Genomic DNA, 55,646 nt, shown 5'->3' with positions numbered 1-55,646 from the left:
CCCAACCAGCCGGTGGCCTGCTCCACCGCCGCCATCGCCTCGGTCCCCTCCGGCACCGCCAGTACGGCAACGACGCCAAAGCTGAACGACAGAATAGTGCCCAGGGTAGCGCCGAAATAGGTTGCCCAGAACGGCCGTGCAATACCCACTTCACGCGGCAGGTAGCGTGAATAGTCGGACACGTAGGGTGAAAAGCTGATCTGCCAGATCACCCCCAGCGACAAGGTCGCAACCCAGCCCGACAGGTTGAAGCCGCCACGGCTGAAGAAATCGGCCGGCAACTCCTGGGCGAAGATCATTGCAAAGCCCGCCAGCAACGCCGTACCCATCACCCAGGTACCGATGCGGTTGAGGCTATGGATGAATCGGTAGCCGATCACGCCAATGGCGGTGGCGCTGAGGGCGCCGATGATGATCGCCGCCGGCATCGGCACGCTCGGCGCAATACCGTGGATCGACTTGCCGGCCAGGACGATGTTGGAAATAAAGAAGCCGACATAGATGATGGCGGCAAAGAACACGATCAGCAGCGCGCCATAACGGCCGAACTGACCACGGCTCTGGACCATCTGCGGAATGCCCATCTGCGGCCCTTGGGCCGAGGCCAGGGCAATGACAATACCTCCGAGCATATGGCCGAGGACAATGGCCAGCATTCCCCAGAACAAATTGAGATGGAACACCTGAACCACCATGGCCCCGGTGACAATCGGCAGCGGCGCAATGTTGGTGCTGAACCACAAGGTGAACAGATCGCGCGCCTGACCATGGCGCTCGGCGGGCGGTACGTAATCGACCGTATGGTTTTCGATCAACTGCTGTTGCGAAGACGGCTGGGACATGGGCAATAAGCTCGAAAGGTTCTGTTTTTATCTTTGTAGGAAACCGCTTGCGGAGCGCTCGAAACGAGCAACTTAGCTGCGCACCATATTATGGTATTCCATCTTTTTCACAAGACTGATCCGGCCGCTTTGCCTGCAACTGATCTGATTTTTTGCTCGCCCTCTTCCTTCCATATTCGCTCAAACCCCCGTATTTGCGGGCGCTTAAGGCAATGCTGGGCCGTTCGTCCCGGCTGAAAATTCCACTTGCAAATTAGGTATTACGGTATACCATCAGACACACCAAACAAAAACGCGGACCACCGCTGCTTCCGAGGACCACGCCATGATCGACGCAACCGTCTACAAGAACGTCCTGGGCTCCTTCCCGTCCGGCGTTACGGTGATTACCACCCTGGACGACGACGGCCAGATCGTCGGCCTGACCGCCAGCGCCTTCAGTTCGCTGTCCATGGACCCGCCGCTGGTACTGTTCTGCCCCAACTACAGCTCCGATTCTTACCCGGTGCTGATCCGCAACAAGCGCTTCGCCATCCACTTGCTGTCCGGCGCCCAACAGGCCGAAGCCTATGCCTTTGCGCGCAAGGGCAAGGACAAGGCCCAGGGCATCGACTGGACCCTGAGCGCACTGGGCAATCCGTTGCTGGCCAACGCCACGGCAATCATCGAATGCGAGCTGTGGCGCGAATATGAAGGCGGCGACCACGCGATCATGGTCGGCGCAGTGAAAAACCTCATCGTCCCCGAGCAGGCCCCCAGCCCGCTGGTGTACTGCCGCGGCAAGATGGCCGAACTGCCAGCCTTGGCCTGAGCCCCGCTATTCTTACGACAGGCGCCAGGCGCAGGTCGAGAGTCATGCCGCCTGACTCGACAGGCGACCTACAACAAGATCCGAGGAATGCGTCATGAAATTTTCGTTGTTCGTACACATGGAACGTTGGGATGAACAGGTCAGCCACCGCCAGCTGTTCGAAGACCTCACCGAACTGACCCTGATGGCCGAAGACGGCGGTTTCAGCACCGTGTGGATCGGCGAACACCACGCCATGGAATACACCATCTCGCCCAGCCCGATGCCGCTGCTGGCCTACCTCGCGGCGCGCACCACGACCATCCACCTCGGTGCCGGGACCATCATTGCGCCGTTCTGGCACCCGCTACGGGTGGCCGGTGAATGCGCCCTGCTCGATGTGATCAGCAACGGCCGCATGGAAGTCGGCCTGGCCCGCGGCGCCTACCAGTTCGAGTTCGACCGCATGGCTGGGGGCATGCCCGCCTCCGAGGGCGGTAAGGCCCTGCGTGAGATGGTCCCGGTGATCCGTGCCTTGTGGCAAGGCGACTACGCCCACGACGGCGAGATCTGGAAGTTCCCCACCTCGACCTGCGTGCCCAAGCCGCTGCACAAGCCCATGCCGCCGATGTGGATCGCCGCGCGCGACCCGGACTCGCACAACTTCGCGGTCAAGAACGGCTGCAACGTGATGGTCACGCCGCTGATGAAAGGCGATGAAGAAGTCCTCGACCTTAAAAACAAATTCGATGCGGCCCTGGCCAACAACCCCGAGGTACCGCGCCCGCAACTGATGGTGCTACGCCACACCCACGTGCATGCCGCGGATGACGCCGACGGCTGGAAAGTCGGCGCCCAGGCCATCTCGCGCTTCTACCGGACCTTCGATGCCTGGTTCGGCAACAAGCAAGTGCCGGAGAACGGCTTTTTGGCCCCCAGCCCGGAAGAGAAATTCAAGGAACGCCCGGAGTTCGAACTGGACAACATCCGCAAGAACACCATGATCGGCACCCCGGCAGAAATCATCGCGCGCATTCGTTACTACCAGCAACTGGGGGTCGACGAATTCAGCTTCTGGTGCGACAACAGCCTGTCCCACGCCGAGAAGAAAAAGTCGCTGGCGCTGTTTATCAACGAAGTGGTGCCGGCGTTCCGCTGACCGTCACGTTCGTCGGCCCGGATCCAACCGGGCCGACGCTGTGGTATACCCAAAAAAGCAACCTGACTGATGCGCTTTCGATACCACAGCAGCGAGGTAAGGATGATGAAAACCCTTCAATGCGTGCATCGCAACCACACCATCACCGCAAGCGTCGAAACCCACCCGGGCATTCCCACGCCCTTCAACGCCGGATGCCTGATTACCGATCCCGAGGGCCACACCAGCCGGCGCTTGTCGCTGCCGGTGAAGATGGCCTACCTGGCCGACCTTGATAACGCCCAACATGCATCACTGGCGCACGGCAAATGGCTGGTCGACCAGCAACTGGATAAGCGTCAACAGCTGTTTTGACTGAACAACCGTGCACCTATGTGGCCCCCTGATCCTGAGCGGGGCCCTGCTGCTCCGGCAACGCCAGCCCGTAATCACCTTGCTCGTTCCAGTCATCACCGAACACTTCCGCCGGGTGCATGGTGCGGTCGGCGCCGTTACCGCAGGCCAGGGCGTTGGCCGCGCAGTAGCGGTCACAACCCCAGCAGATGCGCTCGGGGTGCTTGGGGCTGATGGGAAAAGGCTTGGCCATGAGATGCCTCGGACGGGCAATGGGCGAGCTTCCACGCTACTGCGCAGCTAAAGTCCTGCCCTTGATGCAGATCAAGGGTGCGGCCGGATCGTCGGTAAAATTGATAATAATCATTATTATTCGCGCAAAGGCTTCCTAGACTCGGGCTCCCACTGCCCAGCCCCGGAAGCCATCATGCGTACGCCCCTCTCGTTGTCACTCGCCTTGCTCCTGATCACCCCGCAGGCGTTCGCCAAGGAATACCCCATCGGCGAGCCGCAACTGTGCCCGGGCCTTGAAGTCGGCGCGGTGTACCTGCAGCCGATCGAAATGGCCCCGGCCGGGATGATGCGCGCGACCGTCGACTCCGATATCCACCTGGAAGCCGACGTGCGCGCCACTGAAAACAACCGCCAGGGCTTTCAGGAAGGCAGTTTCGTACCCTACCTGAATGTCGCCTTCAGCCTGCAGAAACAGGGCAGCCACACGCCCATCAGCGGTAACTTCCACGCCATGGTCGCCAACGACGGGCCGCACTATGGCGATAACGTCAAGCTGCAGGGGCCAGGCAAATACCAGTTGACCTTCACCCTGCTGCCGCCGGCCGGCCACGGCTCGCTCGGACGCCATACCGACAAGGAAACCGGCGTCGACCCCTGGTTCGAGCGCTGCGAACTGCACTACGAATTCGTTTATGCCGGGATCGGCAAGAAAGGCGGTTATTGAATGAAGGCCATGGCCCTGTTGCTCGCTTGTGCGGCCTTGCCGCTGAGCGCCGCGCCGCTGCCGAGTTTCGAGCTGATCCTGCGCGACGGCCACTTCACCCCTGCGCTGCTCGAGGTGCCGGCCGGTCAGCGTTTCAAGATCGTCCTGAAAAACCTCGGCGAGGGCCCGGCGGAATTCGAAAGCACGCCGCTGCGGGTGGAAAAAGTGCTGTCGCCCGGGGTGACCAGCTTTGTCGTCATTCACCCGTTGCGCCCCGGCCACTATCCGTTCTTCGACGAATTCAATCCGCAGTTGCCCGAGGGCGGCATCCTCGCCAAATAACGCTGCTGCAGGGAGTTTCCATGAATCAAGCCTTGTTCATCGTCTGGCGCGAAAGCGTCGAGGCGCTGCTGGTGATCGGCATTCTCCAGGCCTGGGCCGACCAGCAACAACGCGCTCAGCGCCTGCTGGGGTTTCTGTGGGCTGGCGTGGCCCTGGGCCTGCTGTTGTCGGCGCTGCTGGCGCTGCTGATCCTGTTTGCCGGCGAGGCCATGAGTGGCGCCGGCAACGAATGGTTCCAGGCCGGCATGGCGCTGGTCGCCAGTCTGCTGATGGTGCAGATGGTCGGCTGGATGCATCGCCACGCCCGCTCACTCAAGGATGACTTGCGCCGCCATGCTGATCGGCAACTGGCGCGCCAGGGCGGCATCGGCCTGTTGCTTCTGGCCATGCTGGCAGTCAGCCGGGAAGGCAGCGAAACCGTGGTCTTTCTGTATGGGGCCGGCGCACGCCTGCACGGCACGCAACTGGGCCTGTTTGCCATCGGCGGGGTTGCCGGGCTGGTGTTGTCGGGCTTGTCCATCGCCCTGCTGCACAGCAGCCGGCGATTTGTTTCCTGGCGGCGTTTCTTTGCCATCAGCGAAGCGCTGTTGCTGCTGCTGGCTGCCGGGCTGCTGGTCAGTGCGAGCGAACGCATCGGCGGCCAGTTGCTGGCTTGGGACCTGCCGGAGATGGCTTACAGCCTGGTCGGCGACGCCCTTTGGGACAGCAGCGCCTGGCTCAGCGACAGTCACGGCCCGGGCAGTTTTCTCGCAGGTTTCGCCGGCTACCGGGCGAGCCCCAGCGCGCTCACCCTGCTGGTGCTCTGCGGCTACTGGCTGAGTGTCGGCTGCTGGTTGCTGCAGCGCAGGACAGGCGCCCAAGCATGTCCAGCCTGAGCTTGCACAATCGCTGGCTACAACGCCTGGGCGACGGCATGCGGCGCAACGCCGGGGTGATCAGGGTACTTCAATGGGCGGTTGTGCTGTTCTACGCCCTGCTGCTAGTGCTGCCGGCATTTCTACCTTTACCGAACAGCCAGGCACGCATGCTGGATAACCTGACCCTGCTCGCCCAGTTCCTGTTCTGGGGTATCTGGTGGCCATTCGTGCTGCTGTCGATCGTGCTGTTCGGCAGGCTCTGGTGCGGCGTGCTCTGCCCGGAAGGCGCGCTGAGCGAATGGGCCAGCCAGTATGGCCGGGGCATGGGCGTGCCACGCTGGCTGCGCTGGGGTGGCTGGCCGACCCTGGCGTTCTGCCTGACCACCCTCTACGGCCAATTGATCAGCGTCTATGACTACGCCCAGGCGGCGCTGCTGATTCTCGGCGGCTCGACCCTGGCGGCGGTGCTGGTCGGTGTGCTGTTCGTGCGTGGCAAGCGCATCTGGTGCCGCTACCTGTGCCCGGTCAGCGGGGTCTTCGCCCTGCTCGCCCGGCTGGCGCCGGTGCACTTTCAGGTCGATGAACAGCGCTGGCAAGCCAACGCCGGGCCACGCCTGCCACCGCCCAACTGCGCCCCGCTGCTGGACATCCGGCGGATGCGCGGCGCCCGTGATTGCCATGCCTGTGGCCGCTGCAGCGGGCAACGCGGCGCGGTGCAACTGATCGCCCGCTCCAGCAACCAGGAGATCCTTGAATCGGCCACCCACACCCCCTCGCCCTGGGACACCCGCTTGCTGCTGTTCGGGGTGATCGGCCTGGCCATGGGCGCCTTCCAATGGACAGTCAGCCCCTGGTTCATCGCCCTCAAGCAATGGCTGGCCAACTGGCTGGTGGAGCATGAGCTGCTCTGGCCGCTACAGGACAACGCGCCCTGGTGGCTGCTGACCCATTACCCGCAACTCAACGACAGTTTCAGCTGGCTCGACGGCTTCAGTATCGTCGTGTACCTGTGTGGCAGTGCCCTGCTGCTCGGCGGCGGGCTGCTGATCCTGCTGCGCCTGGCCGCGCGGCTGGCGGGCAATCCTGCCCTGTATTGGCCCCTGAGCCTGTGCCTGACGCCCCTGGGTGGTGCAGGGCTGTTCCTTGGCTTGTCGGCCACCACGGTGAAGTTGCTGCGCTTTGAGGGCTTGCTGCTGGACTGGGTACAGCCGGCCAGGGCCACGTTGTTGATCGCGGCCTTGGGCTGGAGCCTGCTGTTGGCGAGCAAGCTGCTGGCAGCGCAACATATCCGTGGCTGGCGCCGTTGCGGCGCCAGCGCTTGCCTGTTGCTGGCCGTCGCCGCAGTGGGCTATGGCGGGTGGTTGCAGTTCTGGGGCTGGAGCTAGACCTTGAAGCGCGCCACGGTCTGGCTCAGGCTGCCGGCCATCTGCGCCAGGTCCTGGCCGGCGGTGTCGGTGTGTTGCGCACCGAGCAGCACCTGTTCGGACAGGTTGCGGATGCCCACCAGGTTGCGGTCCACTTCGCGGGCCACCAGGGCCTGCTCTTCGGTGGCGCTGGCGATCATCATGTTGCGCTCGTTGATCTGCGAGATCGACTGGGTGATCGCCTCCAGCGCTTCACCGGCACGCTGCGCCACCTCCAGGGTGGTGTGTACCCGCTCGCTGCTGCTGAGCATGGCGGTCACCGCCTGGCCGGTGTCCTGGCGGATATTGCCGATCATCTGCTCGATCTCCTGGGTCGAGACCTGGGTGCGATGGGCCAAGGCCCGCACCTCATCGGCAACCACGGCAAAGCCGCGCCCGGCATCACCGGCCCGGGCCGCTTCGATCGCAGCGTTGAGCGCCAGCAGGTTGGTCTGTTCGGCAATGCTGCGGATCACATCCAGCACGGTGCTGATGTCCTGCACGCGCCCGGCCAGTTGCTGGATGCGCCCGGAGGTATCGTTGACGTCATCGGCCAGGGCGGTGATCGAGGCTACCGTCTCGCGCACCTGTTCACGACCACGCTGGGCGGTTTGCTCGGAGACCTTCGAGGCTTCGCTGGTGCTCACCGCGTTGCGCGCCACCTCGTCCACCGCAGCAGTCATCTCGTTGACCGCTGCCGCTGCCTGCTCGATTTCCAGGCCCTGCAACTGCAGGCTGCTGCTGGTCTGGCTACTGACCGCACTGAGCTCCTCGGAGGAGCTGGCAACGCGCTCCACCGAGGCGGCGATGTGCTTGACCATGCCATTGAGGCTCTGCTGCATTTCATGCATGTTGAGCATCACGCTGCCGTCGGCGCTGGCGTGGGTCGGTACCTCGATGGTCAGGTCGCCCTGGGCGATCTGGCTCAGCACCCGTGCGGCGGTATCCGGCTCGCCACCCAGCGGCCGGGTCACACTGCGGGTCACCACCAGCGCGGCGGCAAGCACCGCCACCAGGCACAACGCGAACAGCCCGAGCATGTTCAGCCGGGCATCGTTGTAGAGCGCCTGCGCAGCTTGTTCGCGCTCGACGAAAATCTGCCCCTGCAGGGCCATCAGGGTTTCCAGGTTCTTGTAGACCTCGCGCTCGGCGGGCACCACCTGCTGCTTGAGCTGGGCCATCGCCGCTTGCCCATCGCCCTGGCGAATCAGGGTCTGCACCTGGGTGAAGGCAGCGACATACGCTTCGCGGCTGGCTTTCAGCGCGGCATAGGCGGCCTTGCCTTCGGGCAGGTAGAACAACGGCTCGAGCGTCGCCAGGGCCTGGCTGATGCGCTGCTTGGTGGTGTCGATGGCCTGCTGCACCTGCAGGTTGTCCTTGTCGATCAGCAGGTCGCGGGTGTTGCGCGCGTTGTCGCGCACGCCGGTGGCAATGACCATGATCGGCTCGATCTTCGGCCAGTCCTGTTTGACGATCACCACCGCCTGCTCCTTGAGCGTGGCCAGATCGTGCAGTGCATAGAAAGCCAGGCCAAGGAGCGCCAGGGGCGCGATGGCAAAGCCGATGAGGATACGTTGTGCTGTGGTCAATCTGGTCATTTCAAAGCCTTACTAGTCGCGTACTTCAAACACGGGAAACAGCGCGTGGAGGGTGCCCCACAGCTCGGGCAGCAAGCTTTGTGCCGAAGCACTGGGCAATTGCGCATCGAGCATGCGTGCCGTGCGCACCAACTGCACGACGAAGCGTTTGACCCCGAGCGCGTTCAAGCGCCGGGCCAGGGTGATGAGTCGGAGGGGATCGATCAGGTGCCAGTGCACCGTGGTGCGGCATTCATAGTCGACGCCGCTGGCCAGCAGGTAGTCGAGGCTGCGCCAGTTGGCCTGGCCGCTGCCGCGCACGCCGGTGACCGCCTGGCCGTCCTCGGCCAGCGCCTTGACGTCAAAGCCCACCCAATCGGTGCCGGGCAATACCCGGGCAAAGGCCTCGGGCTTGATCCCGGCACTGTGCAGGCCGATGGCAAAGCCCATGGCCCGCACCTGGGCCATGGCCTCTGCCAGGCTGTCCTGCAAGGTCGGTTCGCCGCCACTGAACACCACGGCGTCGAGCAGGCCCCGTCGCCGCTGCAAAAACTCCAGCACCTGCGCCCAGGGCAGTTCATCACTACCCCGGGGCGGGATCAGTTGCGGGTTGTGGCAATAACGGCAACGCCAGGCGCAGCCCTGGCAGAACAGCACACAGGCCAGCCTGCCGGGGTAATCGAGGGTGGTCAGGGGCACCATGCCCCCGACCCGCAGCACTCGATTCATCGGTGCCCGGCCGTTGCCGCGCCCTCATTGAAATGCAGCCGTTCCTGGTGCTCGGACTGTTTGCCGGGGTTGAACGCCGACACCGGGCGGTGATAGCCCATGACCCGGGTCCAGACTTCGCACCGTTGGCGTTGCGCCACGGGCAGGGATTGCTGTGCAGTCATGTTGAAGCTCCTTGCAGTTGGGGGTAAAGCGGGGTCAATGCACGCTGCCCTGCTGCTGAGCCAGCAACAGCGCCTCGTCGCACTTGGGGCAGAACTCATGTTCGCCATCCAGGTAGCCGTGTACCGGGCAGATGGAAAACGTCGGGGTGATCGTCAGGTACGGCAGGCGGAAGCGCTCCAGGGCCCTGCGCACCAGTTGCTTGCAGGCCTGGGCCGAGGAGATCCGCTCGGCCATGTACAGGTGCAGCACGGTGCCGCCGGTGTACTTGCATTGCAGCTCGTCCTGCAGCTCCAGAGCCTCGAACGGATCGTCGGTGTAGCCCACCGGCAGCTGCGATGAGTTGGTGTAGTACGGAGCCTGGCTGCAACCGGCCTGGAGGATGTCGGGGAAGCGCTTGAGGTCTTCCTTGGCGAAGCGGTAGGTGGTGCCTTCGGCCGGGGTCGCTTCGAGGTTGTACAGGTGGCCGGTTTCTTCCTGGAAGCGCACCAGGGTGGCACGCACGTGGTCCAGCAGGTTGAGGGCGAAGCGCCGGCCCTGGGCGCTGTGCAGGCCCATCTGGTCGTCGCTGAAGTTGCGCAGCATCTCGTGCAGGCCGTTGACGCCAATGGTCGAGAAGTGATTGCGCAAGGTACCCAGGTAGCGTTTGGTGTACGGGTACAAACCGGCATCCATGTGATGCTGGATCACCTTGCGTTTGACCTCCAGGCTCTCCATGGCCAGTTCCATCAGGGCATCCAGGCGCTGCAGCAGGCCGCTGACATCACCTTTGAACAGGTAGCCCAGACGCGCGCAGTTGATCGTAACCACGCCCAGCGAGCCGGTCTGCTCGGCCGAGCCGAACAGGCCGCCGCCGCGCTTGAGCAGCTCGCGCACATCCAGCTGCAGGCGACAGCACATCGAGCGCACCTGGTTGGGCTGCATGTCCGAGTTGAGGAAGTTCTGGAAGTACGGCAGGCCGTAGCGGGCGGTCATTTCGAACAGGCGCTCGGCGTTGTCGCTGTCCCAGGGAAAATCATGGGTGATGTTGTAGGTCGGGATCGGGAAGGTAAACACCCGGCCCTTGGCGTCGCCGGCCTGCATCACCTCGATGTAGGCCCGGTTGAGCAGGTCCATTTCGGCCTGCAGCTCGCCATAGGCAAAGGGCATCTCCTCGCCGCCGATCACCGGGATCTGTTCGCGCAGGTCCTGCGGGCAGACCCAGTCAAAGGTCAGGTTGGTAAAGGGCGTTTGCGTGCCCCAGCGCGACGGCACGTTGAGGTTGTAGATGAACTCCTGGATGGCCTGGCGCACCTCTTCAAAGCTCAGCTGGTCCTTGCGCACGTAGGGCGCGAGGTAAGTGTCGAACGAACTGAACGCCTGGGCCCCGGCCCATTCGTTCTGCAGGGTGCCGAGAAAGTTGACCATCTGCCCCAGGGCGCTGCTCAGGTGCTTGGGCGGCCCGGCCTCAACCCGCCCGGGCACGCCATTGAGGCCCTCGTGCAGCAGGCTGCGCAGCGACCAGCCGGCGCAGTAGCCGGCGAGCATGTCGAGGTCATGGATGTGCAGGTCGGCCTCGCGGTGGGCGCGGCCGATGGCTTCGCTGTAGACCTCGTCGAGCCAATAGTTGGCAGTGACCTTGCCGGAGACGTTGAGCACCAGCCCGCCGAGGGAATAACCCTGGTTGGCGTTGGCCTGCACCCGCCAGTCTTCGCGGTTGAGGTATTCGTTCATCGAGGTCGCGACTTCGACCAGGGTCTTGCGGTCACGGCGCAAGCGCCCATGCTGTTCGCGGTAGACGATATAGGCGCGTAGCGAAAGGAAGTGGCCGGCGTCCATCAGCACCCGCTCGACCCGGTCCTGGATCTGCTCGACGTGCAGCTTGGAGTAGCCCTCAAGGTGGGCAAGGACTGCTTCAAGCAAACCGTCTGCCTCAGCTTCGGCATACTCGCCAGTGGCCTTGCCGGCGGCGATCAACGCCTGGCGGATCTTGTCCGCGTCGAAGGCCACCAGGCTGCCGTCGCGCTTGTGCAACCGGTTATGCCCTACCCTGATCAGCGTGCTGTGCATTTGCCCTCCGGACACTACATATAGATGTTTATTAATTTGGAAACACAATATGCAGTGAAGGCTACGGGTAAAGCGGGTGGAAGAAATTGATCGATATCAAGAATCGCGGGGCAAGCCCGCTCCTACAGGGTGGGAGCGGGCTTGCCCCGCGATAAGGCCCTGACGGCCACCCTCACCCGCCGCTCATGTTCATGAACCGCAAGATCTGCACCTCCCCCTGCGCACTGAAATCATGGCGCAACGGCTTGCGCCGCAACGCCTGTTGCAGGGCGTTGATGATCGGCTGGTCATCCAGCGGATAGCGGCGCAACAAGCCACGCAAATCCAGCGAATCCTCCTGCCCCAGGCACAGCAACAAGCGCCCTTCCACGGTCATCCGCACCCGGTTGCAGCTGGCGCAGAAGTTGTGACTGTTGGGCGAGATAAAGCCGATACGCGTATCGGGATGCCGCGCCAGACGCATGTAGCGCGCCGGCCCACCGCTGTTCTCGGCGCTGTCGAGCAGGGCATGCCGCCTGGCAATCAACGCCCGCACCTCATCACTGGAACAGAACGACTCGCCGCGCGAACGGCCGACTTCGCCCAAGGGCATCTCCTCGATGAAGGTGATGTCGATGCGCTGGTCGATGGCGTACTGCAGCAAAGGCAGCACTTCATCGAAGTTGCGCCCTTTCATCACCACGCAGTTGAGTTTGATGCCCTCGAACCCGGCATCACGCGCCGCCTCGATGCCGCACAGCACCTGGTCGAGGTCGCCATTGCGGGTAATCGCCCGGAAGCGCTCGCCGTCCAGGCTATCGAGGCTGATGTTCATGCGCTTGACCCCGGCGTCTACCAGCGGCCGGGCCAGGCGCTGCAGTTGCGAGCCGTTGCTGGTCATCACCAGTTCACGCAGGCCCGGCAAGGCGGCAATGTGACGGCACAGTTCGACGATGCCCGGACGAATCAGCGGCTCGCCACCGGTCAGGCGGATCTTGCGCACGCCCTGGCCAACGAACAGCGTGGCCAGGCGTTGCAATTCCTCCAGGGTCAGTACCTGCTGGCGTGGCAGGAAGGTCATGTGCTTGGCCATGCAGTACACACAGCGAAAATCACAGCGATCGGTCACCGACATGCGCAAGTAATCGATCTGCCGCCCGAAGCCGTCCTGCATCACAGTGCTCATCACCTTCCCCTTATTGCACCAGCGGTGAATCGGCGCCCTGCAAGCGGATGCCGCGAATATCGGCGGCACCGATCAGGGTTTGCAGGTACTGCACCAGGGCCTTTTGCCACACGCCCTGCTGCAACTGGGTGCGAATCGCCGTGGCCACCGCCTCATAAGGCAAGGCCTGGCCTTCGATACGCAGGTCGACACTGACCAGGTGCCAGCCGTAGCGGCTTTCCAGCGGCTTGCCGGCCAGCCCCGGGGCCAGGGTGAACAGCTGGCGCTCCAGCTCCGGCACGGTCTGGCCCTTGCTGATCTGCCCCAGCTCACCGCCCTGGGCCTTCGACGGGCAGGCCGAATACTTCTGCGCCAGCTCGGCGAACTGCTCGGGAAATTGCATCAGGCGCTCATGGAGGATCTCGGCCTGTGCCAGCGCCAGGCTGCGCGCTTCGGCATCATCCGGCGCACACTCCAGCAGGATGTGCCGCACCGCCAGCAGCGGCGCGCTGTGAAAGCGCGCGCGGTTGCTGTGGTAGTAGCGTTGGCAGGTGGCCTCGTCACACACCGGTACCTGCACTTCGCGCTCCAGCAGCAAGCGGGTGGCCGCCTCCTCCTGGTTCTCGCCGGCGCCGACCTGCAATTGCAGCCCCAGCTCGGCAATCCGCTGCTGCATCAGCTCGCGGATCACCAACGCGCGGGCGGCCATGTACACCGCCTCTTCGCGATCCGCTGCCGGGTGGTATTGCAGCTCCTGGGCCAACGCCTCGGGGCTGAGGGATACACCGTTGACGCTGATGATCGGCCATTCCTGTTCACTGCTGGCGATCAGTTGCGCCGGCGGCTCGAGCTCCACCGCCAGGGCACTTGGCGCGGTTTCAAGGACCGTCGAAGACGCGCAACCACCGCCACCGCCGTTACCGCCACCACATCCACATCCGCTAGTCATGGCAACCTCCTCAGGCTTTCTGCCGAACGATTTGATAGCGCCGCCCCAGGTACCACACCGGCGCGCTGACGATGTGCACCAGGCGGGTGAAGGGGAACAGCACGAACAGGGTCAGGCCCAGCAGCACGTGCAGCTTGTACACCAGGCTGACCGGGGCAATCGCTGCCGCCGCTTCAACCGGGCGCAGCAGCACGGTGTTCTGCGCCCAGTCGGCGAGCATCACCATCACCGAGCCGTCCATATGGCCGGTGGAGGCGACGATGGTCAGCAAGCCGAGCACCAGTTGCGCCAGCAATACCAGCAAAATCAGGATGTCCGAGGTGCTGGAGGTGGCGCGTACCCGCGGCTCGGTCAGGCGCCGGTGCAGCAGCATGATCAGGCCGATCAGGCACAGCAGGCCGAAGAAGCCCCCGGAGACCATTGCCAGCAGCTGCTTGTGCTCGGTGCTGATCACATGGTGATAGACCGACGCCGGGGTCAGCAGGCCGACAAAATGCCCGGCCAGGACGAACAGCACGCCGATGTGAAAGAAGTTGCTCGCCACGCGCATGCCGCGCTTGTCGAGCATCTGGCTGGAGCCGGCCTTCCAGCTGTACTGCGACAGGTCGAATCGCGCCCAGCTGCCAAGCAAGCAAATCGCCAGCGCCACATAGGGATACACCCCGAACAACAACAGGTTCCACTTAGACATTGCTCACCTCCCCGGCCGGCGCGCTGGCCTGGCCCTGATGCTGAAAATCGACCCAGTGCAGCGGTACCGCGCTCTCTTCCCGGGCCTTGCCCGGCGCGCTTGGCATTGAGCTGCAGCGCTCCTGCTGCTCAGCCTTGAGAAAGTCCACCGCCTCTTCTTCCCAGATCTTGTCCAGGGCTTCGAGGGAGTCATCGCGTTGCTCGGCGGCCACCTGTTCGCGCAGGTCGGCCACCGCCTGGTGCGGCTCGGCACCGGCAATCTGCAGCAGCGCCCGGAAGCAACTGGCGTAGGCGCTCTCGCGCTCCTCCAGGCGTGCGGCAAGCAGCGCCAGCAGGTGCGCGACATCGGCGAGGCCCTCGCGGGCCTCGAGGTCTTCGCGGGTCGAGAGGTATTCCAGGTACAGCGGGATGTAGTCCGGCAGCTCCTTGACGCCGATGGCAAAGCCCGCGTCTTCGTACTGGGCGAGCATGTCGACCATGGCCTGGCCGCGGTCGCGGGACTCGCCATGCACATGCTCGAACAGCAACAGCGACAACGAACGGCCACGGCCGAACAGCGCGCCGTAGTGTTCCTGGCCATCCATCAGGTCGTTGTTGCAGATCAGCTCCAGCAGCTCGAACAGGGCGCCGCGCTGGCGCGGGCTGATTTCCCGCGCCTGGATGATCGCCTGCTCCAGCTCGTCGCGGCCGGCAACCAGGGTTTCGCTCGGGTAATCGAGCAGCAGCGAAATCACTTTAAGGATGCGCATGCTCATTCCTCCCACAGCTGTACGGTTTTGAGGATGTCGCGGCGGTTGGCCTTCTTCGCCCCGAACATGTTGGTGTCGGAGCTGCCGCTGCAGCCGCTGCCGAAGCTGAAGCCACAACCGGAGCGCTCGGCGAAGGCGTCGCTCATGGCCTCTTCGCGGTGGGCACTCGGTACCACGTAACGGTCTTCGTAGTTGGCGATGGCCAGGTAGCGGTACATCTCCTCGACCTGGTTCACGCTCAAGCCGACGTCGCTGAGCACCTTGAGGTCCTGGACGCCTTCGACCTGCTCGGCACGCTTGTAGGCGCGCATGGCCAGCAGGCGCTTGAGGGCGCGCTTCACCGGTTTTTCGTCGCCGGCGGTCAGCAGGTTGGCCAGGTAGCGCAGCGGGATGCGCAGGCTGTCGACATCCGGGATCACCCCGTTCATGCCCACGGTGCCGGCAGCTGCGGCGTTCTGGATCGGCGACAGCGGCGGCACGTACCAGACCATCGGCAAGGTGCGGTATTCCGGGTGCAGCGGCAGCGCCAGCTTCCAGTCGACGGCCATCTTGTACACCGGCGAGCGTTGCGCGGCGTCGATCACCGACTGCGGTACGCCGTCCTCCAGGGCCTGGCGGATCACCGCCGGGTCGTTGGGGTCGAGGAAGATCTCCAGCTGCTTCTCGTACAAGTCGTGCTCGTTGGCGGTGCTCGCCACTTCCGCGATGCGGTCGGCGTCATACAGCAGCACACCGAGGTAGCGGATACGGCCCACGCAGGTTTCGGCACACACAGTGGGCATGCCGGCCTCGATGCGCGGGTAGCAGAAGATGCACTTCTCGGACTTGCCGCTCTTCCAGTTGAAGTAGATCTTCTTGTACGGGCAGCCACTGATGCACATGCGCCAGCCGCGGCATTTTTCCTGGTCGATGAGGACGATACCGTCCTCTTCGCGCTTGTAGATCGCCCCGCTCGGGCAGGACGCCGCGCACGCCGGGTTCAGGCAGTGCTCGCACAGGCGCGGCAGGTACATCATGAAGGTGTTTTCGTACTCACCGTAAATGTCGGCCTGGATCTGGTCGAAGTTCTTGTCCTTGCGCCGCTTGGCGAACTCGGTGCCGAGGATCTCTTCCCAGTTCGGGCCCCACTCGATCTTCTCCATGCGCTTGCCGGACACCACCGAGCGCGGCCGCGCCGTCGGCTGGTGCTCGCCCAGGGGCGCGGTGTGCAGGTGCTGGTAGTCGAAGTCGAACGGCTCGTAATAGTCATCCAGGCTCGGCAGGTCGGGGTTGGCGAAGATGTTCGCCAGCACCCGGAACTTGCCGCCGATGCGCGGGTTGATCGAGCCGTTGGCGTTGCGCACCCAGCCGCCCTTCCACTTGTCCTGGTTTTCCCACTCTTTCGGGTAGCCGACCCCGGGCTTGGATTCAACGTTGTTGAACCAGGCGTACTCCATGCCTTCACGGCTGGTCCAGACGTTCTTGCAGGTGATCGAACAAGTGTGGCAACCGATGCATTTGTCCAGGTTCAGGACCATGCCAATTTGTGAACGGATCTTCATGACAGCACTCCTTATTCCATCTCGGTCGGCAGCGGACCTGGCAGCTCATCGCCGCGCGAACCGTCGAGCCAGTCGACCTTGGCCATCTTGCGCACCACGACGAATTCGTCGCGGTTGCAGCCGACCGTGCCGTAATAGTTGAAGCCATAGGCCTGTTGGGCATAACCGCCGATCATGTGGGTCGGCTTGAGCACCACGCGGGTGACCGAGTTGTGGTGGCCGCCGCGGGTCTTGGTGGTCTCCGCGCCCGGCACGTTCACGATCCGTTCCTGAGCGTGGTACATCATCACCATGCCCTCCTTGACCCGCTGGCTGACCACCGCCCGCGCGGTCAGCGCGCCGTTGGCGTTGAAGCACTCGATCCAGTCGTTGTCCTCGATGCCGGCCTTCTTCGCGTCGATTTCCGAGAGCCAGACGATCGGCCCGCCACGGCTGAGGGTGAGCATCAGCAGGTTGTCGCTGTAGGTGCTGTGGATGCCCCACTTCTGGTGCGGGGTGATCCAGTTGAGAACGATCTCGGTCTCGCCGTTGCTGCGCTTGCCTTTCACCCCGGCGATGGTGCGGGTGTTGACCGGTGGCCGGTAGCTCATCAACTGCTCGCCGAACGCCTGCATCCACGGGTGATCCTGGTAGAACTGCTGGCGGCCGGTGATGGTCCGCCACGGGATGTTCTCGTGAACGTTGGTGTAGCCGGCGTTGTAGCTGACGTGATCGTCTTCGAGCCCCGACCAGGTCGGGCTGGAGATGATCTTGCGCGGCTGCGCCTGGATATCGCGAAAGCGGATCGCTTCGTGGGCCTTGGACAGCGCCAGGTGGCTGTGGTCGATGCCGGTGAACTGCGACAGTGCCGCCCAGGCCTTGACTGCGACATGGCCGTTGGTTTCCGGCGCCAGCGAGAGGATCACCTCGGCGGCGTCGATGGCGGTGTCGATTTTCGGCCGGCCCTGGCTGATGCCCGCCTCGACTTCGCGGTAGTTCAGCTCACCGAGGAATTTCACTTCCTCATCGGTGTTCCAGTTGATGCCCTTGCCGCCGTTGCCGAGTTTTTCCAGCAGCGGGCCCAGCGAGGTGAACTGCTTGTAGATGTTCGGGTAATCACGCTCGACCACCTGCAGGTTCGGCGCGTTCTTGCCCGGCTGCGGGGCGACACCGGCGGTTTTCCAGTCGGTGCCGCCAAACGGCTGGGCCAGTTCGCCGACGCTGTCATGCATCAGCGGCACGGTGACCAGGTCCTGCTCGATGCCCAGGTGCCCTTCGGCCATGGCCGAGAAGGCCTTGGCGATGCCCTTGTAGATCTCCCAGTCCGAACGCGATTCCCAGGCCGGATCAATGGCTGCCGACAGCGGGTGGATGAACGGGTGCATGTCCGAAGTGTTCATGTCGTCCTTCTCGTACCAGGTTGCGGTCGGCAGGACGATGTCGGAGTACACGCAGGTCGAAGACATGCGGAAATCCAGGGTGGTGACCAGGTCGAGCTTGCCGATGGCGCCCTCGTCGACCCATTCGGCCTCTTGCGGCTTGCAGTCGCCGACCTGGCCGATGTCTTCGTTCATCACGCCGTTGCGGGTGCCCAGCAGGTACTTGAGCATGTACTCGTGGCCCTTGCCCGACGAGCCCAGCAGGTTGGAACGCCAGATGAACATGTTGCGCGGGAAGTTGACCGGGTTGTCCGGCTGCTCGCAGGCAAAGCGCAGGCTGCCTTCGTGCAGGCCCTTGACCACGTAGTCCTTGGGCGCCATGCCGGCAGCGGCGGCGTCGCGGCAGATGTGCAGCGGGTTGGTGTTGAGCTGCGGCGCGCTGGGCAGCCAGCCGGCGCGTTCGGCGCGGATGTTGTAGTCCAGGGCGTGTTCGGGGAACTCGCGCTTGTCGGCCAGCGGCGAGAGCACGTCGTGCATGCTCATCTTCTCGTGGCGCCATTGCGAGCTGTGGGCGTAGAAGAAGCTGGTGCCGTTCATCTGCCGTGGCGGCCGGCTCCAGTCCAGGCCGAAGGCCAGGGGCAGCCAGCCGCACTGCGGGCGCAGTTTCTCCTGGCCGACGTAGTGGGCCCAGCCGCCACCGGTCTGGCCGACACAACCGCAGAGCATGAGCATGTTGATCAGCCCGCGGTAGTTCATGTCCATGTGGTACCAGTGGTTCATCGCCGCGCCGACGATGATCATCGAGCGGCCACGGGTCTTGTCGGCGTTGTCGGCGAACTCGCGGGCGATCTGGATGGCTTTCTCGCGGCTGACGCCGGTGATCTGCTCCTGCCAGGCCGGCGTGCCGGGCACGCTGGCGTCATCGTAGTCGCGGGCCACGTTGGCGCCGCCCAGGCCACGGTCGATGGCCAGATTGGCCGCCGACAGGTCGAACACCGTGGCCACCTTGGCCTGGCTGCCGTCGGCCAGGGTCAGGCTGCGCACCGGTACGCGGCGGTACTGCACGGCGTCACCGGCGACATGCTGGAAGTGCTCGTGGCTTTCGCCGGCAAAGTACGGGAAGGCCACTTCGGCAACATCGCCACCCATCAGGCTCAGGGTCAGGTCGATCTCGCGGCCCTCGCCGCCTTCACGGGCCAGGATGTTCCACTTGCCCTGCTCGCCCCAGCGGTAGCCGATCGAGCCCTGGGGCGAGACCAGCTCGCCGTCGGCATTGACGGCGATGGTTTTCCATTCCGGGTTGTTGTCCTGGCCAAGGTTGTCGGCCAGGTCCGAGGCGCGCAGGAAGCGGTCCGGCTGGTAACCGTTGCCCGGCGCGGTACCGAGCATCGGCTTGAGCAGCACCAGTACCGGCAGGTCGGTGTAGCGCTTGGCGTAATCGGTGAAATAGGCGCTTGGCTGGTCCAGGTGAAACTCTTTGAAGATCACATGGTTGAAGGCCTGGGCCAGGGCGGCGTCGGTGCCCTGCTTGGGGTTGAGCCAGAGGTCGGTGAGCTTGGCCACTTCCGAATAGTCGGGGGTGATGGCCACGGTCTTGGTGCCCTTGTAGCGCACCTCGGTGAAAAAATGCGCGTCGGGGGTACGGGTCTGCGGAACGTTGGAGCCCCAGGCGATGATGTAGTTGGAGTTGTACCAGTCGGCCGACTCCGGCACGTCGGTCTGCTCGCCCCAGACCATTGGCGAGGCCGGCGGCAGGTCGCAGTACCAGTCGTAGAAGCTCAGGCAGGTGCCGCCCAGCAGCGACAGGTAACGGGCACCGGCGGCGTAGCTGACCATCGACATCGCCGGGATCGGCGAGAAGCCCACCACCCGGTCCGGGCCGTACTGCTTGATGGTGTAGACGTTGGCGGCAGCGATGATCTCGGTGACTTCATCCCAGCTGGAGCGAATGAAGCCGCCCATGCCGCGCTTGCTCTTGTAGCTGTCGGCCTTGGCCTTGTTCTCGACAATGCTCGCCCAGGCTTCGACCGGCGCCAGGCTCTGGCGCGCCTCGCGCCACAGTTTGAGCAACGGCTTGCGGATCTTCGGGTACTTCAGGCGGTTGGCGCTGTAGATGTACCAGCTGTAGCTGGCCCCCCGCGGGCAGCCGCGCGGCTCGTGGTTGGGCAGGTCGTTGCGGGTACGCGGGTAGTCGGTCTGCTGGGTTTCCCAGGTAATCAGGCCGTTCTTCACGTAGATCTTCCACGAGCAGGAGCCGGTGCAGTTGACCCCGTGGGTGGAGCGCACGATCTTGTCGTACTGCCAGCGCGAACGGTAGACGTTCTCCCAGTCGCGCGACTCTTTGCGGGTCTCGCCATGACCGTCGGCAAACTCGCCTTGCTTGCGATTGAAGAACCGCAGTTGATCCAGTAGATGACTCATGGTGCTTTCCTCTCAGGCTTGCTGCTGCGGGGTTCTGTGCCCCGCCCGTGCAAGGTGTGAATTCGGGGTTCTGTCAGCAGGGCGTCGCGGCGCCTTTGCGCGCGTACCACCACCAGGTCACGACGATGCAGCTCAGGTAAAAACCGACGAACATGTAGAAGGCCATCTGCGGGCTACCGGTCAGGGCCATGGAAGTGCCGAAGGTCTTGGGAATGAAGAACGCGCCGAAGGCACCCATGGCCGAACTGAAGCCGAGTACCGCGGCCGATTCCTTGCCGGCGTTTTTCAGCGCCTGTTCGCGGGCGGCGGCGCCTTTGCCGCTGGCAGCCTGTTCGTGCAGGGTGCGGAAGATCACCGGGATCATGCGGAAGGTCGAACCGTTGCCGATGCCGGTGGTGATGAACAGCAGCATGAACATGCCGAGGAAGCCGTAGAAGTTGCCGCTCTCGCCCTGCTGGGGGATGAACGCCAGCACGCCGAAGACCATGACGATCATCAGCACGAAGTTCCACAGGGTCACCCGTGCGCCGCCGAGCTTGTCCGCCAGCCAGCCACCCAGCGGCCGTACCAGGGCGCCGACCAGCGGGCCGAGGAAGGCGAACGTCAGGGCGTTGACCTGCGGGAAGGCGGTCTTGATCAGCAGCGGAAAGGCGGCCGAGAAGCCGATGAACGAGCCGAAGGTGGCCAGGTACAACCAGCACATCAGCCAGTTGTGCTTGCGCTTGAAGATCACCGCCTGCTCGCTGAACGAGGCCTTGGCGCTGGACAGGTCATTCATGCCGAACCAGGCCAGCAAGGTGACGATGATGATGAACGGCACCCAGATGAAACCGGCGTTCTGCAGCCACAGCTGACCGCCATCGGCCAGCACCTGCGGCTGGCCACCGAGCACGCCGAACAGGCCGAAGGTGATCACCAGCGGTACGCAGAACTGCATGACCGAGACGCCGAGGTTACCCAGGCCGGCATTCAGGCCCAGGGCCGTGCCCTGCTGCGACTTGGGGTAGAAGAAACTGATGTTGGACATGCTCGAGGCGAAGTTGCCGCCGCCAAAGCCGCACAGCAGCGCAATCATCACGAACACGCTGTAGGGCGTGCTCGGGTCTTGCACGGCAAAGCCCATCCACAGCGATGGCGCCAGCAGCGAGGCGGTGCTCAGGGCGGTCCAGCGCCGGCCGCCGAAGATCGGCACCATGAACGAATAGAACACCCGGAAGGTCGCCCCCGAGAGCCCCGGCAAGGCCGCCAGCCAGAACAGCTGGTCGGTGCTGAAAGTAAAGCCGATGGCGTTCAGGCGCACGATCACCGTGCTCCACACCATCCACACGGCAAAGGCCAGCAGCAGTGCGGGAATCGAGATCCACAGGTTGCGGGTGGCGGTCTTCTTGCCGCTACGGCCCCAGAACGCGGGATCTTCCGGGCGCCAGTCGTGAATCACCGGGCCTTTGTCAGGCGTGTTAAGAACCGACATGGTCTTCTCCTTGGGCAATGCTGGAAAACGGGGAGGCGGCCGCTGGAGGCTGTTTGCCCAGCAGCGGGCGCTTGCGGATTTCGCTGAAGTACATCCAGGTGAGCGACACCCAGACCACGCCGTACATCAACATGAAGCAGGAGGAACGCACGCCGGTGAGGTCGACCAGCGCGCCGAACAGGATCGGCAGGATGAAGCCGCCCAGGCCACCGGCCAGGCCGACGATGCCGGACACTGCGCCCATGTTCTGCGGGTAGTCGTTGGCGATGTACTTGAACACCGAGGCCTTGCCGAAGGCGAAGGCGATGCCCATGACGAACAGCAGCACGGTAAACAGCGCCGGGTTCAGGCCAATGTGAAAGTCCAGCGGGCCGTTGATGGTCTGCACCTGCAGCTGGGTTTGCGGGTACGACAGCAGGAACAGGCAGATCCAGCTCACCCACAGCACCCACCAGGTCACGCTCTGCGCGCCCCAGCGGTCCGACATCCAGCCGCCGACCGCGCGCAGCACGCCGCCCGGCAACGAGAAGCAGGCGGCCAGCAGCGCTGCGCTTTGCAGGCTGAAGCCATATTCCTGGACGTAGTACTTGGTCATCCACAGCGCCAGGGCCACGTAGCCGCCGAAGACGATCGAGTAGTACTGGCAGTAGCGCCACACCGCAGGTTCGGCCAGGGCCTTGAGCTGTTCGCTCAGGCTCGCGCCGCTGGCACTGCGATGGGCCTTGTTTTCGGCGCTGAGAAACCAGAACAGCACGGCGGTGATGAACAGGATGGCGCTGAACACTTTCGGTACCAACTGCCAGCTGCCGGCGGCAATCAGCGCCGGGGCGAGGAACTTGGTCACCGCCGCCCCGGCGTTGCCGGCGCCGAAGATGCCCATGGCCAGGCCCTGGTTGTCTTGTTCGAACCACTTGGCAACGTAGGCAATGCCCACCGAGAACGAGCCGCCGGCAAGGCCGACGAACAAGCCCAGCACCAGGAACTGCCAGTAAGCCGTGGCGTGGCTGATCAGGTACAGCGGCAGCACGCAGGCCAGCATCAGCAGGAAGAACACGCTGCGCCCGCCGAAGCGGTCGGTGAGCATGCCCAGCGGCAGGCGCACCAGCGAGCCGGTCAGCACCGGGGTGGCGGCCAGCAGGCCGAACTGGGTTTCGTTGAGCTGGAGCAGGTCCTTGATCGGTACGCCTAGCACGGCAAACATCATCCAGACCATGAAGCAGACGGTGAAGGCCAGCGTACTCATGCCCAGCACCAGGCCTTGGCGTATTCGCGGTTGAGTCATCTCGGGTCTCCAGTCAGGTAGCCATGGCCCGCAGACTAGAGAGGCAAACCCCGATAAAACTTGACGCCGATCAAAGAAGCCCTGGCGCTCATAGGCCTATGCTTGCACTGCCTACCTCCAACGAGGTAGAGCCGAAAAACCTCTAAACCCTTTGTTTATCAGGGTGTTGTCAGTTTTCCACCTGGTTTGGCGGTAAAACTGGCAGTTGCAAACTCTTTAGAGGTAGAGCGCCAGGGACAGGCTGCGAAACGATCAGCTGCAACACCTTGGAGTGCTCCATGTGCCGTTTTCCCCTTCTTGCCCCCGGCTGCCGTCCATGATCGGCTGGCTGCGCAGTTCGCTGCCCGCGCGCGCGGGCCTGGCGGTGATCCTGATCGCCGTGCTGGCCCTGGCCAGTTCGCTCAGCGCCGGATTGATCGCCTGGTTCAGCCAAGGCGATGCGGCGGCGATCAACACCGCCGGTTCCGTGCGCATGGAGACCTACCACCTGAGCTGGAAGCTGGCCGCCGGGGCCGAACCCGTCGAGCTCGAGCGCATCCGCGACAGCCTGCAGCAGCGGCTCAACAGCCCGGCACTGGAAGCGGTGCTCGAAGACGGCAAGAACCTCGAGCTGCAGGCCAGTTACCAGCAATTGCAGGACTACTGGCAGCAAACCTTGCTGCCCGCCTTGCAGCGTGGCGACGCCGCCGGCTTTCAGGCCAGCACCCTGCCCTTCGTCAACCAGCTCAACCAGTTCGTCAGCCTGCTGCAACGCCAGAGCGAACATAAACAGGGCTGGCAGCAAGTGATCCAGGGTGCGGCGCTGTTCACCACCATGATCGTCCTGCTGTTCGGCCTGTATGAATTGCAATACAACGTGATCACGCCGTTGAAGGAACTGGTGGATGCCACCCAGCGCTTTCGCCGCGGCGAGTTCCAGGCACGGGTCAATCACCAGTCCGAAGACGAGCTCGGCGAGCTGGCCACCAGCTTCAACGCCATGGCCGAAACCATCGAACAATCCCACCGCACCCTGGAAACCCAGGTGCAGCATAAAACCCTCAACCTGCAGCAGGCCAACGCCGCCCTGGAGCTGCTGTACCAAAGCAGCCGCAGCCTGGCCACGCGGCTGGCCAACGCCGAGGGCCTCGATGAGCTGATCCGCCGCTTCCAGCAGCGCTTGCCGGGCCTGCGCCTGTCGCTGTGCCTGCAAGGCCAGTTGCAGGCCCCGGCCCAGCAACTGCTGGCCCTGCATGGCGCCGACAGCCGCAAGATCTGCGCCAGCAGCGATTGCGCCAGTTGCCAACGGCACCAGCGCACCAACCGCCACACCTTCAGCATCAGCAACCAGGGCAGCACCCTAGGCGAGCTGAAGGCGCACTTTATCGACGGCCACGAGCCGCAAGCCTGGGAGACCGAACTGATCCAGGCCCTGGCCAACCTGATCGGCACCTCGCTGTCGCTCAAACGCCAGCGCGAACAGGACCACCGCCTGGTGCTGCTCGAAGAGCGCGCAATCATCGCCCGCGAGCTGCACGACTCCCTGGCCCAGGCGCTGTCGTACATGAAGCTGCAAGTCAGCCGCATGCAAACGCTGATGCGCCGTGGCGAGCCGGTGGCGACCCTGGAGAACGTCACCGCCGAGCTGCGCGAAGGCTTGAACAACGCTTACCGCCAGTTGCGCGAACTGCTCACCACCTTTCGCCTGCAGATCCACGATGCCGGGCTGGTGCAGGAGCTCAAGGACACCGCCGAGGAGTTCTCCCGCCGGGGCGAATTCCAGGTGCACCTGCATGTCGACAGCCTGGCCTTCGAACTGTCGGCCAGCGAGCAGATCCACATCCTGCAGATCACCCGCGAGGCGCTGTCCAACTGCCTGCGCCACGCCCACGCGCAGAACGCCTGGCTGCAGTTGCGCCAGCATGGCGAGAACGTCTGCCTGTCGATCGAGGACGATGGCCGCGGCTTCAGCGGTACCCACGACCTGCGCGAACACCACGGCCTGAACATCATGGACGAACGCGCCCGCAGCCTGCGCGGCCAGTTGCAGATTGTTGGCCGGGAGCCGCAAGGCACCCGGGTCCAGATGGAATTTCGCCCGGAGTTTCTCGGGCACCTGACAGAAGGTAACCCTGTATGACCCCCTCCCCGCGCTACCGGATATTACTGGTCGACGACCACCCGATGATGCGCCGCGGCATTCGCCAGATGCTCGAACTGGAAGACGACTTCGAAATCGTCGGCGAAGCCAGCCACGGCGAAGAAGCCCTGGCCTTGATCCCGACACTGCAACCGGACCTGGTCCTGCTCGATAACAACATGCCGCAGATGAACGGCATCGAAACCCTGCGCCACCTGCGCAGCCAGGGCTTTGCCGGCAAGGTACTGCTGTTCACCGTGTCCGATGCCGAAGACGACATTCGCGATGCCTTGCGCCTGGACGCCGACGGCTACCTGCTCAAGGACATGGAACCGGAGCTGCTGATCCAGTACATCCGCGACGCCATGAACGGCGCCCTGGTGATCAGCCCCGGCCTGACCCGGGTCATGGCCCAGGCCCTGCGCTCACCACCGCGCCAGCCGGAAGTAGAGCTGACCGAACGCGAGCGCCAGGTACTGAAAACCATCGCCAGCGGCTACAGCAACAAGGTCATCGGGCACAAGCTGGGCATCACCGAAGGTACGGTCAAGGTGCATGTGAAGAACCTGCTGCACAAGCTCGGCCTGCGCTCGCGGGTGGAAGCGGCGGTGTGGGCCATGGAGCACCTGCGCCAAAGCGCCTGAGCCCCTTTTGCCGACTGCCCCTTTGGAGGTAGACCGGCAGAGGCATAGGCCGCCGGCGCCGCGGGTTTTACCATAGGCGCCAGCGGAGGTACGCCATGCTGACCCACCCTTCTACCGTTCTGGTTTTACGTCGCCACCACCTGTTCAGCCAACTGCCGGACAAAGTCTTCGAAGCTGTCTGCGGCCTGGCCATGCTCCGGCGCCTGAGCTGTCATGACACGCTCATGCACCAGGGCGATCCGGCCAAGCGTTTTTTCCTGCTGGTCAGTGGCCAGATCAAGCTGTACCGGCTCAGTGCCGAGGGCCAGGAGCACCTGGTGGAGATCATCCAGCCGGGCCAGACCTTTGCCGAAGCGCTGCTGTTCAGCCAGGCGCGCAGCTACCCGGTGACGGCCACGGCGCTCAAGGACTGCGTGCTGATCAGCATCGACGGCGGCCATTACCGTAATGCTCTGGAAGACCAGCCGCAGGTGTGCCTGGCCATTCTGGCGAGCATGAGCATCCACCTGCACCAGCGCCTCAAGGACATCGACACGCTGACCTCGGCCAGTGCCAGCCGGCGGGTGATCAACTTCCTGCTGCAGGAATGCGACCCGGACAGTGGCCGGGTCGAGCTGCAGGTGTCCAAGCGCCTGGTGGCCTCCAAACTGGGCATCCAGCCGGAGACCTTTTCGCGCACCCTGCATCGCCTGGTGGAGCGCGGCCTGATCGCCATGGAGCGGCGCAGCATCCATATCCTCGCCGCCGATGAGCTGGCCGACTACTCGGGATAGCCCGGGGTAGCCGGCCCTGCCCTCAACAGGCCGCCAGGCCCTTGCCGGCCCGCTCCAGGTTGCGCCACAACCACACCGGCAACACCTCGGGGTCGAGGCTGTCGATCAGGTTCTTCAGGGTCAGGCCCAGCTCGGTGTCGCCCTCGATCACCAGGCGGCGACGGAAGAACAGCGTGTCCGGGTCTTCCTGACGGCTGGCCAGCAAGAGGAACTCGCGCCAGTTGCCGCGAATGGTCACGTCGGCCTTGGCCCGCTCGGCGATCTGTAGGCCATCGCGGTTGCGGGTCAGGTACCAGGCCAGGTCCAGGTCGGGGATGCGCAGGCACAACCAGCGCCCACGCAGCAGGTCGAACTCGCCGTCGCGCAAAGGCTCGGCCAGGCAGCGGTTAAGCGCCTGCTGCAGGGCCACCCGCTGGATCACGAACGGCACCCGGCGGATCAGCGGCAGCACCCGGTCGGCACCTTTCAACAGCCATTGCGTGCGGTTCAGCACAGGCCCACCTCCTCGACCCGCAACATGCCCGCCTGGCCGTGCCAGTAGCCGTTGCAACCCTCGACAAACAACGGCGGCGCCTCGCCCTGGCGCACCCGGGCAAAAGCCTCAACCACCTCGACCATGCCCTGGGCCCGCGGGCTCAGGCGCAACAGGTCGGCGCCGCAGGCTTCAAGGCCCGGATAGTCGGCCAGCAGGTTGGTGACCTCGGCCGACATGGTCTGGATGCCGTTCAGGGTGAACAGCGCCTGGCCTTCCTGGCTGCTCAGGGCCAGGCCGTCGGGGTAATTGATGCAGCAGAACTGGCAATCGTCCTTGGGCCGGTTTTCTGCCCGCGCGGTAAAGCAGCGCGCTGAGTAAGCCAGCGGTAGATGCCCATAGGCAAAGACTTCAACCTGCGGCAGTTCACAGCCCAGCTCGGCGGCCTGGTCGAGCACCGCGCGGATCAGCGCCGCCGAACACTCCACCGGCGGCACCCAGCGGATCATCCCACACTCGAGCAGCTTGGCCAGGGCGTGGCCGTTGTACAGGTTGAGCGCCGGCCCGGCCACAAATGGCAGCTTGCGCTCGGCCAGGTACTGCACCGCGCCCATGTCGTTGGCTTCCACCAGCAGTTCGCCGTTGTCGCACAAACGGCGCAGGCTGGAGAGCTCGGACGCGGCCTCGATCAAGGTCAGGCCCGACAGCACGATCTGCGCCGGGCTACAGGCCTGCAGCTCGCGGCCCAGGCCAAGCCAGTGGTCGAGGTTCATCGCCCGGCGCTTCGAACACACGGTTTCACCCAGATAAATCACATCCAGGGGCAAGGCCGACATTTCGCTGTAGAAACGCCCCAATTGTTCCTTGTCCCAGTAATACAGGACGGGTCCCAGGCTGAGCTTCATGTCCAGTCCCTCATTGCCATGATCGATGGTAAGCACCCAGGGTGGTCTGGCTGCCTTCGGACAAACCGGCCAGCACCTGGCGCCACTGGTCCTTGACCGTGAAGCGTTGCGGCGCCAGGCGATGGGCGTCGAGCGCGGCGCGCCAGACCTGGGTGACCTGTTCGACATAGGCCGGGCTGCGCTGGCGGCCCTCGATCTTCACCGCCTCGACGCCCATGGCGGCGAGCTCCGGCAGCAGGTCGAGGGTGTCGAGGCTGGTGGGCTCTTCCAGGGCGTGGAAGCGCTTGCCATCGACCATAAAACGGCCCTTGCACAGGGTCGGGTAACCGGCGGGTTCATCTGCTTGATAGCGGTCGATCAGCACTTCGCTCAGGCGCGCACTCAAACCCTCGGCGTCTTCGCTCCAGCGCACGGCCTTGGCCGGCGAGCAGACGCCGCACAGGTTCGGCGACTCGCCGGTGATGTACGACGACAAATGGCAACGCCCTTCGGCCATGATGCACAGGCTGCCGAAGGCGAAGACCTCGATGGGCACCGTGCTGTTGGCCGCCACCTGGCGCACCTGGGCCAGCGACAGCACCCGCGGCAACACGGCGCGGCGGATGTTGTAGTGCTGGACGTAGAACGCCAGGGCGCTGGCATTGGTGGCCGAACCCTGCACCGAGAGGTGCAGGCTCAATTGCGGGTGGCGCTGGGCCGCGTAGCCAAGCACGCCGGGGTCAGCGGCGATCAACGCGTCGACGCCATGGTCGGCGGCGCGGTCCACCGCCCGCTGCCAACGCTCCCAGCCCTGGGGTTGCGGATAGGTATTGACCGCGACATAGAGCTTGCGTTGGTGTTGGCGGATATGGGCAACAGCCGCGTCGAACTGCTTGTCGTCCATGTTCAGGCCGGCGAAATGCCGGGCGTTGGTGTCATCGCGAAAGCCGACGTAGACCGCATCGGCGCCTTGGCGCACCGCGGCTTTGAGCGCAGGCAGGTTGCCTGCCGGGCAGACCAGTTGCATGGGTTTTCCTCATCAAAGAAACCTATCTCCACTGGCCTGCGCGGTAAACATTCGCGCAGGCCCGGAGCACTGGAAAAAGCGCTGCCAGTCTAGCCAGCGCACCCAGTAGAGCCTTGACGGCAATCAAGGTCGCTCACTGCATCAGCTCGGCAAATGACAGGAACTGCACGCTGTCGTGCTTGTGCAGCTGTTGCTCGCACTCCACCACCGCCAGGCCATCGGCCCAGCAGGCGGCGCTGAGCATCGCCGAGCTTTGCTGCGGGTGCAGTTGCACGCTGGACTGGCCGTTGGCCTCGGGCAGCAAGCGCGCCCGCAGGTACTGGCGGCGCTTGTTGCGTTGCAGCCAGTCGAAGCCCGCCGGCAGCGCCACGGGCCGTGGCAGCACATCGCGCACGCCCTGGGCGCGCAGCAAGAATGGCCGTACCACCACCAGCGCAGTGATCAGTGCCGCTGCCGGGTTGCCCGGCATGCCGATCCACGGCCGGCCCGCCACCTCGCCAAAGGCCAGGGGCTTGCCCGGCTGGATCGCCAGGCGCCAGAAGTCGACACTGCCCAGGTCCTGGATGGCCTGCTTGAGGTGGTCTTCCTCACCCACCGAAACACCACCGGAGGTCAGCAGCAAGTCGCACTCGGCCGCAGCCAGGTTCAGCGCGTGCTTGCTGGCCGCCAGTTCGTCGGCCATCACCCCGTAGTCATGCACCTCCACGCCCCAGCCGTGCAACAAGGCCGTCAGGCAATAGCGGTTGCTGTTGTAGATCTGCCCCGGGGCCAGGGGTTGGCCGGGTTCGCGCAGCTCGTCGCCGCTGCTCAGCAGGCCGATGCGCAAGGGCCGATGAACCTCGACCCAGGCGACGCCCGAGGCCGCCAGCAGGCCCAGTTCCTGGGCGCGCAGGCGCTTGCCGGCTTGCAGCAACAGATGGCCCTCGCGCACCTCCTCGCCGGCCTTGCGCACGTGATCGCCAAGGCTCGCGGCCGGCAGCCAGACCTGCTCGCCTTCCACCCGGCACAGCTCCTGGGGGGCGACAGTGTCGGCGCCAGGCGGCAAGGGTGCACCGGTGAAGATCCGCACCGCCTGCCCCGCCTGCAACGCGGTGCTGGCCTGCTGGCCGGCGGCGATGCGCCCGGCCAGGTTCAGGCAGCCGCCAGCAGCTGGCAGGTCGGCCGCCCTGAAGGCAAAACCGTCCATGGCGCTGTTGTCCCAGCCCGGCAGGCTGCGCGGGGCATGGATATCAACCGCCAGCACCCGGCCCAGGGCTTTGTCCAGCAACACCATCTGTGCGGCGGGCGGCGGTGGCGCCTGTTCGAGCAAATGGCGGATGGCCTGGTCGACCGGGATCAGCTTGCCGCTGTCGCATACCCGGCCGCTCATGGCCGCGCTCCACAGGCCTCGATGACCTGCTCGGCCTGGGCCTTGAGGTGCGGGGCGAAATTGCACGGGCCGGTGCGGCTGTCGAGCTGGCTATGCAGGATCTGCGTCCAGGCGGTGCGGCAGGCGCCGGGCGACCCCGGCACGCAGCACACCAGCACGCCATTGCTCATGCCCGCCAACGCACGGGACTGCAGGCTGGACATGCCGATTTCGGCCAGCGAGACCTGGCGGAACAACTCGCCAAAGCCTTCGACGTGTTTGTCGAGCAATGGCAGTACCGCTTGCGGGGTGTTGTCGCGGGCGGTAAAGCCGGTGCCACCGGTGGTCAGCACCACCTGCACTTTAGGGTCGGCGATCCAGCGCGAAAGCGTGGCGCGGATCTGGTAGATATCGTCCTTGACCAGGTCGCGCTCGACCAGCACATGCCCAGCCGCCTGCAGCAGATCGATGAGGGTCTGCCCGGAGCTGTCGGTGTCGAAGGTGCGCGTGTCGCTGATGGTCAGCACGGCGATGTTCAGGGGTTCAAACGTGCGTTGCGCCAGATGGGCCATGGCCTGGGCTTCCCGTGAAATGTGGATGGGCCCAAGCCTGAACCTAAAGCCTGGGCGAACCTATTCCTCCTTGGAGGTATCTCTTCGGGTTCAGGGTGCCAGGCGCTGGCGCGCCCATTGCCCGCCCCGGCTGCGGTAGTCGAGACGGTCATGCAGGCGGTCGGCACGGCCCTGCCAGAACTCCATGCGTTCAGGCGTCAGGCAATAGCCGCCCCAGTGTTCGGGGCGCTGCAGCGGTTGCTCGACGAAGCGGCGAATGGTCTGCGCCAGCAAGGCCTGCAGTTCGCCGCGGTCGGCCAGCGGCCGGCTTTGCGGCGAAGCCCAGGCACCCAGGCGGCTGGCTTCGGGGCGCGAATCGAAGTAGGCATCGCTGAGCTGCGGATCAAGCCGCGTCACCGGCCCTTCAATGCGTACCTGGCGCTCCAGCCCTGGCCAGAAGAAGGTCATCGCCGCATAGGGGTTGGCTGCCAGCTCCTGGCCCTTGGCACTTTGGTAATTGCCAAAAAAGGTAAAGCCCCCCTCGTCAAAGCCTTTGAGCAACAGCACCCGACAGTGCGGCCGGCCCTCGCGGTCGACGGTGGCCAGGTGCATGCTGTTGGCCTCCACCGGCTCGCGCTCGGTTTCGCGCGCCTGCTGCAACCACTGCGCGAACAGGGCCAGCGGGTCGAGCGGCGCTTCAGCTTCCTGCAGGCCACCGAGGGTGTAGTTGCGACGCATCTGGGCAAGGGACAGCGGCATGGCGGTGATCTCCTGTGAAGTTGTGCGCAGTCTGTAAGCACCACCGTGCCCGCACCTTGATCACCATCAACGCTAACGGCGTTACTTGAGGCGCAAACGCCTGGCCAGTTTGTGCAGGTTGCTCGGGTCGACCGCCAGCAAGCGCGCGGCGCTGGCCCAGTTGTCGCCGCTCAGGCGCAGGGCCTGGACAATGGCCTGGCGCTGGCAGGCGTCGACGGCATCGTTCAGGGATGCAAACGGCAGACCGGGCTCTGCCTGTGGGTCCGGCTGCGGCGTCACTGTCGGCGCGCTGTCCAGGTCAAGCACCTGCGGTTCCAGGGTGATGATCAGGTTGCGGCTGCCCTCACGGCTCAGTTGCTTGAGCGCGGCGCGACTGATCACATGCTCGAGTTCGCGCACATTACCCGGCCAGTGGTAGGCCAGCAGCGCCCGCTCGGCCGCTGCCGACAGGCGTAAACCACGCAAGCCCAGGCGGGTACGGTTGAGCTCGAGAAACTGCCCGGCAATCATCAGCACATCGTTGCCACGCTCGCGCAGCGGCGGGATCGGCAACGGGTACACCGACAGGCGATGGTACAGGTCGGCACGAAACAGGCCGTCGCGAATGCTGTCCGGCAAGTGCCGGTTGGTGGCGGCGATGATGCGCACATCCACGTGCAGCGGCTTGTCGGCGCCCAGGCGCTGGATCTCGCCGTTCTGCAGGGTGCGCAACAGCTTGGCCTGAACGCTCAGCGGCAGCTCGCCGACTTCATCGAGAAACAGCGTGCCGCCATTGGCTGCATCGAAGCGCCCGGCGCGGTCGCTGCTGGCGCCGGAGAATGCGCCTTTGACATGGCCGAACAACTCGCTCTCGGCCAGGGACTCGGGCAAGGCCGCGCAGTTGACCTGGATCAGCGGCTTGTGGCTGCGCCGCGACAAGCGATGCAGACGACGGGCGAACAGCTCCTTGCCGACCCCGGTCTCGCCCAGCAGCAATACCGGCAACTCGGCGTCGGCCAGTACTTCAATCTCGCTGAGCAACTGCTGCAGCACGGCGCTGTGGCCTAGGATCTCACCCTCTTCAACGGGCCTGCGCAGGTCCTGGGGTTCGCTGCGCGACAGGCGCAGGCTGCGGTTTTCCTGCTCCAGACGCGTGACCCGCAGGGCGGCTTCGATCTGCAGGGTGCAGCGCTTGAGCTCATCGCGGGCATCGCTGTCGAAGGTTCCGGGCTGCAGCGCATCGAGGGTGATCGCGCCCCAGACCTGCCCCTCCACATAGAGGCTGACGCCCATGCAGTCGTGGACTGCCAGGGGTTCGTGCAGTGCCGTGTCGAGCAGGCCATCGTAGGGGTCCGGCAGGCGGCTGTCGGGCTCGAACCAGGTCGGCTCGCGCGAGGCCATGATGGCTGCCAGGCGCGGATGCTGGGCGATCACGAAGCGCCTGCCGAGGGCTTCGTGGACCAGGCCGACGCAGGCCTGCGGGCGCAGGCTGTCGCCCTCCAGACGCAACAGGCCGACGGCGCCGCAGTTGAAGTATTCGCGCAGCGTCTGTACCAGACGTTGCAAGCGCACAGCATTGGGCAGCTCGACGATCAGGTCGGCGGCCAGGCTTTCACGCAGCATGGTAGTCATCACCCTCTGTGGTTATCGCTACCCTGAGGTATTCGGGTACATTTCACCACAACCGCAGTAATGGCCCTTGATTTCGGGCAATTAAAGCTGGCATGGGCGATGCAATCACCCTGGGGATCCTTTGCAACCAGAGCAGGAACCCTGATGAACCCGACACTGTCCCCGAGCGAACTGATCGCCCACATTCTCTCGCGCTACCACGACCGCCACCGCCAGCAACTGCCGGAACTGATCCGCCTGGCCCGGCGTGTGGAGCAGGTCCACGGCGGCCACGACCAGTGCCCCAACGGCCTGGCCGATCACCTGCAGGACATGCAGCAGGAACTTGAAGGGCACATGCTCAAGGAAGAACAGGTGCTGTTCCCTTTACTGCAACGAGGCATGGGTCGCCAGGCTTCGGCGCCGATCCAGGTGATGCGCCTGGAGCATGACCAGCATGGCGAGGCGCTGGAGCGTTTGAGCTTGCTGACCGACGACATCAGCGCGCCGGAAGGTGCCTGCAACACATGGCGTACCCTGTACCGTGGGCTGGCGGAATTTCGCGAGGATTTGCTGCAGCATATTCATCTGGAGAACGATGTGCTGTTCGTCAGCGCACTGGCTTGATGGCTGGCCTTTGTGGGAGCTGGCCTTGCCAGCGGTCGTAATCCAGACGCCACTTGATGTACTGGCTTTATTGGCCTCATCGCGGGTCAAGCCCGCTCCTACAATGGATCTGTGTACACCGGACTTGTGGGAGCTGGCCTTGCCAGCGATCGAGCGCGCAGCGGTCGTAATCCAGACGACACTTGATGTACTGGCTGTACTGGCCTCATCGCTGGCAAGCCAGCTCCCACAGTGGATCTGTGTACGCCGGACTTGTGGGAGCTGGTCTTGCCAGCGATCGAGCGCGCAGAGGTCGCAATCCAGACGACACCTGATGTACTGGCTGTACTGGCCTCATCGCGGGTCAAGCCCGCTCCTACAAGTAGGACCCGCCTGAGTACGGCGCAGGCTAATGCCAATAGAACATCGCCTTGGCCAGTACCACGATCACCAACATATGGCCAAGAATGCTGCAGCGAATCCAACGTGCACGCCCCTCGCTCAAGCGTCCGCGTTTGAGCCAGAACGCCAGCAACAGGTAATGACCAATGATGCTCAGGGCCAGGACGATCTTCAGGCTCAGCAGGCTGGCAAAGCTGCTGGCCAACGGCTGGCTCAAGGCCGCGCGGTGATGCCAGGCAAGGCCAACACCGGCGCCATATAGCAGCAACACCACGCCATGCAGCACCTTGCGCGAACGCACCGACAGCGCCTGGTCGACCCCGGCCTGCGCCGCAGCCGGCACTTGCCGCCGCGCCGTCTGCCAGATGACGACTTCAAAAAACAGCGTGCCGATAAAGGCAATCGCCGCCAGTAGATGAATCACCAGTAAATACGGATACCACATCCTTCGCCTCCAGGCGCTTAACCAGGGTGCCCGTCAACCCGGGCGCGCAGCAGCATCGGTGCATAGCGCCAGGCATACAAGGCAAACGCCAGTACCCAGCACATACCCGCCAGCCACAAGCCGCCCAGTGGCATCCACAGCACCAGCACCACCCGGCTGACAGCCGCCAGGTTGAGCAGAACGAACGCCAGGGTCATCCCCGTCGGCGGCAGCAACGCCCGCCCGGTATGGCCAAGGCTGACGCGGGCAATCATCGCCAGGATCAACCCGGCCATGGCGCCGATAGTCAGGCAATGCACCGCCAGGCTCGGGTTCAATGGCACGCCGAAATGCCACAGGGCCATGCCCAGGCAGGCCAGGGCCAACCAAGCGTAGGCCAGGTGCAACGACCACAGCAGCGGCACTTGCCAAATCCCGCGGTCATGCCAGCGCCACAGGCGCACTACATGCCCGAGCGCCAGGGCGGCAAACAACAGGCCAATCCCGGCATTCGCCGTCAAGGCAAGCCCCACCGCATACAACACCGCCACTAGCGCCGACCCTGCCAGCAACAGCCAGTCGAGCCAGGGCCAGGGCACGACTGCCTCGGTCCGCCCCAACCCGCGCTGGGTGAAGAACGGAATCACCCGCCCGCCAATCAGGCCCATCATCGCCGCCACCAGCCAGATGCCGCCGAGCACGCCCTGGCGCTGCCAGCCATCGTGGCCTTGCACCAGGCCATACACCGCCAGGCCATCGACCACCGTCAGCAGCAGCAAGACCATCACTATCGGGTAATTGCGCTTCTGCCGCACCCGCCACAGGGTGCGGCCCATCAATACGGCCACCAGCAATGGGAAACCCAGCTCCAGCAGCGCCAGCAACGGCCAGGGCACATTCGCCAACCACGCCACTCGCCCCGCCAGCCACAACAACGCCAGGCCCGCCAGCGGCTTGCCGCTCAGGCCCGGCTGCCCGGTCCAGGTCTGCACCGCCGTGAGCAGAAAGCCGGCAATGATCGCCAGGCCAAAACCGAACACCAGTTCATGGCGGTGCCAGGCCAGCCAGCCGCCGGCCGGCTGCCAGTTGCCCAGGGCGCCGTTCAGGGCCGCCAGCCACAGCGGTATCGCCAGCACTGCCAGCGCACAGCCCGCGAGGAACATCGGCCGGAACGCCAGGCGCAAGAGCGGCACGATGGCCAGCGCTTTACGGCGATCAAGTACTTGCATCAAGCCTCTCCTTACCTTGTTGCCGGGTGGTACTGAACCGGCGTCATCATCTGCCATCGGCAGGCTGCCGCCCTTGTCGCACGTCAAGGCGCGCGGCGTGTAACGGCGTAGGCTGCCAATCGCTGTTGAATACGCTAGTGCAAGGGTTGTGCCCTGACGTGATTGCAGGCTGAAGTCGATAGAACAAGGGTAGAAATGACCCTTGAATGGTCAATTCAACCCATTTGCCCAGGGTATTTTTTACCCGCCAGCATCAGCGCGTCAGAAAACCCGGGGCTCGTCGCCTGGCCCGGCTCTTGCTCGATCAGAACCTCCTGGTCCGTGCCCCTTTCCCGCTTGAGGATGAATCGCCATGGTGCTTCACCGCGTCCACCACCAGATCCTGCGCAGCCACCACTTGTTCGAACCGTTGAACGACGAGCAGCTCGACGAACTGATGGGCAACAGCCAGCTGCTCAGCGTCGACAAGGGCGAGCCGCTGTTCCGCCAGGGTGAGCCGGCCGAGGCGTTCTACTTCGTGATCGCCGGCGCGGTGAAAATCTACCGTTTGACCCCGGACGGCCAGGAGAAGGTCTTCGAAGTCATCGGCCCGCGGCAGACCTTTGCCGAAGCGATGATGCTGATGGACACCCCCAACTATGTGGCATCGGCCGAAGCGGTCGGGCAATCGCAATTGTATCGGCTGTCGACCAGCACCTACATGCGCCTGCTGCAGAGCAACAGCCGGCTGACCTTCGCCCTGCTCGGCAAGCTGTGCGTACGCCTGCACCAACGGGTCAATGAAATCGAAACGCTGTCGCTGAAGAATGCCACCCACCGGGTGGTGCGCTACCTGCTGACGCAACTGATGCACGCGCAGCCGGTGGAACGCCAGTTCGAACTGCCGATGGCCAAGCAGCTGATCGCCGGGCATTTGTCGATCCAGCCGGAAACCTTCTCAAGAATCATCCGCCGCCTGATCGATGAAAAGATCATCACCCAGGAGGGGCGGCGCATCGTCATTCTCGATCGGCCACGGCTGGAGCAATTCGAATGAACGCCCTGCCCGTATGCCTGTATTGCGAACACACCAACCCGGCCCGGGCCAGCACTTGCGAGCACTGCGGCATGCCGCTGCCGGCCACCGCAGCGTTGGCCGGGGCACGCCAGCAACTGCGCTTTCTGTGGTTTTGCATCGGCCTGACGCTGTTCTGCGTGGCGATGGTGTTCTGGTTACCGCGCTAAGGCTGGGTCAACTGCCGATACAGCTGCGGCAAACGCAGCGGCAGTTGCTCAGGCTGGCGAATCAGCGCGTAGCCGTTGCTGCCGAACATGTACGGCAAATAAGCACCGGCTTGGCGGTCGATGGTGATGCAAAAGGGCGTCAAGCCCATGCGCCGGGCTTCGTGCACGGCTTCGCGGGTGTCTTCAACGCCATAACGCCCTTCATAGAGGTCCAGGTCATTGGGCTTGCCATCGGTGAGCAGCAGCAACAGCTTGCGCCGCCGTTTGCAGCCGCCGAGCAACTGGCTGGCCTGGCGAATCGCCGCGCCCATGCGGGTGTAGTAACCGGGTTTGAGGCCCTGAATCTTGCCGCGCGTGACATCGTTGTAGCGTTGCTCGAAGGCTTTCAGTTGCTGCAGGCGCACCTGTTGGCGACGCAGCGACGAGAAGCCGTACAAAGCAAAGTCATCCCCCACTGCTGACAAGGTTTCGCCGAACAGCAGCAAGCTGTCGCGGATCACTTCGATCACCCGCTGTTCATCGTTCAGGTGCGCATCGGTGGACATCGACACATCCGCCAGCAGCAGGCAGGCGAGGTCCCGGCGCGTGTGGCGCTGTTCCATGAACAAGCCGCGCTCGGCACACTGGCCATGCACGCGCTCGACATGAAAATCCAGCCAGGCCTGCAAATCCAGCTCGCTGCCCTGAGGCTGCTGGCGCAACCATTGGCGATCGGTGCGCAGTTGCTCGAACTGCCGGCGCAAGCGCCGTGCCGAGGTTTGCAGCCGTGCTGGCAGTGGCTGGGGCTCGCAGTCGCGGGGTTCAAGCAGTTGCAGGTTGACGAAGTTGGCCTGCAAGCGCCCCTGGCGATAGTCCCACTCCGGCAGCTTGATGCCGTCGCCCAGGGGAATGTCGTCGACCTGGGCCGGCGGCAGGTCCAGGTGCAGTTTCAGGCCGCCGCCCTTGCGGATACGGGTGCGCGACAAGGTCAGCTGATCGAGGTCCTCGGCCACCCGGGCGGCATCCGGGTCCTGGCTGTCATCTGCCCAGCGGTCGAGGTCGACGTGTTCGGTCCAGCTGAACAGGTTCTCCAGGCGCACGATCAACAGGCCGCCCTTGGCCGGGCGCTCCTCGATGCGGGTGGCGCGCTTGCGTCCGCCCTGCTGCTCGCCGGGGGTATTGGGCAGCTCGTTTTGGGCGTCTTCAAGGTCGCCAGCCTGGGTGCTGGCAAGCTGCAGGGGTGGATACAGCCACAGCGGCAGTGGCCAGGCCGCCCGTTCGCTGCGCGGAAAATCCTCGACGCTGCCCGGCTCGCGCAGGGCTTGGCGCAAGGCGCGCTCAAGCCGCGCTTCATCGGCGCTCAGCGCGGCCGGATCCGGGCGCAGTTGCAGGTGGGCATCGACCAGCCGTTGGTAACGGCCCACCAACCCCGGAAAGCGTTGCAGCAGCTCGCGCGTCCAGCGCTGATTGTCCCGCCCCCAATGACGCATCGGCCCCGATTGCGCCGCGAGCATGGCCAGCCAGCGGTACAGCTCCTGGTTCAAGGCAGCATCTGCGAACACCGCAAGCTGCGCCGGCAAGCGCAGATTATGCCCGTCACACCAGGCCAGCGGCGCCTGCTTGCAGGTGCCGGCGATCTGCTGCAACAGGCTGCGGCGCAGCAGCAGGTCACGCTCGCTGGCCGCCTCCACCCCCATGCCGCCCGCCCCGCCCATGGCCCTGAACAACAGGGCCAGGGCCCGTTGTCGCGGCGCCAGCGCTACTTGCGCCGCGGGGAAATCGGCACTCGCCCGGCGGGTGATGAAACGATGCCAGACACTGCCAACCCACTCTTCCATTTCAACCGTGAAGGCCATGTTGCCTCCTTTGCACAAAGCAGAAAGCGGCCCGCTGGATCAGCCGGGCCGCACATGATCAAGCAACCGCCGGGGTCATGACGGCACTACCCTGGCTGGCGCGCGCAGCGCTGCACGCCCGCGCTGACGAAAGCTCAGCAGGTAGCACAACAGGCCCGCGAGAAAGCCCACGCCGCTGACCAGCCGCGCCCAGAACAGCCCGCGCAACTGATCGGCGGTGGACATGAACGGCAAGGCCGTGCCGTCTTCGGCCCAGCGCTGCAACAGCACCTGGACCACGCCGGCGGCGGTGAGCAGCAAGGTGATCATCACCATCGACAGGGTCATCAGCCAGAAGCCCCACACTTCAAGGGTCTGCGAACGCTCATCGGCGGCCTCGCCGAGCCCGCGCAGGCGCGGCATGGCGTAGCTGATCAGGGTCATGACGATCATCGCGTAGGCACCGTAGAAGGCCAGGTGGCCGTGGGCGGCGGTCAGTTGCGTGCCATGGGTGTAAAAATTGACCGGTGCCAGGGTGTGCAGGAAACCCCAGACCCCGGCACCGAAGAACGCGGTCACCGTGGTGCCTTTGGCCCACAATGTGGCGGCGCGGTTGGGGTGCTGGCGGCGGCGGTTTTTCACCATGCTGAAGGCGAACATGACCATGGCCAGGAACGGCAGCGGCTCCAGCGCCGAGAAGATCGAACCGACCCACAGCCACACCTCGGGCGCACCGATCCAGAAGAAGTGGTGGCCGGTACCGATGATGCCGGTAATCAGCGCCATGGCGATGATCACATACAGCCATTTTTCCACCACTTCGCGGTCGACCCCGGTGATCTTGATCAGCACGAAGGCCAGCATCGAGCCCATGATCAGTTCCCACACGCCCTCGACCCAAAGATGCACCACCCACCACCAGTAGAACTTGTCGCGGGCAAGGTTCCCCGGGTTGTAGAAGGAGAACAGGAAGAACACCGCCAGACCAATCAGGCCGGTCATCATCACCATGCTCACGGTGGTCTTGCGGCCCTTGAGCAGGGTCATGCCGATGTTGTAGAGAAAGCCCAGGCAGACCACGACGATGCCCAGCTTGGTGATGGTCGGCTGCTCGAGGAACTCGCGCCCCATGGTCGGCAGCAGCTCGTTGTGAGTCAGCCGCGCAAGGCCGGCATAGGGCACCAGCAGGTAGCCGAGGATAGTCAGCACCCCGGCGGCGGCGAACACCCAGAACAGCAAAATCGCCAGCTTCGGGCTGTGCAGCTCGCGGTCGGCCTCCTCCGGCACCAGGTAGTAGGCGGCGCCCATGAAGCCGAACAGCAGCCAGACGATCAGCAGGTTGGTGTGCACCATGCGCGCCACGTTGAACGGAATGGCCGGGAACAGGAAGTCCCCGATCACGTATTGCAGGCCCATGATCAAACCGAACAGCACCTGGCCGAGGAACAGGATCAGGGCGAACACGAAGTAGGGTTTGGCAACGGCCTGGGAGGCAAATTTAAGATGCGGATTGGCAACGTTCATCACTCAGCCCTCCTGGTTTGGCGGCCAGCCATTGGTATTGATGTTCGAGCTCCATTTGAGGAATTCGGCGATGTCGTCGACTTCCTGTTCGCTCAGGTTGAACTGCGGCATGGCCCGGCGGCCGGGCACGCCCAGCGGCTGCATTTTCATCCAGGCATGCATGAACGGCTTGAAGCCCTCCTCGCCGCCGCGGCGCTTGAACACGTTGCCCAGCTCCGGCGCAAAGTACGCGCCCTCGCCCAACAGGGTGTGGCAGCCGACGCAGTTGTTCTGCTCCCAGACCGTCTTGCCGCGCACCACCGCGTCGGTCAATTGCGCGACGTTGCTGCGTTCGGGAAAGGTCTGTTCGGTGTGGTAGGTCAAAGCCAGGAATATCAGGAAGAAGAACACGCTTCCCCCGAAATAGATGTTCCTGGCCATGCCCTTGGTGAAGGTCTCTGACATGGTCGCTTCCTCATTGCTTGGCCTGGCCATGATAGAAAGCGCGGGGCAAAAACCTGCTTGATGGCGATCAAGAAACGCCGATGGTTTTACTCAGGTATTAGCCGCGCAGGTGCAGGCCAAGGCCCACCAGCGCCGCCAGCACCAGGGCCCAGCTCAGCAACAGCCAGCGCCAACGCTGCGGGCCGTGGCGCAGTTCCATGAAGCCGTCGGTGATCAGCCAGGCCTTGGCCGCCGCCAGTAGCAGGATGACCGTGCCCTGGCCGAGCATCACCGTGCCCAGGCTCAGGCACGCCAGGGCAAGCCAGCACAGCAAAAGAACTATCGATGTGGGCATGCGCCCTCCTCAACCCAGCAGGTAAACCAGCGGGAACAGCAGCACCCAGACCAGATCGACCATGTGCCAGTACAGCACCCCGGATTCGAAGCCGCTGCACTGGCCAGGGCCATAGCCGCGATGCCAGGCCGTCAGCGCCAGCCAGGCCAGGATCAGCATGCCGAGCAGCACATGGAGAAAATGAAAGCCCGTGAGAATCCAGTACAAGGTGAAGAAGGTGTTGCGCTCGATGCCCAGCCCAGCGCCGAGCAGGTGGCGGTATTCGCCGAGCTTGAGCCACACGTAGACGCAGGCGACCAGTAAGGCGGCGAGCAGCAACAATGCCGCCCGCCTCGGCTGCCCCTGGCGCACCTGCACCTGGGCCAGCGCCGCCAGCGCCCCGGCACTGAGCAGGCTCAGGGTCATGGCCAGGCCCGTGGAGGCGTCGAGCAAGGCGCGGCTGGCGGCAAACAGCTGCGGCTTGAGGTGATGGGTCACGGCAAAGGCCAGGATCAGGATGGCGAACACCGACAGCTCGGCGAGGATGAACAGCCACATCGCCAGGTCGCCCGGCAACTGCCGGGGCAGTTGCTCAGCCGAAGTGGACATCGACCACGTCCATCAACGCCGCCACCGTCACCGGGTCATCGCTGAGCGGCTCGGCCAGGCAAGCCAGGCAGGCCTGCCTCGGGTTCATGCCGGCGCCGATCATCCGTGCGGTGAAAATCAGCAGGCGGGTCGAGGCCACCTCTTCCAGGTCATGCTGGTCCAGGCGCCGCAAGGCCTGGCCGAGCTTGACGATCTGGTTGGCCAGGGCGCCATCGACCCCGGCCTCGCGGCGCACGATGCGCGCTTCTTCGGCGGCGGGCGGATAGTCGAACCGCAGGGCCACGAAACGCTGGCGGGTGCTGGGCTTCATGCCCTTGAGCAGGTTCTGGTAACCGGGGTTATAGGACACCACCAGCATGAACGACGGCGGCGCCTGCAGCACTTCGCCGGTGCGTTCGAGAAACAGCTCGCGGCGGCCATCGGCCAGCGGGTGCAGCACCACCACGGTGTCCTGGCGTGCTTCGACCACTTCGTCGAGGTAGCAGATGCCGCCCTCGCGCACTGCCCGGGTCAATGGCCCGTCCTGCCACCAGGTGCCCTGGGCGCCGATCAGGTGGCGGCCGATCAGGTCGGCAGCGCTGAGGTCGTCGTGGCAGGCCACGGTGTGCAGGGGCAGTTTCAGGCGATGGGCCATGTGCTGGACAAAGCGGGTCTTGCCACAACCGGTGGGGCCTTTGATCAGCACCGGCATGCCGTGGCGCCAGGCCTGTTCGAACAATGCCAGTTCGTTGCCTTGCGCTTGGTAGAAGGGTTCGCAGCGGGGTTCTGTGAGGTCCATGGCTTACCTGGATAGACAGCGGGTTCGACGACCACGCTAAGAGCCCCTGCGACAACCTGGCAAGCGCCATGGCCGGCAAACTTGATCGCCGTCAAGCGGTCCGCGGCCTGCTCCGGCATAGCCTTTCCAGGCACCAAGAACCTGCGCTCTGTCCTGGCATTCCAGCACATCGCAAAGGTCTAGCCTGAGGAGAGAAGGAATGCTGATCAGTAACCGAAAAACCTTTGCCCTGAGCCTCGCCAGCCTCTGTTCGGCGCTGGCGCTGGCGTTGCCCACCAGCGTCGGCGCCGAGCAGAAAAGCGCTGCCGCGCAACCGGCCATGGTCACCACGGCCGGCGCGCCGGACATGACCCAGGCCGATTTCGATGCCGCCAAGGAGATCTACTTCCAGCGCTGCGCCGGTTGCCACGGCGTGCTGCGCAAGGGCGCCACCGGCAAGCCGCTGACCCCGGACATCACCCAGGCCCGTGGCCAGGCCTACCTGGAAGCGCTGATCAGCTACGGCTCGCCGGCCGGCATGCCGAACTGGGGCACCTCCAATGCGCTGACCAAGGCGCAGATCACCAGCATGGCCCACTTCATCCAGCACACCCCGCCCACCCCGCCGGAATGGGGCATGGCCGAAACCCGCAACACCTGGAAGCTGCTGGTCAAACCCGAAGACCGCCCCACTCACCAGTTGAACAAGCTCAACCTGCAGAACCTGTTCTCGGTGACCCTGCGCGACGACGGCAAGATCGCCCTGATCGACGGCGACAGCAAGCAGATCGTCAAGCTCATCGAGACCGGCTACGCCGTGCACATCTCGCGGATCTCGGCGTCCGGCCGCTATCTGCTGGTGATCGGCCGCGATGCGCGCATCGACATGATCGACCTGTGGCCCAAAGAGCCGACCAAGGTGGCCGAAATCAAGGTCGGCATCGAGGCGCGCTCGGTGGAAACCTCCAAGTTCAAGGGCTTCGAAGACAAGTACACCATCGCCGGCTCCTACTGGCCGCCGCAGTTCACCATCATGGACGGCGAGACCCTGGAGCCCAAGCAGATCGTCTCGACCCGCGGCATGACCGTCGACAAGCAGGAGTACCACCCCGAGCCACGGGTGGCGGCGATCATCGCCTCCCACGAATGGCCGGAGTTCATCGTCAACGTCAAGGAAACCGGCAAGGTCATGCTGGTCAACTACGAAGACATCAAGAACCTCACCATCACCAGCATCGACGCCGCGCCGTTCCTGCATGACGGTGGCTGGGACAGCAGCCATCGCTACTTCATGACCGCGGCCAACAACGCCAACAAGGTGGCGGTGATCGACTCCAAAGAGCGCCGCCTGACCGCCCTGGTCGACGTCGGCAAGACCCCGCACCCCGGCCGTGGCGCCAACTTCGTGCACCCGCAGTTCGGCCCGGTGTGGGCCACCAGCCACCTGGGCGATGCCGGCATCTCGATGATCGGTACCGACCCACTGAAGTACCCGCAGTACGCCTGGAAACAGGTCGGCTCGCTCAAGGGCCAGGGCGGCGGCTCGCTGTTCATCAAGACCCACCCCGACTCGCGCCACCTGTACGTTGACACCACCCTGAACCCGGACACCAAGCTCAGCCAGTCGGTGGCGGTGTTCGACATCGACAAGCTCGATGCCGGCTACAAGGTGCTGCCGATTGCCGAGTATTCGGGGATCAAGCAAGGCGCCCTGCGCGTGGTCCAGCCCGAGTACAACAAGGCCGGTGACGAGGTGTGGTTCTCGGTGTGGAACGGCCAGACCGAGGAGTCGGCACTGGTGGTGATCGACGACAAGACCCTGGCGCTCAAGCAGGTGATCAAGGACAAGCGGCTGATCACCCCGACCGGCAAGTTCAATGTCTACAACACCCAACACGACATTTATTGAGCTTCATCAACGCAAGGAGTCGTCATGAAAAATACCCTGCTTTCACTCTGCACCCTGGCCACTGCGTTGAGCCTGCAACCGGCCCTGGCCGATGACGCACTGGCGTTGTTCCAGAGCAAGTCCTGTGTGGCCTGCCATGCCGTCGACGCCAAGCTGGTAGGCCCGGCGCTCAAGGAGGTGGCAGCAAAGAATGCCGGCATCAGTGGCGCCGCCGATACGCTGGCCAGCCATATCAAGAACGGTACCCAAGGCAACTGGGGGCCGATCCCGATGCCGGCCAATGCGGTCAGTGATGAAGAAGCAAAACAGTTGGCCAACTGGGTCTTGAGCCTCAAGTAACCCACCCACGGAGGGCGTCATGAATACTTACCGCTGTGTTGTGAGCCTGGCGTCCCTCCTGCTTGTTCCCCCTGCTTTCGCCGCGCCTGACGCCCAGCGCCAGGCGCAGCTCGAACACCTGCTGGCCCAGGACTGCGGCGCCTGCCATGGCCTGCACCTGACCGGCGGCCTGGGCCCGGAACTGACGCCGGCGGCCCTTGCCGGCAAACCCCGCGATGGTCTGCTCGCCACCGTGCGCCTGGGCCGCCCCGGCACCGCGATGCCCGCCTGGGAGGCGCTGCTGAGCGCCGACGACATCGGCTGGCTGGTCGATCATCTTTTGCAAGGAGCATCTGCCCCATGATCCGACACGTACTGTTACCCGCCACCTGCGCGCTGCTGTTGTCCGCCTGTACCCAGGCTCCGCTGCGCGGCACTGGCGACCTGGGCCTGGTGGTGGAACGCGCCAGCGCCAGCGTGCAGATCATCGACAGCAGCGCCGGCAAAGCCCTGGCGCGCATCGACGGGCTGGGCGATTTGTCCCATGCCTCGGCGGTGTTTTCCCGCGACCAGCGCTACGCCTATGTGTTCGGCCGTGACGGCGGCCTGACCAAGGTCGATCTGCTCCAGCAGCGCATCGACAAACGCCTGATCCAGGGCGGCAACAGCATCGGTGGTGCGATCAGCCAGGACGGCAAGCTGATCGCGGTGTCCAACTACGTGCCTGGCGGGGTCAAGGTCTTCGATGCGCACAGCCTTGAGCTGGTCGCCGACATCCCCGCCACCCTGCTCGCCGACGGCACCAAGCGCTCGCGGGTGGTCGGCCTGGTTGACGCGCCCGGCCAGCGCTTCGTGTTCAGCCTGTTCGACAGCGGCGAGATCTGGAGCGCCGACTTCAGCCACGGCAATACGCCGCAGATCACCCGGTTTACAGGTATCGGCCAGCAACCCTACGACGCGTTGATCACCGCCGATGGCCGCTATTACATGGCCGGGCTGTTCGGCGAAGACGGCATGGCCCAGCTCGACCTCTGGCACCCGGAGCATGGGGTCAAGCGCGTGCTCGGCGACTACGGTCGCGGCCAGGCCAAGTTGCCGGTGTACAAGATGCCGCACCTGGAAGGCTGGGCGGTGGCCGATAACCAGGCTTTCGTGCCGGCGGTCGGGCGCCATCAGGTACTGGTGATGGATGCGCGCACCTGGCAGCAGACCGACGCCATCGCCGTCGCCGGGCAACCGGTGTTCGTCAGCGCCCGTCCGGACGGGCGCCAGCTGTGGGTCAACTTCGCCTACCCGGACAATGACCGGGTGCAGGTCATCGATACCGAAACCCACAACGTCATTGCCGACCTCAAGCCAGGCCCCGCCGTGCTGCACATGGAGTTCACCGCCCGTGGCGACCAGTTGTGGCTGTCGGTGCGTGACGCCAACCAGGTGCAGGTCTGGGACCCGTACAGCCTCAAGCGGCTCGCCACCCTGCCGGCCACCGCCCCCAGCGGCATCTTCTTCAGCAGCCGCGCCCAGCAGATGGGGTACTGAGATGCCGCTAGACACTCTCGAACGGCGCCTCATCCAACACTACCAACATGGCATGCCGATCTGCGCCGAACCCTACCTGGAGATGGCCCAGGCGCTCGGCTGCAGCGAGGATCAGGTCATCGCCTGCCTGCAGCGGATGGCCGGGCATGGCCGCCTGTCGCGCATCGGCCCGGTGTTCGAACACCGCCGCGCCGGCGCCAGCACCCTCGCCGCCCTGGCCGTGCCCGCCGAGCGCCTGCAACAGGTGGCCGAGCGCATCAGCCAGTACCCCGAGGTCAACCACAACTATGCCCGCGAGCACCACTACAACCTCTGGTTCGTACTGACCGGGCCCGACCGCCCGCACCTGCAGCGCATCCTCGACGAACTGCAAGCCGATACCGGCCTGACCCCGCTCGACCTGCCGATGCTCACCGCCTACCGCATCGACCTCGGCTTTGCCCTGGGAGACGCGCCATGAGCTGTATTCTCGATCCCGCGCAAAGCCTGGCCCTGCGGCGCCTGCTTGAAAGCGGCCTGCCCCTGCTTGCGCGCCCCTACCAGCACCTCGCCCGGCAGATCGGCGCCGAAGAACAGCAGGTGCTGGCACAGATCAACCAATGGCAGCAGCAAGGCCTGTTCCGCCGCCTGGGCCTGGTGCTCAACCACCGCGCCCTGGGCTTTACTGCCAACGCCATGCTGGTGCTGGACATCCCCGACGCCCTGATCGACGAAGTCGGCCAGCGCCTGGGCCGCGAGCCGCTGGTCAGCCTCTGCTACCAGCGGCCACGGCGCTTGCCGCAATGGCGCTACAACCTGTTCTGCATGGTCCATGGCCGCCAGCGCGAGCGGGTCGAGGCGCAGATCGCGGCGTTGCTCGAGCAGCACCTGCTCAGCGACCTGCCCTACCAGGTCTTGTTCAGCACCCAGGCTTTCAAACAGTGCGGTGGCCGCTTCGCCCCCGCCAGCAGCGGAGCAAGCGCCCATGGATGAACTCGACCGCCGCCTGATCAACCGCCTGCAATTGGGCCTGCCGCTGGTGCCCCAGCCCTGGCAGGTGCTGGCCGAGGAATTGGGCAGCAGCAGCCAGCAACTGCGTGAACGTCTGCAACGCCTGCTCGACGACGGCACCCTGACCCGCTTCGGGCCAATGTTCGACATCGAACGGCTGGGCGGCGCCTTTACCCTGGCGGCGCTGACGGTGCCTGAAGCACGCTTCGAGGCCGTTGCCGCCGAGCTTGCGGCGATGCCCGAAGTCGCTCACAACTACCGCCGCGAACACCCCTTCAACATGTGGTTCGTCCTCGGCTGCGCCAGCCTCGAGCACCTGGACCAGACCCTGCAGCGCATCCAGCAGCGCACCGGCCTGACCCCGCTCAACCTGCCCAAGGAGGAGACCTACCATGTCGGTTTGTACTTCCCGGTCTGAACAGGCCCTGGCCCTGCGCCTGGTACAACTGACCCAGGCCGGCCTGCCGCTGGTGGACGATCCCTGGGGCTGGCTGGCCGGGCAGCTGCACCTGAGCGTCGAGGCAACCCTGGCCCTGCTCAAGCGCCTGCAGGCTGACGGCGCCATTCGCCGCATCGCTGCCGTGCCCAACCATTACCGCCTGGGCTATCGCTTCAACGGCATGACCGTCTGGGATGTCGACGACGCGCAGATGCCCCGCCTGGGCCGGCTTATCGGCGCCCAGCCCTTCGTCAGCCACTGCTACCGGCGCCCGCGCAACGGCAGTTGGCGCTACAACCTGTTCGCCATGGTCCATGGCCGCAGCGCCACCGAAATCGACAGCTACCGCGAACACCTGCGCTACCTGCTGGGTGATGCCTGCCGGGCCGACGACATGCTGGTCAGCAGCCGCATCCTGAAGAAAACCGGTTTACGCCTGCCCACCAGCCACTGAGCAAGGAGCGTCGCATGTTGAGAATCAGCCAGTACCTGCGCGCCCTGGCCGGCCACGGCCCTGCCCCGCGCACCAGCCCACCGGGCAGCCCGCGCCCGCCGGTGGTGATCTGGAACCTGCTCAGGCGTTGCAACCTGACCTGCAAGCACTGCTACGCCACCTCGGCCGACAGCGTGTTTCGTGACGAGCTGGATACCGAAGCGGCCCTGCAAGTGATCGATGACCTGGCCGATGCCGGGGTCAAGGTGCTGATTCTCTCCGGCGGCGAGCCGCTGCTGCGCGGCGACCTGTTCCTGCTCAGTGCCCATGCCCGCGACCAAGGCATGTTCGTCGCCCTGTCGAGCAACGGCACGCTGATCGATGAGCGCAACATCGCCCAGGTTCGCGCGGCCCGCTTCGACTACGTCGGCATCAGCATCGATGGCCTTGAGGCCACCCACGATGCCTTTCGCCAGCTCAAAGGCAGCTTCGCCAGTTCGCTGAAGGCCATGCGCCTGTGCCGCGAACAGGGCATTCGCGTCGGCATGCGCACCACCCTGACCCAGGACAACCACGCCCAGCTGCCGGCTTTACTGGCGCTGATGCGCGACTGTGACGTGGGCAAGTTCTACCTCTCGCACCTGAACTACAGCGGCCGCGGCAAGCGCAGCCGCAAGCTCGACGCGCTGCAGCAGATGAGCCGTGAGGCGATGAACCTGCTGTTTGATCAGGCCTGGGATGATATCCAGCACGGCCGCGACAGCGACTTCGTCAGCGGCAACAACGATGCCGATGCCATCCTGTTGCTGCAGTGGACTGCGCGTCATCTACCCGAGCACTACCCGCAACTGGAGCAGATGCTGCGCGCCTGGGGCGGCAATGCCTCGGGCTGCGCCATCGCCAATATCGACAACACCGGCGAAGTGCACCCCGACACCTACTGGTGGCAGCACTCGGTAGGCAACGTGCGCCGCACGCCGTTCCGCACCCTGTGGCTGGAGCAGCCCGATCCTCTGCTGTTGCGCCTGCGCGAGCATCCCCGGGCCGTGACCGGGCGCTGCGCCGCCTGCCATTGGCTGAGCATCTGCAACGGCAACACCCGCACCCGCGCCTGGGCCGCCGGTGACCTCTGGGGCCAGGACCCCGGCTGCCACCTGAGCGATGAAGAAATCGGCCTGCCGCCATCGGCGCGCATTCCTTGCGTCACGCATTGACAACCTGACCGGGCAAGCCGCCGACACAGGCGGCGACCCGGCGCCCCTGATGATGGAACAAGGAACGCCCTCATGCATTGTGCCTCCGTTCTACCTGCCGCCCTGCACTCGCCCTTCAGCCCCGGCGAAGTCGCCCTGGTCGGTGCCGGGCCCGGCGATCCGCGCCTGCTCACCCTGCGCGCCTGGAGCCTGCTGATGCAGGCCGATGCCGTGGTCTATGACCGCTTGATCAGCAGTGAACTGCTGGCCCTGATCCCGCCCGCTTGCCGCCGCCATTACGTTGGCAAGATCAGCGGCTACCACAGCCTGCCCCAGGCACAGATCAACCAGTTGCTGGTCGACCTGGCGGCCCAGGGCCAGCGGGTGGTGCGGCTCAAGGGCGGCGACCCGTTCATCTTCGGCCGGGGCGCCGAAGAACTCGACTTCCTCCTGCAGCACGGCATCGATTGTCAGGTGGTACCGGGCATCACTGCCGCCGCCGGCTGCAGCGCCTATGCCGGGATCCCCCTGACCCACCGCGACCTGGTCAACTCCTGCCGTTTCATCACCGGCCACCTGCAACACGACGGCGCGCTCAACCTGCCCTGGCAGAGCCTGGCCGACAGCAGCCAGACCCTGGTGTTCTATATGGGCCTGGCCAATCTGCGGCTGATCACCGAGCAGTTGATCGCTGCCGGGCTTGCCGCCGATACCCCGGCGGCCCTGATCAGCCGCGGCACTTGCGCCGACCAGCAGGTGCTGCGCGGCACCCTCGCACACTTGCCAATGCTGGCGCGGCAATGCCCCGCCGCCACGCCGACGCTGACGGTGATCGGCAAGGTGGTCGGGCTGTTCGCCGAACAGGCGCTGCGCCACCCGGCGCACTTTGCCGGTGCCGCGCTTGCCGCCGAGGTCGCACCATGAAAGCCCTGGCCCTTGTCCCGCTGTTATGGATGGCTTCGGCCCAGGGCAGCGCGGCCCTCGACCAGGCCGCCCTGGACTATCAGCAGCATTGCCAGCAGTGCCATGGCGCCAATCGTTTCGGTGCCAGCGGCCCGGCCCTGCTGCCGGAAAGCCTGAGCCGGATCAAGCCCGCCGAGATTCGCCAGGTGATCGCCTCCGGCCGCCCGGCCAGCCAGATGAGCGGCTTTGCCAAGGTATTGAGCTCAGCCCGGATCGACGGCCTGGTGACCTACCTGCAACAGCCCCCGGCCACACCACCGACCTGGAGCGATGCCGAGATCCGCGCCAGCCACCAGGTGCTCAATGCCGTCGACAGTCTTCCAGGCACACCCCAGCACGCTGCCGACCCCCTGAACCTGTTCGTGGTCGTTGAAGCCGGCGATCACCACATCAATATCCTCGACGGCGACCGCTTCACCGTGCTGGCACGCTTTGCCTCGCATTTTGCCGTGCACGGCGGTCCGAAGTTCTCTCCCGATGGCCGCTTCGTCTACTTTGCCTCCCGCGACGGCTGGGTCAGCCAGTACGACTTGCACAACCTGAAACTGATCGCCGAGGTGCGCGCCGGGCTCAATACCCGCAACCTGGCGGTGAGCAAGGACGGGCGCTGGGTGCTGGTGGGCAACTACCTGCCAGGCAACCTGGTGCTGCTCGATGCCCGCGACCTGACGCCAGTGAAAACCATCGCTGCGGTTGGCCAGGACGGCACGCCGTCGCGGGTCAGCGCGGTGTACACGGCACCGCCACGGGACAGTTTCATCGTGGCGCTCAAGGACGTGAAAGAGGTCTGGGAACTGTCCAGCGCCGGCCAGCCCGACTTCGTGCCGCGAAGGATTGCGGCCGAGGATTTTCTCGACGATTTCTCCTTCTCGCCGGACTACCGGCAACTGCTGGCCACCTCCCGCAAGGCCAACGGCGGCCAGGTGATTGACCTCGATAGCGGCCAGGTGCTCAGCCGCATTGCCCTGCCCGGCATGCCGCACCTGGGCTCCGGCACCTGGTGGCGGCGCAACGGCGACTGGGTGTTCGCCACGCCGAACATCAGCCAGGGCCTGATCTCGGTGATCGACCTCAAGACCTGGCGCCTGATCAAGGAGATCCCCACCCTGGGCCCGGGCTTTTTCATGCGCAGCCACGCCAACTCGGCCTATGCCTGGACCGATGTGTTCTTCGGCCCCGACAACGACGCCATCCACCTGATCGACAAGCAGACCCTGGAAATCGCCCACACCCTGCGGCCGATGCCGGGCAAGACCGCTGCCCATGTCGAGTTCAGCCACGACGGCCGCTATTTGCTGCTGAGCATCTGGGCCAACGACGGCGCGCTGATCGTCTACGACAGCCAGACCCTCGAGGAGGTCAAGCGCATTCCCATGAACAAGCCCTCGGGCAAGTACAACGTCGGCAACAAGATCGAGTTCGCCGAGGGCACTTCGCACTAAACGGTGCGCGAAAACTGGCCTTTACGCCCACCGCCCAGGTAGGCGTCAAAGGCCATGGCGGTGTTGCGCATCATCAAGTGGCCCTGGGGCAGCAACTGCAAGGCGTGTTGATCAAGCGCCAGCAACTGGTCATCCACCTGCTCGGCCAGCTGCTCCAGGGCTTCGGCGAAGTAGTCGTTGAAGCAGATACCGTGCGCGGCCTGGAACCGGTCAAAATCGATGCGGCCATGGCACATCAGCTGGTTGATCACCTCGCGGCGCAGCAGGTCGTCGGCATTCAGGCGGTAGCCACGCTGGATCGGCAGCAGGCCCTGATCGAGCCACGCATAGTACTGGGACAGCAGCTTGACGCTCTGGCTGTAGCTGTCACCTACCTTGCCGATAGCCGACACGCCCAGGCCGATCAGGTCGCAGTCGGCATGGGTCGAGTAGCCCTGAAAGTTGCGCTGCAGGGTGCCATTGGCCCGGGCCAGGGCCAATTCGTCGTCCGGCAAGGCGAAGTGATCCATGCCGATGTACACGTAACCGGCGTCGGTCAGGCGCTGGATGGTCAGCTCCAGCAGCTCCAGCTTGCGCTCCGGCGGCGGCATGTCTTCGCGGCGGATCATCCGCTGCGCCCGCACTTGCTCGGGCAGGTGGGCATAGCTGTAGGCGGCGATGCGGTCCGGGCGCAGGGCGATGATCTTGCCCAAGGTCACGTCGAAGCTCTGCACCGTTTGCAGCGGCAGGCCGTAAATCAGATCGACGCTGACCGACTTGAAGCGCGCCTCGCGTGCTGCGGCCACCAACGCGTAGATCTGTTCTTCGCTTTGCCGGCGATTGACCGCCGCCTGCACAGCGGCGTCGAAATCCTGCACGCCGAAACTCAGGCGATTGAAGCCCAGGCCGCGCAGCATCTGGATTTGCCCGGTACTGACGGTGCGCGGATCGACCTCGATGGAAAACTCGTGATCGTCGCTGTCATCGAGGTTGAACGCCTGGTGCAGGCAGTCCATCAATTCGGCCAGTTGCGCGTTGCTCAGGTAGGTCGGCGTGCCGCCCCCCAGGTGCAGCTGGGTCAGCTTGCGACTGCGCTCGAACAGCGCGCCCTGCAGGGCAATCTCACGCTTCAGGTAGCCCAGGTACTCGGCCGCGCGATGGGTCTTGCGGGTGATGATCTTGTTGCAGGCGCAGTAATAGCAAAGGCTCTGGCAAAACGGGATATGGATATAGGCCGACAGCGGCTTGGGCCTCGGCGCCTGGTTGCTGGCCTGCACGGCCTGCAGGTAGTCATCGACGGCGAAGGCCGGGTGAAACTGCGGCGCGGTCGGGTACGAGGTATAGCGCGGCCCTGGACGGTCGTACTTTTTCACCAGGGCGCGGTTGAATTCAAAGGCTGGCATCGTGATCGACCCATTGCTGATGGAGGGAAAGCCCCGGGCTGCTCTGTTCGAACAGCTGGCAGATGGCATCCACTTCCACCCGGCCGGCGGGCAATATGCTGATGTAACGCGCTGACAACTCGACCAGCCCGGCCCGACTCATGGCCTCCAGCTGGCGCCAGGCGCTTGCAAAGTACTGGCGAAAATCCACGCCGTAACGGGCCTCGATGGCCTGGATATCCAGCTCCAGGTCACAGGCCAGGCGCTCGGTTACCCGCTGGCGCAACTGGTCATCCGCCTCGCAGCGCCAGCCTCGGCAGGTGGCCAACTGGTCGTTGCCCAGCTGTTGCAGGTAGTGCGCGAGGCTCAGGGCATTCTGCGCATAGAGTTCGTCGAACTGGCTGATCGCGCCCAGGCCCAAGCCGACATGGTCGCAGTAGCCGTGCCGGGTAAAACCCTGGCAATTGCGGCGCAGGCGCCCGCGTTCCTGGGCGATGGCCAGATCGTCGTCGGCGCGCACGAACTGGCCCAGGCCGATGTGCTGGTACCCCGCCGCCGGCAGTTGCTCAAAACAGATGCGCCGCATCAGCGCCTTGTCCTGCTCGCTGCAGGGCGCTTGCCGGGCACTGTGGGCGTAGCGCGCTGGCGCCTGGGCATAATCGAACACCTGCAGGCGGTCGGGCTCGAGCTCGATCAGGGTGGCAAGCTTGCGGGCGAAGCTGTCCGGGGTCTGCCAGGCGTGGCCATAGCCAAGGTCGACACTCACCGAGCGAAAATCGAAGGTGCGCGCAGCATCGATCAGCGAATGAATCGGCGCCGGGTTCTGGCAACGGGCTGCCGACGGCACACCACCCTGGCCGCCATCGGGCACACCGATGCTGACATGGTTGAACCCCTGGTCACGCAACAGGCCCATGGTCGCCCAGTCGGTGTGATGCAGATCGACTTCAACGCCGTAGTCACCCAATTCGTGTTGCAGAAAATTGAAGCGTTGGCGCAGTTGCCCCATCAACTGCTGCAGCACCTCGGGCCCTGGGGTAGCGCCGCTCAACTGGAACTGCTCAATGCTCTGGTCGGCTCCCAGGTGGCAGCCGACCAGCGCGATCTCCCGTTGCAGGCCGCGCAGATAGGCGTCTTGCTCCTGACTGTCGAGCCCGGCGGGCAGTTGCACGCCCAAGGACAACGGCCGGTGCTGCTGACGGCTGGCGCGCAGGGCGCGCAACACATCCAGCGAGCCGATGCCGGCATGAAACCTGCGGGTATCGGCATGCCTGCCGGGCTCTCCCGGCCACTGCCCGTGCGGGGTGATCTGCTGCCGGTGGCGATGGAGTGAGTCAAGCATGGCGGGGCTCCGAGACGGGCTACGGAGCATCAGTGTCCGCCCGGAGCGGCCCAGGGGCCTTGATTTGCATCAAGCGCGGCGCGGCTGGCTACCATGTCAGGTAGAACATGGCCTTGGCCAGCAGCAGGATCAGTAGCAGATGAACGAACACACTGTGATGAATGAACTTCACCCGGCCGCTGTTCATCTGCCCGTTGCGAAACCACAGCATGGCCACGAGAAAATGCCCCAGCACGCTGGCGGCAAGCATGATTTTCACCAGCAACAAGGTGCCGAACGACGAGCGCAGGGGCGTCTCCAGCAGCGGCACATAGCGCAGCCAGACCATCCCTACCCCGGCCCCGAACAGCACCAGCAGCACCCAGGGCATCAACTGCCGGGCGCGCTGGCCGATGGCCTGTTCCAGTAGCAGCATGAGCTTGGCCGGCAACTGCTTGCGGATGTGTTCAAGGAACAGCACCTCGAAGAACACCGTACCGATGAAGATCACCGCGGCGAACAGGTGCAGGGATAACAGCAGCGGGTAGAGCATCGGGGCCTCGGCGTGAGTCTGGCACTGGGCTCGACACTAGCGCGGTGGCGGGGTGTGGTGGTTGACGGCAATCAACAAAGCCCGATCCCACAGTGGGTTTGTGTACGCCGCCCCTGTGGGAGCGGGCTTGCCCCGCGATCGAGCGCGCAGCGGTCGTAATCCAGGCGCCGCATGATGTGTTGGCTGTACTGGCCTCATCGCTGGCAAGCCAGCTCCCACAGGTCTTGCACTGCCCCTGGGAGCACAGCCAATCCTGTGGGAGCCGGACTTGCCGGCGATCGAGCGCGCAGCGGTCGTAATCCAGACGCCGCATAATGTGCTGGTTGTACTGGCCTCATCGCTGGCAAGCCAGCTCCCACAGGTCTTGCACTGCCCCTGGGAGCACCGCCAATCCTGTGGGAGCCGGACTTGCCGGCGATCGAGCGCGCAGCGGTCGTAATCCAGACGCCGCATGATGTGCTGGTTGTACTGGCCTCATCGCGGGGCAAGCCCGCTCCCACAGGTCTTGCACTGCCCCTGGGAGCACCGCCAATCCTGTGGGAGCCGGACTTGCCGGCGATCGAGCGCGCAGCGGTCGTAATCCAGGCGCCGCATGATGTGTTGGCTGGACTGGCCTCATCGCGGGGCAAGCTGAACTGGCCTAATGATTTTGGACACCTTCGTCGGGCGCTATTATGGCGCCCAATTGGAGGCAAAATCAGTGCGAAAATCTTACTCGAACGAATTCAAAATCAAAGCTGCCGAGATGGTGCTGGACGATGGTGAGTCAGTCCCTGATGTCTGCGAGAGCCTTGGTCTAGGGCGGACCGCGCTTCGTCGCTGGGTCGAGCAACTGCGCCAGGAACGAGAAGGTCAAACACCGGTCGGCGCGAAGGCCATCACTCCAG

56 protein-coding genes and 1 pseudogene (1 of these 57 running past the window's edge) are annotated in these 55,646 nt (G+C 64.6%); 25 read left to right on the top strand and 32 right to left on the bottom strand.

Annotated elements, in window-relative coordinates:
* Positions 1-842, bottom strand: partial view of a cytosine permease gene (locus JV241A_RS10665; RefSeq protein ID WP_134062384.1) — the 5' portion only. 571 nt of this gene lie to the left of the window's left edge; the window shows 842 of its 1,413 coding nt (coding positions 1-842); it begins with the start codon at positions 840-842; its stop codon lies off the left edge, out of view.
* A gap of 325 nt (positions 843-1,167) precedes the next feature.
* Here JV241A_RS10665 and JV241A_RS10660 point away from each other — a divergent pair, with 325 nt between their 5' ends.
* The 3 genes from JV241A_RS10660 (at position 1,168) to JV241A_RS10650 (ending at position 3,145) form a co-directional block, all read left to right on the top strand.
* A complete protein-coding gene (locus JV241A_RS10660; protein ID WP_134062382.1) occupies positions 1,168-1,653 on the top strand; it encodes a flavin reductase family protein in 486 nt (161 codons plus the stop codon).
* A 94-nt stretch (positions 1,654-1,747) separates the two neighbouring features.
* On the top strand, positions 1,748-2,791 hold the full coding sequence (locus JV241A_RS10655) for an LLM class flavin-dependent oxidoreductase (protein WP_134062380.1): 1,044 nt from the start codon (positions 1,748-1,750) through the stop codon (positions 2,789-2,791).
* 105 nt (positions 2,792-2,896) lie between these two features.
* A complete protein-coding gene (locus JV241A_RS10650) occupies positions 2,897-3,145 on the top strand; it encodes a hypothetical protein (protein WP_115086392.1) in 249 nt (82 codons plus the stop codon).
* Between the two features lie 16 nt (positions 3,146-3,161).
* Here the strand turns inward: JV241A_RS10650 and JV241A_RS10645 are convergent, their stop codons facing one another.
* Positions 3,162-3,377: a DUF3079 domain-containing protein gene (locus tag JV241A_RS10645; RefSeq protein ID WP_115086391.1), complete on the bottom strand. Its 216-nt coding sequence runs from the start codon at positions 3,375-3,377 to the stop codon at positions 3,162-3,164.
* A gap of 174 nt (positions 3,378-3,551) precedes the next feature.
* Here JV241A_RS10645 and JV241A_RS10640 point away from each other — a divergent pair, with 174 nt between their 5' ends.
* From JV241A_RS10640 to JV241A_RS10625, 4 genes are read left to right on the top strand one after another with little or no spacing between them, the layout of a single operon-like run.
* Positions 3,552-4,082 carry an iron transporter gene (locus tag JV241A_RS10640; RefSeq protein WP_134062378.1) on the top strand — a complete coding sequence of 177 codons (531 nt, stop codon included), beginning with the start codon at positions 3,552-3,554 and terminating at the stop codon, positions 4,080-4,082.
* Positions 4,083-4,403: a cupredoxin domain-containing protein gene (locus JV241A_RS10635; RefSeq protein WP_115086389.1), complete on the top strand. Its 321-nt coding sequence runs from the start codon at positions 4,083-4,085 to the stop codon at positions 4,401-4,403.
* Positions 4,404-4,423: 20 nt separating this feature from the next.
* Positions 4,424-5,278: an FTR1 family protein gene (locus tag JV241A_RS10630; RefSeq protein WP_115086388.1), complete on the top strand. Its 855-nt coding sequence runs from the start codon at positions 4,424-4,426 to the stop codon at positions 5,276-5,278.
* On the top strand, positions 5,266-6,645 hold the full coding sequence (locus JV241A_RS10625; RefSeq protein WP_115086387.1) for a 4Fe-4S binding protein: 1,380 nt from the start codon (positions 5,266-5,268) through the stop codon (positions 6,643-6,645). The genes JV241A_RS10630 and JV241A_RS10625 overlap by 13 nt, the downstream gene beginning before the upstream one ends.
* Here JV241A_RS10625 and JV241A_RS10620 read toward each other — a convergent pair.
* The 12 genes from JV241A_RS10620 to JV241A_RS10565 all read right to left on the bottom strand — a co-directional run bounded on the left by JV241A_RS10620 (position 6,642) and on the right by JV241A_RS10565 (position 22,785).
* A complete protein-coding gene (locus tag JV241A_RS10620) occupies positions 6,642-8,261 on the bottom strand; it encodes a methyl-accepting chemotaxis protein (RefSeq protein WP_115086386.1) in 1,620 nt (539 codons plus the stop codon). The genes JV241A_RS10625 and JV241A_RS10620 overlap by 4 nt on opposite strands.
* Positions 8,262-8,273: 12 nt before the next feature.
* The gene (locus JV241A_RS10615) at positions 8,274-8,969 is read right to left on the bottom strand and encodes an anaerobic ribonucleoside-triphosphate reductase activating protein (RefSeq protein WP_115086385.1); all 696 of its coding nucleotides are present in this window, start codon (positions 8,967-8,969) and stop codon (positions 8,274-8,276) included.
* Positions 8,966-9,133 carry an anaerobic ribonucleoside-triphosphate reductase gene (gene nrdD / locus JV241A_RS27810; protein ID WP_115086384.1) on the bottom strand — a complete coding sequence of 56 codons (168 nt, stop codon included), beginning with the start codon at positions 9,131-9,133 and terminating at the stop codon, positions 8,966-8,968. Before nrdD ends, JV241A_RS10615 begins: the two co-directional genes overlap by 4 nt.
* 34 nt (positions 9,134-9,167) lie before the next feature.
* On the bottom strand, positions 9,168-11,180 hold the full coding sequence (locus JV241A_RS10605) for a ribonucleoside triphosphate reductase (RefSeq protein WP_134062376.1): 2,013 nt from the start codon (positions 11,178-11,180) through the stop codon (positions 9,168-9,170).
* Between the two features lie 172 nt (positions 11,181-11,352).
* Positions 11,353-12,345, bottom strand: coding sequence for a GTP 3',8-cyclase MoaA (gene moaA / locus JV241A_RS10600; RefSeq protein WP_134062374.1), 993 nt, complete (start codon positions 12,343-12,345; stop codon positions 11,353-11,355).
* Positions 12,346-12,355: 10 nt separating this feature from the next.
* Positions 12,356-13,273, bottom strand: a complete 918-nt coding sequence (locus JV241A_RS10595) for a peptidylprolyl isomerase (RefSeq protein ID WP_115086381.1) — start codon at positions 13,271-13,273, stop codon at positions 12,356-12,358.
* A gap of 10 nt (positions 13,274-13,283) precedes the next feature.
* Entirely contained in the window at positions 13,284-13,964 is a 681-nt protein-coding gene (gene narI / locus JV241A_RS10590) for a respiratory nitrate reductase subunit gamma (RefSeq protein ID WP_115086380.1), read from the bottom strand.
* Positions 13,957-14,712: a nitrate reductase molybdenum cofactor assembly chaperone gene (gene narJ, locus JV241A_RS10585; RefSeq protein ID WP_134062372.1), complete on the bottom strand. Its 756-nt coding sequence runs from the start codon at positions 14,710-14,712 to the stop codon at positions 13,957-13,959. Before narJ ends, narI begins: the two co-directional genes overlap by 8 nt.
* Before the next feature lie 2 nt (positions 14,713-14,714).
* Positions 14,715-16,253 carry a nitrate reductase subunit beta gene (narH, locus tag JV241A_RS10580; protein WP_038995541.1) on the bottom strand — a complete coding sequence of 513 codons (1,539 nt, stop codon included), beginning with the start codon at positions 16,251-16,253 and terminating at the stop codon, positions 14,715-14,717.
* An 11-nt stretch (positions 16,254-16,264) separates the two neighbouring features.
* Entirely contained in the window at positions 16,265-20,032 is a 3,768-nt protein-coding gene (locus JV241A_RS10575; protein WP_115086378.1) for a nitrate reductase subunit alpha, read from the bottom strand.
* A gap of 73 nt (positions 20,033-20,105) precedes the next feature.
* The gene (locus JV241A_RS10570) at positions 20,106-21,503 is read right to left on the bottom strand and encodes a NarK family nitrate/nitrite MFS transporter (RefSeq protein WP_115086377.1); all 1,398 of its coding nucleotides are present in this window, start codon (positions 21,501-21,503) and stop codon (positions 20,106-20,108) included.
* Entirely contained in the window at positions 21,490-22,785 is a 1,296-nt protein-coding gene (locus JV241A_RS10565) for a nitrate/nitrite transporter (RefSeq protein ID WP_115086376.1), read from the bottom strand. The genes JV241A_RS10570 and JV241A_RS10565 overlap by 14 nt, the downstream gene beginning before the upstream one ends.
* Before the next feature lie 316 nt (positions 22,786-23,101).
* On the opposite strand from JV241A_RS10565, the gene JV241A_RS10560 reads away from it, so the two are divergent.
* The 3 genes from JV241A_RS10560 (at position 23,102) to JV241A_RS10550 (ending at position 26,321) form a co-directional block, all read left to right on the top strand.
* A complete protein-coding gene (locus tag JV241A_RS10560; RefSeq protein WP_115086375.1) occupies positions 23,102-24,904 on the top strand; it encodes a HAMP domain-containing protein in 1,803 nt (600 codons plus the stop codon).
* The gene (gene narL, locus JV241A_RS10555; RefSeq protein ID WP_115086374.1) at positions 24,901-25,548 is read left to right on the top strand and encodes a two-component system response regulator NarL; all 648 of its coding nucleotides are present in this window, start codon (positions 24,901-24,903) and stop codon (positions 25,546-25,548) included. Before JV241A_RS10560 ends, narL begins: the two co-directional genes overlap by 4 nt.
* Positions 25,549-25,643: 95 nt before the next feature.
* A complete protein-coding gene (locus tag JV241A_RS10550; protein ID WP_115086373.1) occupies positions 25,644-26,321 on the top strand; it encodes a Crp/Fnr family transcriptional regulator in 678 nt (225 codons plus the stop codon).
* A 22-nt stretch (positions 26,322-26,343) separates the two neighbouring features.
* Here the strand turns inward: JV241A_RS10550 and JV241A_RS10545 are convergent, their stop codons facing one another.
* The 7 genes from JV241A_RS10545 to norR form a co-directional block, all read right to left on the bottom strand.
* Positions 26,344-26,814: an SCP2 sterol-binding domain-containing protein gene (locus tag JV241A_RS10545; protein ID WP_115086372.1), complete on the bottom strand. Its 471-nt coding sequence runs from the start codon at positions 26,812-26,814 to the stop codon at positions 26,344-26,346.
* Positions 26,808-27,698, bottom strand: a complete 891-nt coding sequence (locus tag JV241A_RS10540) for a U32 family peptidase (RefSeq protein ID WP_115086371.1) — start codon at positions 27,696-27,698, stop codon at positions 26,808-26,810. Before JV241A_RS10540 ends, JV241A_RS10545 begins: the two co-directional genes overlap by 7 nt.
* A gap of 10 nt (positions 27,699-27,708) precedes the next feature.
* Positions 27,709-28,704: a peptidase U32 family protein gene (locus JV241A_RS10535; RefSeq protein ID WP_115086370.1), complete on the bottom strand. Its 996-nt coding sequence runs from the start codon at positions 28,702-28,704 to the stop codon at positions 27,709-27,711.
* Positions 28,705-28,837: 133 nt separating this feature from the next.
* The gene (gene glp / locus JV241A_RS10530; protein ID WP_134062370.1) at positions 28,838-30,073 is read right to left on the bottom strand and encodes a gephyrin-like molybdotransferase Glp; all 1,236 of its coding nucleotides are present in this window, start codon (positions 30,071-30,073) and stop codon (positions 28,838-28,840) included.
* Positions 30,070-30,624 (bottom strand): molybdenum cofactor biosynthesis protein B, encoded by a 555-nt coding sequence (moaB, locus tag JV241A_RS10525; RefSeq protein ID WP_115086368.1) that lies wholly within the window; start codon positions 30,622-30,624, stop codon positions 30,070-30,072. Before moaB ends, glp begins: the two co-directional genes overlap by 4 nt.
* A gap of 90 nt (positions 30,625-30,714) precedes the next feature.
* Complete coding sequence (pdxH, locus tag JV241A_RS10520) at positions 30,715-31,362, bottom strand: pyridoxamine 5'-phosphate oxidase (protein WP_115086367.1); 648 nt, start codon at positions 31,360-31,362, stop codon at positions 30,715-30,717.
* 81 nt (positions 31,363-31,443) lie between these two features.
* A complete protein-coding gene (gene norR / locus JV241A_RS10515) occupies positions 31,444-32,964 on the bottom strand; it encodes a nitric oxide reductase transcriptional regulator NorR (RefSeq protein ID WP_115087095.1) in 1,521 nt (506 codons plus the stop codon).
* 171 nt (positions 32,965-33,135) lie between these two features.
* On the opposite strand from norR, the pseudogene JV241A_RS10510 reads away from it, so the two are divergent.
* A pseudogene (locus JV241A_RS10510) lies at positions 33,136-33,579 on the top strand (hemerythrin domain-containing protein); the annotation flags it as partial.
* 388 nt (positions 33,580-33,967) lie between these two features.
* On the opposite strand, the gene JV241A_RS10505 reads toward JV241A_RS10510, so the two are convergent.
* Together JV241A_RS10505 and JV241A_RS10500 are read right to left on the bottom strand one after the other, a co-directional pair.
* A complete protein-coding gene (locus JV241A_RS10505) occupies positions 33,968-34,405 on the bottom strand; it encodes a hypothetical protein (RefSeq protein ID WP_115087137.1) in 438 nt (145 codons plus the stop codon).
* Between the two features lie 17 nt (positions 34,406-34,422).
* Positions 34,423-35,613: an NnrS family protein gene (locus JV241A_RS10500; protein ID WP_134062368.1), complete on the bottom strand. Its 1,191-nt coding sequence runs from the start codon at positions 35,611-35,613 to the stop codon at positions 34,423-34,425.
* A gap of 352 nt (positions 35,614-35,965) precedes the next feature.
* Between JV241A_RS10500 and JV241A_RS10495 the strand changes: the two genes are divergently transcribed.
* Positions 35,966-36,649: a Crp/Fnr family transcriptional regulator gene (locus JV241A_RS10495; RefSeq protein WP_134062366.1), complete on the top strand. Its 684-nt coding sequence runs from the start codon at positions 35,966-35,968 to the stop codon at positions 36,647-36,649.
* On the top strand, positions 36,646-36,837 hold the full coding sequence (locus JV241A_RS10490) for a protein DnrP (protein WP_134062364.1): 192 nt from the start codon (positions 36,646-36,648) through the stop codon (positions 36,835-36,837). Before JV241A_RS10495 ends, JV241A_RS10490 begins: the two co-directional genes overlap by 4 nt.
* Here JV241A_RS10490 and JV241A_RS10485 read toward each other — a convergent pair.
* The 6 genes from JV241A_RS10485 to JV241A_RS10460 form a co-directional block, all read right to left on the bottom strand.
* Complete coding sequence (locus JV241A_RS10485) at positions 36,834-38,672, bottom strand: VWA domain-containing protein (RefSeq protein ID WP_134062362.1); 1,839 nt, start codon at positions 38,670-38,672, stop codon at positions 36,834-36,836. The genes JV241A_RS10490 and JV241A_RS10485 overlap by 4 nt on opposite strands.
* A gap of 75 nt (positions 38,673-38,747) precedes the next feature.
* Positions 38,748-40,175 (bottom strand): cbb3-type cytochrome c oxidase subunit I, encoded by a 1,428-nt coding sequence (locus tag JV241A_RS10480; protein ID WP_134062360.1) that lies wholly within the window; start codon positions 40,173-40,175, stop codon positions 38,748-38,750.
* Positions 40,176-40,178: 3 nt separating this feature from the next.
* Positions 40,179-40,619, bottom strand: a complete 441-nt coding sequence (locus tag JV241A_RS10475; protein WP_115087143.1) for a cytochrome c — start codon at positions 40,617-40,619, stop codon at positions 40,179-40,181.
* A 97-nt stretch (positions 40,620-40,716) separates the two neighbouring features.
* Positions 40,717-40,953, bottom strand: a complete 237-nt coding sequence (locus JV241A_RS10470; RefSeq protein ID WP_115087144.1) for a cytochrome C oxidase subunit IV family protein — start codon at positions 40,951-40,953, stop codon at positions 40,717-40,719.
* A gap of 9 nt (positions 40,954-40,962) precedes the next feature.
* Entirely contained in the window at positions 40,963-41,541 is a 579-nt protein-coding gene (locus tag JV241A_RS10465) for a cytochrome c oxidase subunit 3 (RefSeq protein ID WP_115087145.1), read from the bottom strand.
* A complete protein-coding gene (locus JV241A_RS10460) occupies positions 41,525-42,319 on the bottom strand; it encodes a CbbQ/NirQ/NorQ/GpvN family protein (RefSeq protein ID WP_115087146.1) in 795 nt (264 codons plus the stop codon). Before JV241A_RS10460 ends, JV241A_RS10465 begins: the two co-directional genes overlap by 17 nt.
* 319 nt (positions 42,320-42,638) lie before the next feature.
* On the opposite strand from JV241A_RS10460, the gene nirS reads away from it, so the two are divergent.
* The 11 genes from nirS to JV241A_RS10405 all read left to right on the top strand — a co-directional run bounded on the left by nirS (position 42,639) and on the right by JV241A_RS10405 (position 51,524).
* The gene (gene nirS / locus JV241A_RS10455; RefSeq protein WP_233673516.1) at positions 42,639-44,207 is read left to right on the top strand and encodes a nitrite reductase; all 1,569 of its coding nucleotides are present in this window, start codon (positions 42,639-42,641) and stop codon (positions 44,205-44,207) included.
* A gap of 24 nt (positions 44,208-44,231) precedes the next feature.
* Positions 44,232-44,546: a c-type cytochrome gene (locus tag JV241A_RS10450; protein WP_115087148.1), complete on the top strand. Its 315-nt coding sequence runs from the start codon at positions 44,232-44,234 to the stop codon at positions 44,544-44,546.
* A 19-nt stretch (positions 44,547-44,565) separates the two neighbouring features.
* Complete coding sequence (locus JV241A_RS10445; protein ID WP_115087149.1) at positions 44,566-44,889, top strand: cytochrome c; 324 nt, start codon at positions 44,566-44,568, stop codon at positions 44,887-44,889.
* The gene (locus tag JV241A_RS10440) at positions 44,886-46,064 is read left to right on the top strand and encodes a cytochrome D1 domain-containing protein (RefSeq protein WP_134062358.1); all 1,179 of its coding nucleotides are present in this window, start codon (positions 44,886-44,888) and stop codon (positions 46,062-46,064) included. The genes JV241A_RS10445 and JV241A_RS10440 overlap by 4 nt, the downstream gene beginning before the upstream one ends.
* 1 nt (position 46,065) lies before the next feature.
* Positions 46,066-46,524: an Lrp/AsnC family transcriptional regulator gene (locus JV241A_RS10435; RefSeq protein ID WP_115087151.1), complete on the top strand. Its 459-nt coding sequence runs from the start codon at positions 46,066-46,068 to the stop codon at positions 46,522-46,524.
* Positions 46,521-47,036: an Lrp/AsnC family transcriptional regulator gene (locus tag JV241A_RS10430; protein ID WP_115087152.1), complete on the top strand. Its 516-nt coding sequence runs from the start codon at positions 46,521-46,523 to the stop codon at positions 47,034-47,036. The genes JV241A_RS10435 and JV241A_RS10430 overlap by 4 nt, the downstream gene beginning before the upstream one ends.
* A complete protein-coding gene (locus JV241A_RS10425; RefSeq protein WP_115087153.1) occupies positions 47,029-47,472 on the top strand; it encodes an Lrp/AsnC family transcriptional regulator in 444 nt (147 codons plus the stop codon). The genes JV241A_RS10430 and JV241A_RS10425 overlap by 8 nt, the downstream gene beginning before the upstream one ends.
* Positions 47,447-47,947: an Lrp/AsnC family transcriptional regulator gene (locus tag JV241A_RS10420; RefSeq protein WP_115087154.1), complete on the top strand. Its 501-nt coding sequence runs from the start codon at positions 47,447-47,449 to the stop codon at positions 47,945-47,947. The genes JV241A_RS10425 and JV241A_RS10420 overlap by 26 nt, the downstream gene beginning before the upstream one ends.
* A 14-nt stretch (positions 47,948-47,961) precedes the next feature.
* A complete protein-coding gene (gene nirJ / locus JV241A_RS10415) occupies positions 47,962-49,140 on the top strand; it encodes a heme d1 biosynthesis radical SAM protein NirJ (RefSeq protein ID WP_115087155.1) in 1,179 nt (392 codons plus the stop codon).
* Positions 49,141-49,212: 72 nt separating this feature from the next.
* Positions 49,213-50,043 (top strand): uroporphyrinogen-III C-methyltransferase, encoded by an 831-nt coding sequence (gene cobA / locus JV241A_RS10410; protein ID WP_115087156.1) that lies wholly within the window; start codon positions 49,213-49,215, stop codon positions 50,041-50,043.
* A complete protein-coding gene (locus tag JV241A_RS10405) occupies positions 50,040-51,524 on the top strand; it encodes a cytochrome D1 domain-containing protein (protein ID WP_134062356.1) in 1,485 nt (494 codons plus the stop codon). The genes cobA and JV241A_RS10405 overlap by 4 nt, the downstream gene beginning before the upstream one ends.
* Here the strand turns inward: JV241A_RS10405 and hemN are convergent.
* The 3 genes from hemN to JV241A_RS10390 form a co-directional block, all read right to left on the bottom strand.
* Complete coding sequence (gene hemN / locus JV241A_RS10400; protein ID WP_115087158.1) at positions 51,521-52,906, bottom strand: oxygen-independent coproporphyrinogen III oxidase; 1,386 nt, start codon at positions 52,904-52,906, stop codon at positions 51,521-51,523. The genes JV241A_RS10405 and hemN overlap by 4 nt on opposite strands.
* Entirely contained in the window at positions 52,893-54,227 is a 1,335-nt protein-coding gene (locus JV241A_RS10395) for a coproporphyrinogen III oxidase (RefSeq protein WP_115087159.1), read from the bottom strand. The genes hemN and JV241A_RS10395 overlap by 14 nt, the downstream gene beginning before the upstream one ends.
* Before the next feature lie 88 nt (positions 54,228-54,315).
* Positions 54,316-54,759, bottom strand: a complete 444-nt coding sequence (locus JV241A_RS10390; protein ID WP_115087160.1) for a hypothetical protein — start codon at positions 54,757-54,759, stop codon at positions 54,316-54,318.
* 643 nt (positions 54,760-55,402) lie between these two features.
* Here JV241A_RS10390 and JV241A_RS10380 point away from each other — a divergent pair.
* Positions 55,403-55,646 (top strand): transposase (locus JV241A_RS10380; RefSeq protein WP_240047852.1); only part of this gene is annotated, 244 nt, incomplete at its 3' end.

The organism is Pseudomonas sp. JV241A, from assembly GCF_900275665.1.
Lineage (GTDB): Bacteria > Pseudomonadota > Gammaproteobacteria > Pseudomonadales > Pseudomonadaceae > Aquipseudomonas > Aquipseudomonas wadenswilerensis.
This window is presented reverse-complemented; position numbering and strand designations above follow the sequence as displayed.

Coding starts and splice junctions, on each gene's coding strand:
- JV241A_RS10565 (WP_115086376.1), bottom strand. CDS start 22,785: ATGACTCAACCGCGAATACGCCAAGGCCTGGTGCTGGGCATGAGTACG.
- narH (WP_038995541.1), bottom strand. CDS start 16,253: ATGAAGATCCGTTCACAAATTGGCATGGTCCTGAACCTGGACAAATGC.
- JV241A_RS10650 (WP_115086392.1), top strand. CDS start 2,897: ATGAAAACCCTTCAATGCGTGCATCGCAACCACACCATCACCGCAAGC.
- JV241A_RS10430 (WP_115087152.1), top strand. CDS start 46,521: ATGAGCTGTATTCTCGATCCCGCGCAAAGCCTGGCCCTGCGGCGCCTG.
- nirS (WP_233673516.1), top strand. CDS start 42,639: ATGGTCACCACGGCCGGCGCGCCGGACATGACCCAGGCCGATTTCGAT.
- JV241A_RS10445 (WP_115087149.1), top strand. CDS start 44,566: ATGAATACTTACCGCTGTGTTGTGAGCCTGGCGTCCCTCCTGCTTGTT.
- pdxH (WP_115086367.1), bottom strand. CDS start 31,362: ATGCCGCTGTCCCTTGCCCAGATGCGTCGCAACTACACCCTCGGTGGC.
- nirJ (WP_115087155.1), top strand. CDS start 47,962: ATGTTGAGAATCAGCCAGTACCTGCGCGCCCTGGCCGGCCACGGCCCT.
- JV241A_RS10550 (WP_115086373.1), top strand. CDS start 25,644: ATGCTGACCCACCCTTCTACCGTTCTGGTTTTACGTCGCCACCACCTG.
- JV241A_RS10420 (WP_115087154.1), top strand. CDS start 47,447: ATGTCGGTTTGTACTTCCCGGTCTGAACAGGCCCTGGCCCTGCGCCTG.
- JV241A_RS10470 (WP_115087144.1), bottom strand. CDS start 40,953: ATGCCCACATCGATAGTTCTTTTGCTGTGCTGGCTTGCCCTGGCGTGC.
- JV241A_RS10620 (WP_115086386.1), bottom strand. CDS start 8,261: ATGACCAGATTGACCACAGCACAACGTATCCTCATCGGCTTTGCCATC.
- JV241A_RS10405 (WP_134062356.1), top strand. CDS start 50,040: ATGAAAGCCCTGGCCCTTGTCCCGCTGTTATGGATGGCTTCGGCCCAG.
- glp (WP_134062370.1), bottom strand. CDS start 30,073: ATGAGCGGCCGGGTATGCGACAGCGGCAAGCTGATCCCGGTCGACCAG.
- JV241A_RS10425 (WP_115087153.1), top strand. CDS start 47,029: ATGGATGAACTCGACCGCCGCCTGATCAACCGCCTGCAATTGGGCCTG.
- JV241A_RS10500 (WP_134062368.1), bottom strand. CDS start 35,613: ATGCAAGTACTTGATCGCCGTAAAGCGCTGGCCATCGTGCCGCTCTTG.
- narL (WP_115086374.1), top strand. CDS start 24,901: ATGACCCCCTCCCCGCGCTACCGGATATTACTGGTCGACGACCACCCG.
- JV241A_RS10390 (WP_115087160.1), bottom strand. CDS start 54,759: ATGCTCTACCCGCTGCTGTTATCCCTGCACCTGTTCGCCGCGGTGATC.
- JV241A_RS10440 (WP_134062358.1), top strand. CDS start 44,886: ATGATCCGACACGTACTGTTACCCGCCACCTGCGCGCTGCTGTTGTCC.
- JV241A_RS10560 (WP_115086375.1), top strand. CDS start 23,102: ATGATCGGCTGGCTGCGCAGTTCGCTGCCCGCGCGCGCGGGCCTGGCG.
- narI (WP_115086380.1), bottom strand. CDS start 13,964: ATGTCTAAGTGGAACCTGTTGTTGTTCGGGGTGTATCCCTATGTGGCG.
- narJ (WP_134062372.1), bottom strand. CDS start 14,712: ATGCGCATCCTTAAAGTGATTTCGCTGCTGCTCGATTACCCGAGCGAA.
- JV241A_RS10660 (WP_134062382.1), top strand. CDS start 1,168: ATGATCGACGCAACCGTCTACAAGAACGTCCTGGGCTCCTTCCCGTCC.
- JV241A_RS10485 (WP_134062362.1), bottom strand. CDS start 38,672: ATGGCCTTCACGGTTGAAATGGAAGAGTGGGTTGGCAGTGTCTGGCAT.
- JV241A_RS10495 (WP_134062366.1), top strand. CDS start 35,966: ATGGTGCTTCACCGCGTCCACCACCAGATCCTGCGCAGCCACCACTTG.
- JV241A_RS10395 (WP_115087159.1), bottom strand. CDS start 54,227: ATGCTTGACTCACTCCATCGCCACCGGCAGCAGATCACCCCGCACGGG.
- JV241A_RS10575 (WP_115086378.1), bottom strand. CDS start 20,032: ATGAGTCATCTACTGGATCAACTGCGGTTCTTCAATCGCAAGCAAGGC.
- hemN (WP_115087158.1), bottom strand. CDS start 52,906: ATGCCAGCCTTTGAATTCAACCGCGCCCTGGTGAAAAAGTACGACCGT.
- JV241A_RS10595 (WP_115086381.1), bottom strand. CDS start 13,273: ATGACTAGCGGATGTGGATGTGGTGGCGGTAACGGCGGTGGCGGTGGT.
- cobA (WP_115087156.1), top strand. CDS start 49,213: ATGCATTGTGCCTCCGTTCTACCTGCCGCCCTGCACTCGCCCTTCAGC.
- JV241A_RS10535 (WP_115086370.1), bottom strand. CDS start 28,704: ATGCAACTGGTCTGCCCGGCAGGCAACCTGCCTGCGCTCAAAGCCGCG.
- JV241A_RS10640 (WP_134062378.1), top strand. CDS start 3,552: ATGCGTACGCCCCTCTCGTTGTCACTCGCCTTGCTCCTGATCACCCCG.
- JV241A_RS10655 (WP_134062380.1), top strand. CDS start 1,748: ATGAAATTTTCGTTGTTCGTACACATGGAACGTTGGGATGAACAGGTC.
- JV241A_RS10615 (WP_115086385.1), bottom strand. CDS start 8,969: ATGAATCGAGTGCTGCGGGTCGGGGGCATGGTGCCCCTGACCACCCTC.
- JV241A_RS10635 (WP_115086389.1), top strand. CDS start 4,083: ATGAAGGCCATGGCCCTGTTGCTCGCTTGTGCGGCCTTGCCGCTGAGC.
- moaB (WP_115086368.1), bottom strand. CDS start 30,624: ATGGCCCATCTGGCGCAACGCACGTTTGAACCCCTGAACATCGCCGTG.
- JV241A_RS10505 (WP_115087137.1), bottom strand. CDS start 34,405: ATGTGGTATCCGTATTTACTGGTGATTCATCTACTGGCGGCGATTGCC.
- nrdD (WP_115086384.1), bottom strand. CDS start 9,133: ATGACTGCACAGCAATCCCTGCCCGTGGCGCAACGCCAACGGTGCGAA.
- JV241A_RS10570 (WP_115086377.1), bottom strand. CDS start 21,503: ATGTCGGTTCTTAACACGCCTGACAAAGGCCCGGTGATTCACGACTGG.
- JV241A_RS10450 (WP_115087148.1), top strand. CDS start 44,232: ATGAAAAATACCCTGCTTTCACTCTGCACCCTGGCCACTGCGTTGAGC.
- moaA (WP_134062374.1), bottom strand. CDS start 12,345: ATGAGCACTGTGATGCAGGACGGCTTCGGGCGGCAGATCGATTACTTG.
- JV241A_RS10540 (WP_115086371.1), bottom strand. CDS start 27,698: ATGAAGCTCAGCCTGGGACCCGTCCTGTATTACTGGGACAAGGAACAA.
- JV241A_RS10630 (WP_115086388.1), top strand. CDS start 4,424: ATGAATCAAGCCTTGTTCATCGTCTGGCGCGAAAGCGTCGAGGCGCTG.
- JV241A_RS10435 (WP_115087151.1), top strand. CDS start 46,066: ATGCCGCTAGACACTCTCGAACGGCGCCTCATCCAACACTACCAACAT.
- JV241A_RS10645 (WP_115086391.1), bottom strand. CDS start 3,377: ATGGCCAAGCCTTTTCCCATCAGCCCCAAGCACCCCGAGCGCATCTGC.
- JV241A_RS10605 (WP_134062376.1), bottom strand. CDS start 11,180: ATGCACAGCACGCTGATCAGGGTAGGGCATAACCGGTTGCACAAGCGC.
- JV241A_RS10475 (WP_115087143.1), bottom strand. CDS start 40,619: ATGTCAGAGACCTTCACCAAGGGCATGGCCAGGAACATCTATTTCGGG.
- norR (WP_115087095.1), bottom strand. CDS start 32,964: ATGCTGCGTGAAAGCCTGGCCGCCGACCTGATCGTCGAGCTGCCCAAT.
- JV241A_RS10480 (WP_134062360.1), bottom strand. CDS start 40,175: ATGAACGTTGCCAATCCGCATCTTAAATTTGCCTCCCAGGCCGTTGCC.
- JV241A_RS10625 (WP_115086387.1), top strand. CDS start 5,266: ATGTCCAGCCTGAGCTTGCACAATCGCTGGCTACAACGCCTGGGCGAC.
- JV241A_RS10465 (WP_115087145.1), bottom strand. CDS start 41,541: ATGTCCACTTCGGCTGAGCAACTGCCCCGGCAGTTGCCGGGCGACCTG.
- JV241A_RS10490 (WP_134062364.1), top strand. CDS start 36,646: ATGAACGCCCTGCCCGTATGCCTGTATTGCGAACACACCAACCCGGCC.
- JV241A_RS10460 (WP_115087146.1), bottom strand. CDS start 42,319: ATGGACCTCACAGAACCCCGCTGCGAACCCTTCTACCAAGCGCAAGGC.